Genomic DNA, 54,184 nt, shown 5'->3' with positions numbered 1-54,184 from the left:
GACCGCAAACCACCAGCCCCGTCACCGCCCAAGCCACGATCCGAAACGGAACACGACTCAAGTGGCGACGGGAGAACTCAAAACCGGCTCACTAGGACCTCAGCGACCTGAGCCGCGCCCAAGCCCCGGTCGTGCAGGTGTCTGTCGATGTAGTCCGACATCTCTGTTGCCTGCCAAGTAATCTTTTGCGCGCCACCGGGGCGAGCAGGCCGCGGACGTAGTCGCGCATGCGGCGGACGGCGGCGTGGTTCGGCGCGGCCGAAGCGGTGGCCGATGTCGGTGAACAGGTCGTCGAGGTGTCGGTCCCAGGTCTCGACCGCGAGTGCGGTCACAGTGCTCGTCGGCGATGACTGCCCGGACCGGGGGCATCCCCGGCGGCGGGGGGCACTCGTTCGAGGCGGCGGTGACGGACCGAGGGCGCGTCACGCCTTCGGCGCCTGGACGAGCCGTCCGTCTCCCGCCGACCGGCCCGCACGGCGCGTAGTGCCCGGCTGGGACTTCCCAGCCGGGCACTACGGACGGGCAGAAAGGACCCGATACACCTGTTCACCTACGGTTTTCACCCACAGGGGCGGGAGCCAGGACCTCAGCAATCCTCATTCCCGTCGGCCAGGGGCACATCCGCTTGAGCGATCACGCGTTGACCGGCACGATGTCCCACTTCTGGCAGTTGTTGCCGAGCGAGGTCCACTGGCGGACCAGAGCACCGTCGGTCGTCGCGCAGCCTGCCACGTCGATGGCCTGCCCGCTGTGGACGTTGGTGATGGTGTAGTGGCCGTCGACCAGGGCGAAGTCCCACTTCTGGCAGTTGTTGTCGGCGGGGGGCACCAGGGCCATCAATGCGCCGGTCCACGTTCCGCAGTGATAGTTCTCCAGGGCCTTGTTGCTGTTGACGTTGGTGATGGTGTAGTGGCCGTCCGCCGTAGTATCGAACTGCCATTGCTGGCAGGTGTTGGCGAGCGTGGCCCACTGGTTTATCCCGGTTCCGTCGGCGGTTCCGCAGTTCGCCGCGTTGAGGGCCTTGCCACTGTTGACGTTGATCAGCCGGACGTTGTTGGTCGGGCTGGGTTTGACCGTGATCATGTTGGGATACGTGCTGAGCAGTGGAGCGGTGAGCGAGGACGGGGCGGCGGTGAGCACCACGAGCCGGTCGCTCTCGCCGTCGTGGTAGACGAACGTGTTGAAGGTGTTGCTGTCGTCGGGTGCGAGCCGCGCGTAGATGGCTTCGGTGACCTCCTTCATCTTGGCGGAGGTGAACTGCACACTGCGCGCGGTGGTGGGGGTGGGCCAGCTGCTCGGTGCCACTCCGTCGCCGTCGGTCCAGTTTGTCGGTTTCTGAAGGTTGTCGATGTCGCCGACGTGATCCTTCGGGAAGATGATCACCGGCCCGATGTTGGGGTCGTTGAAATACGAGAGGGCGCAGTTGAGATTGGCCAGCTCATGCAGCTGGGTGTTGGGGTCTGAGAGATACCCCGACGGGAGGGTGCCGTCCGCTGGATGGCACTGGGTGGCCGGCGGCGCGGTGGACGTGTATCTGTCGATGACGAGCTTGCCGGAATACTGACTGGCCAGAGGGTCGGTGACCGAGGACGGGGCGTTGGTGTGCGCCACCACCCGGTCGGTCGGCCCGTCGAAGTTCACGAAGAGTTCGTACGTCAGGTCACCCTCGGGTTGCACCGCCTCGTAGGCCGCGCTGATGGTGGCGCTGATCTCGTTGTTGGTGAAGATGGCGCTCTTCGCGGTGGTGGGCGTGGGCCAACTGGTGGGTGTGCTTCCGGAGGAGTCGGTCCAGTTCGGTGGTGGCTGCAGGTGGTCGATGTCCCCGGTGTGGTCCTTCGGGAAGATGATGACTGGCCCGATGTTGGGATCCTCGAAAGCGGCGATGGCGCCTTCGTGCTCAGCCAGGGCCTCCACCTGCTCCCAGACGGTGTCTTCGTCGGCTCGCGCGGGAGCGGCGAAGGTCAGCGTGCTGGCGACCAGCAGGGTCAAGGTGGCGAGGAGACCACCGCGGATCCGCCGTCCAGACGAGGCGCCGGCCCGCAGCAGCCATCTTGGCTTGTCGTTTTTCACCATGCGAATGCCTTCATCCAGGGGGTTGGTTCTCTCACTTCGCCAACCTGCTGATGAGCCTCAGAGCGCTCTCAGCCGGTTGGCCGGGACGACCCTGGCCCGAGCAACCTCGGCCGGGTGACGGACCGTTGGTTCGGGTGCGGGTTGTGGTTGATGCGACGGACGCCGGGCGATCGGTGATCGGCCTATGAACGTACGCGGCACGGATTCCGGTTATGGGGGATGAACAGGATGCCCTCGGCCCGGGCCGCCATTGGACATCGCGTGCTTGTACTGCGGCCGCGGTATTACCTTCTGCACCGGTTGATTGAGCTGCAGCCTCGGGTATACGGGTTAGCTGCAAGCGTGGGGGTGTTCAGGTCCGTGTTGACGTTGAAGCGGCTACTCCCGTCGTTGTTGGGGTTGTAGACGATCGTCGCGGTCCCATAGTTGGGATTTGGCATGAAACGGTTGAACCTCATGTCGATGGTGTTCATGACTAGCACTCCGTCGAACGCTCGCGCGGTCATCCGGAATACGCGGACTCCCATGATCGCCTCGCGCGGAATCCTGTGGATGTAGGCCCATTCGTCCTGAGACCTATAGTGGTTGTAGAGGTTTGCGTCCCCGCGGATCTGATCGGGCACATACACCGCGTTCCTGCCGACCCTAGGGTCGATCAGGTAGACGAAGGTCTCGGCGGTCACCGCCTGACCATTGCACCTTGTCGGGAAGATCCTCGATACCCACCCCCGCCTCTGGTCGTTCAAAGCCCGCACTGTGTCGCATTGCCTTCGGGCGGCAGCTGCGAGGTTGTTCATTCCCTGGCTCCGCGCGAACGGAATCGTGACGCCTTCCGTTCCGCTCGTCGAAACGTAGTTGCTGTTACCGTGCCGGTCGCCATGTACATGCGAGCGAATGTCGTTGTTCGACCCGCGCGCCCAGAAGCCGTCTCGGAACATCACGTACGGCTGTCGGGAGTCACCGCGGTACAGGGTTCGCGGCATCGGCCTCTGGGTCAGAAGGTCGTAGTTGCGCACGTTGGGGCAGCTCGACGATCCAGATCCCGATTGGGAGCCTCCCGGGCACGTTTGGTTCACCGCCTGCGCCTTCGGGACTGCCACGGGGAATTGGAGGAACGCGGTTGCCAGAAGGGTCAGGAGGAGCGCCACGAGAACAGAAGTCCTGGTTGTCGTCTGTCTTCTCGTGCGTACCGTGTTTCGCTTGATCATGTGTGCTCCGGACTGGGTAGGAGTTTTCGAGAGCCCGAGTGTGGATGGTGCTTTGGCCGGTAGGCCGCCTGTCAATGGGTGGCCGCGTATCCCGCCTTGGGCTGACTGGGCCGGTGGCGAACGATCGGTTGCCGAGCGAGATCGCAAGTGACGTGGGAGCTTGGGCCCCGGCCGGCGGACGGTGTCGCGTCGGACTGCTTGCGCGTTGAGCAGGCCCATGGCACGCGTCCGTCATGGTCGCCGTGGCGGGCGTCCATGCCGTAAGGATCGGGGCGAGGCACACCCCCGGACCATGGGTATTTTTACGGGGTTTTTTACCTGGTCCTTACGGCGTGGGTGCGTGGTTCGCCGTCCACCGGCCGGCGACCGGGCACGGGAGCCGAAGCCGGGCCCCTGGCCACCGGCGCTGCCGCTTCCCGCTCCCGGCAAGTCAGCAGCCTCGGAGCGGCGGCCGGGGCGGTTGGTTCGGTGCCGGTGACAGCGTTGCCGCCCAAGGCGTAGGGGATGGCCCGGCCGGGGCTGGTGTGGCCGCCACCCGTCGGCGAATGCCTTCTCCTGCGCCGCCGGGCGCAGGTCCTGAGGACCCCCTTCCTCGCAGCGCGCGTGGCGCACGCCCGCGTACAGGCCACAGGTGGAGATGGATGGTGCCGATGTGCCGCCGCAGGCCGGCCACGCGCGGCGTCCAGCAGTCGTGCGGCCCATTTGTTGCCGCCACGGGAGGCGGTGACCCGCATCGTTCTGCCGACCCGGGAACGCGGCCGGCCGGGACCTGGCGCGGTAGCGGGCCTGCCTGGAGGCGCGCGCCGAGCCGCGGTGGCAGGGCGGGAAGGAGACCAGCACCCGGCACCGCCCGTGCGCAGTCCAGGTGGTACGCCATGTGCGACGTTGTAGTCTTTTTAATGCCAGTTTGGGCAAGGTATGGGCACGGTGACGCTGCTGGGCTGGTCAAGAGTTCGTGTGCGCCCGGTTTCGGGCAGGTGGGAGGTGACGGGGATCGTGACCAGCGTGATCGCGGAAGCGGGGAATCTGCCGGCGGCCTTCACCACCTTCGTGGGCAGGCAGCGCGACATCGCCGAGATCCGCCGTCTCCTCGGCACGGCGCGGCTGCTGACGCTTACCGGAATGGGCGGGGTGGGCAAGACGCGGCTGGCGCTGGAGGTGGCCGGCACGTTCGGCAAGGCCTTCGCGGACGGGGTGTGGCTGGTGGATCTGGCCCCGGTACGGGAGCCGTCGTCGGTGGCGAGCGCGGCCGCGACCGCGCTGGGGGTGCCGGACCTGGGCGTCAGGCCCGTCCTCGACCGGCTAGCGGGGCGCCTGGCCGGGCGCCGGGCGCTGATCGTACTGGACAACTGCGAGCATCTGGTCGACGCGTGCGCCGAACTGGCCCGCAGGCTGCTGTCGTCCTCCGCCGGGCTGCGCATCCTGGTGACGAGCCGCCAGACGCTGGGCATCGCGGGCGAGCAGGTCGTCACCGTTCCGCCCCTGTCGGTGCCGGACGAGGCGGTCGAGCTGCTGCGGGACCGGGTCACGGCCGTCCGGCCGGACTTCCGGATCACCGACCGGAACTGGGCCGGGGTCCGTCGGCTGTGTGCCGACCTGGACGGGCTGCCGCTGGCGATCGAGCTGGCCGCGTCCCGGCTGCGGACGCTCACCGTCGACCAGGCGGTGGACCGGCTGCAGGACCGTTTCACGCTGCTCACAGGCGGTAGCCCGACCGTCCGTCCGCAGCAGCGCACGCTGCGTGCGCTGATCGACTGGAGCTATGACCTGTGCCGGCCCGCCGAGCGGCTGCTGTGGAACCGGCTGTCGGTCTTCGCCGCCGGCTTCGGCCTGGACGACGCAGAGGGTGTCTGCGCGGGAGAGGGCATCGACCGGGCAGAGGTGCTGGACCTCCTGGACCGGCTGGTCGCCCAGTCCGTCGTCCTGGCCACCGAGCACGAGGGCCTCACTCACTACCGGTTGCTGGAGACCATCCGCCAGTACGGCAGGCAGCGGCTCGTCGAGTCCGGCGAGGAGCAACGGCTGCTGCTGCGGCACCGCGACTTCTTCCTAGGCTTGGCCGAGCGCCTCGCCGAGGGCTGGTTCGGCCCCGGCCAGGAGGCGGCCCTGGCCCGGCTCCGCGCCGTACACAGCGATCTGCAGGCCGCCTTGGACTCCGGCGGCGACCGGCAGGCCACCCTGGCGCTGGCCGCCGCACTGCGCTTCCACTGGTGCGCCGGCGGATTCCTGGGCGAGGGGCGCCGCCGGCTCGACCAGGCGCTCGCGGCCGCGCCCGAGCCCACGCCGGCCCGGGCCAGGGCGCTGTGGGTCGGCGCCTGGGTGGCGCTGCTGCAGGGCGATCACCCGGCGGCCGAGCGGTGGCTGGACGAGGCGGGGCACCTTGGCGAGCAGTTGAACGACCCGGTGGTGTGTGCGTCCGTCCAGTGCAACCGCGGCACGTTGGCCCTGTTCCAGGGGCGCCGGAAGGAGGCCGTGTCCCTCTTCGACGGCGCGCTCTCCGCTCGGGCGGCGCTGCGCGAGGGACCTGAAGCGGTCTTCTGGCTGTTCCAACTGGCCGCCGCCCAGATGAACCCACGGGAGCAGCGCGCGACCGAGACCGCGAGGCACGCGCTCGCCATCGCCCAGGCGCACGGTGAGCGGTGGGCCAGTTCGTACACGCTGTGGACGCTGGGCCTGCACGCCTGGCTGCGCGGCGACCCGAAGGCGGCCGCGGCACTGGTCCGGGACGGCCTGGAGGTCCAGGGTGGCTTCAGCGACTACGTCGGGACAGCATTGATGCTCGACCTGCTGGCCTGGACCGCCGCCTCCCAGAACGACCACGAGCGGGCGGCGCGACTGCTGGGGACCGTGCGTACCCTGTGGCGGGACACCGGCACCACCATCCTGGCCTTCGGCCCTCATCTGGGCAGGCACCATACACACTGCGAGGAAGCGGTCGTAGGGGCCCTGGGCCCGGCAGCCTACGAGAAGGCGGTTACGGAGGGCGGCCGTCACGCCACCCCCGGCCGGGCCATCGCCTACGCCCTAGGCGGCGCCGCCGACGCGGACGCCGAACCGGCTGCCCCGGCCACCCCCACGAGCCCGCTGACCCGCCGCGAGCGGGAAGTGGCCGCGCTGGTGGCCAAGGGCATGAGCAACCGGCTGATCGCCGGCACGCTCGTCCTGTCGCCGCGCACCGTCGACGGGCACATCGAGAACATCCGGGCCAAGCTCGGCTTCGGCTCCCGCGCCCAGATCGCCGCCTGGTGGGTGGCGAACCAGACGCCCACCCCGTAAAGCCACCCACAACACCCCGGGCGCGGCCGGCAGCGGGACCCACGGCCTACCGCGATCAGAGTCCTCGGCTCCGGAGTCGGTCGGTGATGACCCGCTTGACTGCCCATCAGGGCAGCCGACCGCAGCCTCAACGTCGCCACCGGCCTGCCCCAACTCGCTGCGCTGGCCATGGGCATTCGCTCGATCCGATAGCCGAACGGAGCTTTTCATGACCATGGTCATCACGCCCGGAGGGGTGTCGCTCAGCTACGACACCTTCGGCGATCCCGGGCGCCCCCCCCGCTGCTGCTGATCCAGAGCCTCGGGGCCCACATGATCGGATGGCGCGCCGGTCTGTGCCGCCAACTCGCCGACGCGGGCTTCCACGTCCTCCGCTTCGACAACCGGGACGTCGGCCTGTCGCAGAAGTTCCCGGAGGGCGGCTACACCCTGGCCGACATGGCGAACGACTCCGCGGGCCTTCTCACCGCGCTCGACATTCCCGCGGCGCACGTGGTGGGACAGTCGGTGGGCGGCATGATTGCCCAGCAGCTCGCCCTCGACCACCCCACGCGGAAGCGTGGCCGTCGCGGCACCCGTCGCCGATCGCGTCGAATTCGGACGCCCCTGCGGGCCACGCACCTCTGCCGTCGCAGTCACGGAGCCTAGGCCGGGAGCGCCACCTGTTCAGTGAGTGCGACGCCCCGCTCGGCAGCTTCGACGACGTTCGCGAGCAGCATCGCCCGCGTCATAGGGCCCACTCCGCCCGGATTGGGCGACAGGTACGCCGCGACCTCCGCCGCCGCCGGGGCGACGTCCCCGGTGACCCGGGCCTTCCTGTCGCGCTGTACCCGGCTCACCCCGACGTCGAGCACGATCGCACCGGGTCTGAGCTTGACTGGTCGGGGAGTGTGTCCTGAACACGATGAGGAGCTATCCGGTGGCTCTGGCCCGTAGTCGGTGGTGATGCCGGGTGTCTGTCAGGGCAGGAGGATGCGGTGGCGGAGGAGGCCGAATCCGGCGCGTCCGTGCATCTGTCTCATGATCCTCTTGGTGCGGGTGTTGACGCCTTCGGTGCGGCCGTTGTGGTAGGGCAAGGTGAGTCCGGCGTTCACGGCGGGCCGGTCGATTTCGAGGCCGTTGGTGAAGCTGCGCAAGGTGGGGTAGGTCGACGGCGCGGGCGGCCGTGATCCACTCGGTGAGTTTCACGTTGTTGCCCTCGGCCGGTTTCAGCAGGGTGGCGAAGCCGCGTACGAGATCGGCGAGTGCGGTCATCTCCGGGCAGGCCGCGACGATCTTCTCCAGCAGGGTCGTTTTCCTTCGGGCGCAGGGTTTCGGGGTCGGTGAGCAGGAGGCGGCTGGCGTGACGTGGGGTGGTGACGGGGCGGTCGCCTTCGGCGTGGCCCTGGTTGAGGTAGCGGACCAGGAGGTTCGCGCTGCCGGTGTAGCCCAGCTCCCTTATCTCTCCCAGCAGTTGGGTGACAGGAACTGCCGGTTCGGCCGCGCGACGGGCGCGCAGATGGTCGCGGTAGGGGTCGACGAGGGTGGGCCGGTAGGCGGGGGCGATGCGCAGGGCCTGGGGCTTGGGCATGCGGGCGTAGCGTTTGACGGTATTCAGGGCCACTCCGAGGCGGCGGGAGCAGTCGAGGAGGCCGACGCCCTGGCCGAGGAGGTCGTGGATCTTGTTCCAGCGTTCGCGGGTGGTCTGCTCGCGTACTCCACCAGGGCGGGTCGGATTGATGGTGGTCCAGCATCCGGTGTGCGCGCGGACCTCGAGCTAAACTTTGTCGTAGAGGTTGCGCCAGAGGTGCCATCGGTCGCTGACCTGCACCGCGTCGGGCAGGCCTCGGCGGATGGCCTCGGCGTAGGTGGCCGAGCCGTCGCGGCACACGATCTCGGCACCAGGATGTCCGCGCAGCCAGGACTCCAGAGTGGCTCTTTCGCGGTCGGGCAGGACCGCGACGCGTCGGCCGGTTTCGGCATCTGTGATGATCGTGGCGTAACGGTGGCGGCGGCGCAGGGCGAAATCATCCACGCCGATCACCCGTGGGACCGCCTGCTGTGGCAGCGGCAGGCGTCGCAGATGGCGCAGTGCGGTGCTGCGGGAGACGGGTACGGCCAGTAGGCCGGCGAGGTGTGCGGCCGCCCGACCGCATAACTCCCGCGCCACCTGGGATACCTGCCAGGCGAGGCGCACCGTGCGGCGCTGATGGCGTTCCAGCAGTCCGGGAATCTGCTCGCGGAAGGTCTGCCTCCGGCAGCCCACGACCGGACAGACCAGCCGCCGTGCCCGCAGGTGGACGACAACCGGGCGGCCGTCGACCGGCACGTCCGTCACCGTCCGGCGGTGATACCCGTGCACCTTCGCCGTCGGCGTCCGGCACACCGGACACGGCACCGCCACACCCCGCGTGCGGGCCGTGACCACCACTGCGTCACCACAGCCCCCCACGTCCTCGACGACGAGCACCGACAGCCCGGAAAACACCGTGCTGATAAGGGAGTTGACATCCATCACAAGATCATGACCGCGAATGGCTACCCGGCGTCACCACCGACTACGGGCCAGAGCCGAACGTTTGACAGGCCCCCGCCAGGTCCTGTCATTCAGAAGCTTCATCAGGACCGAGAGCGCGCCAACGAGGACGAACGGACGAGCGGCAGTGTCGGCAAAGTAGAGTACGACCGCGGCTTCTGCCTGGGTGTCATGACCTGTGCTTGAGAAAGGGCTCTCGGGCAGGCTGCGATGGCGGCGAGACCCGACGTCGGGTGTCCGTGCCCACCAGCACAGCGGCCAGGACCGCGAGCGCGAGGGGCACACCCATGACGAAGAAGATCTGCGAGATGCTCCACCCGGCGCCGATCATGATCCCGCCGAGCAGTCCGCTGGCCAGCGTCCCGAGCCGACCGACACCGCTCATCCAGCCGAGGCCGGTGGCGCGCGCGGACGTCGGGTAGGCGAGCGCACCGACCGCCGTCAGCGTGGCCGCGGAATTGCCCAGGCACAGCCCGAAAGCGAAGACCTCGACGAGGAGCGCCGCATAACCTGGTACGGCGGCTCCCATGACGTAGACGGCCAGCACGCTGAGCGCCAGGGCCAGCGTCAGCGCCTGGAAGCGGTCGAGCCGCTTCAGGACGAACGATGCCAGAACCTGTCCGCACAGGCTTCCCCAGCCGAAGAGCCCGACGACGACACCTGTGCGGGCGGCTGTCAGGCCGCTGCGTTCCACCATGAGCGGCAGGTAGTTGAGGATGAGGAAGACGACTCCGAGCAGGATGAAGTAGCAGAGCCACATCAACAGGGTCGTCGCCAGGTAGGGGCGGGACAGGACGATCGCGGGCACCTTCTGCTCCGGGGCGTCGGCCGGGCCCGCGGTCAGGTCCACGTGTGAGTTGTCCCGGTCCGGGGCGAGTGCCGCCAGGACGTTGCGGATCCGTTCGGGATCCCGCCCCCGTGCGACCAGCACGCTCGCGGACTCGGGGACGTAAGCGGCGACGAAGGGAACCAGCAAGAGGGGAGCGAGTCCGCAGAGGGCGAGCAGTGTGGGCCAGCCGAAGGCCGGGATGACCGTTGCCGCGAGGAGCCCGCCGACGACCGTCCCCGCCGCCACGCCGGAGAACGCCAGGGTCACCATCTGTGCCCGCCGGGCCGCGGGTGTGGAGTCGGCGATGAGCGTCACGACCGCGGGTGCGACGGCGCCGATGCCCAGGCAGGCCACGATGCGCAGCGCCGCCAGCGCCTCGATGGTCGTCGCCAGGCCCATCGCGGCGGTGGCCAGCCCGAAGACGACGACACCGACAATGATGACGCCCTTGCGACCGTACCGGTCGGCGAGCGGCCCCGCGACGGCCCCGCCCACCGCCATGCTCAGGACACCGAGGGTCACCGTGGCGGTGACCGCCCCGATGGAGGTGCCCCAGTCGCGTATGACGTGGGGGTAGACGAAGCCGGCGATGGTGATGTCGAGGCCCTCCGCGACCATCGTCAGCAGGCCGAGCAGCACTACGAGTCGTTGACGCGTCCCCATCGCGGTCGAATCGATGAAGTCTTGCACGCTCGGCCGTGACGCCGAGCCTGCTGACGGGTCGGGAGTCATGGCTATCCCTTCACGGTGCGTGACTTGACGGGATTGGTGAGCGGAGCCAGCCCTTCGATCTCGACGCGGACGACATCGCCGTCGCGCAGTTGCTCACCGCGTGCCAGGCCGACGCCGGCGGGAGTGCCCGTGGCGATCACGTCGCCCGGCTGCAACGTCCAACTGCGGCTGGCCGCCGCGATGATGTCGGCGATGCCGACGATCAGGTTGCTCGTGGTGCCGTCCTGTTTGACCGTGTCGTTGACTACACAACGGATGGCGAGCGCACCGGGGTCCTCGATCTGCCAGGCCGGCGTCACCGCGCCCATCGGACAGAACGTGTCCAGTCCCTTGGACCCGGACCAGTCCCACGTGAACGGCGCGGCGATCGCCACATCTCGCCGCAACAGGCCTCGGGCGGTGACGTCGTTGAAGCAGGCGTAGCCCGCCACGTGGTCGAGGGCCCGGGAGGCGGGGATGCCTGCACCCCCCTTCCCGATCACGACGGCCAGTTCGGCCTCCCAGTCAGGGCGCAGAGTCGGGTCGTCGGGGATCAGGACGGGCTCCCCGTCGCCGACCATGGTGGTGGTCGGCGGGACCAGGAAGAAGTACGGCCGTGTCCCCTCCGGTACATCGTCGACACCCATCTCGGCGAGATGGTCACGGTAGTTGGCTCCGACGCACAGCAACTTGCGCGGGTACTGGACCGAGAGCGTCTCGATCGCATCGAGCGGGTCGAGGGCGTCCGGGTCCAGGTCTCGCAGGAGCGGGGTCAGCCGCTCCCAGTCGTCGAGCGCCTGTGTCAGTCCCGCGTACGCCCGGAGGAAATCGGGGACCACGAGGCGGCCGTCCCGTCGGCGGACAGCCGCCGACGACTGCCCGTCGGCCCGGCATGTGGTGAGGCTCCAGTTCCTGCTGTTCATGCGATGTGTGTCCATCCCTCGATGAAGTCGCCTTGGACCGCCGGGAGTTCAGCGCTTGATGGCGCCGTGCGGGATCGGTCCCCACGCGTTCATGGCCAGGGCGTCCGCCTCCCACGTGGTCGGACGCATCGGGAAGTGCTCGTGCCAGGGGCGAGGCTCGTAGTAGCCCTTCTCCTCGTCGAGCATCACGTCGAGCTGGGTGAACAGTTCGATGTGGTTGCCGTCGGGATCCAGGTGGTACGTGAAGATGTTGTGGCCCACGGCGTGCCGGCCCGGTCCCCAGTACAGCCGGTAGTCGTTCCGGGCGAGGTTGTCGATCATCGTCTGGAGATGGGACAGGTCCCGGGCTTCGTAGGCGATGTGGTGCATGCCGCGCATGGTGTCGCTCTGCATGAAGTTCGCGGCGTGGTGGTCGGCGTTGCAGCGCAGAAAGACGAAGAAGTCGCCGATCGAGTCCGACCAGCGGAAGCCCATGGCGTCCTCGTAGAAGGAGCGCATGCCGCTCGTCGACGTCGTGTAGGCGGCCACGTGCCCGAGCTTGCTGGGCCGCTGGTCGAACGTGGGCTCCACGCCGCTGAGGTCCTGCTCCTGGTACAGGTGCAGGGTCGCGCCGGTGGCGGGCTCGGTGAGCACCAGGACGTCGGGCGTTCCGGGGCCGATGTCCGTACGGCGTTCGCCGGTGATCCCGACCTCCTTGAGGCGGCGCTGGGCGTCGTCGAGGTTCTCGCGGATCTCGTAGCCGACCATCGACCGCCCGGCGACGGCCTCGGCCTTTTCGATGACGACACAGTGGTGGTCGGCGCCGGTCGTCAGGAACACTTGCTGCGGTGACTCGTCGACCAGGGCGAAGCCCATGACCTTGGTGTAGTACTCGGTGAGCCGGGCCACGTCGGGCGTCTCGAAGTTGACGTAGCCGAGGCGGGAGACGTGCACGGGCGCGTCGTCCGGCTTGGTCGGCGAGGTGTCGGCGTCCGGGACCGCCTGGGTGGGGTTGGTGTTACTCATGGGAAGGCGTCCTCACTCTGTCGATGTGCTGGTCGGGGTTCAGCCGGTGGTCGGGCTGTCGGCATAGGCCTGGTGCAGGCGGGCCCAGCGGCGGCCGCACTCCCGGCCGCCTTCCAGGTAGGCCTCGGGACACGTGGTGTACGGCGGGCGGGTCGGGCCGGGTGTGAAGTAGCCGGCGGCCTCGAACTCGGCGCGGTCGATCTGGATGTTGTACTTCGAGAACTCCTCGAAGCTGCCGTCGGGGAACAGTGGCTTGGTCGCCTCGGCGATCTCGCCCTGGATATGGGTGGCCCGTGCCCAGTCCTTGGCGAACACGGCGTCGCGGAGGTGCAGCAGCGGGGCGGGCCCGCAGGCCCCGTCGCCGCTCCAGCACGCCACGGTCTCCACGGGGAAGCGGCGGGCAGTGGTGGCCCAGTCCTCGGCCAGCGGCAGCAGCCGGATACGTCCGTCGACCGCCTCCAGGTCCTTGACGTAGCGTTCCCCCATGGCGCCGTAGCCCATGTGCTTGGCCGCCACGAGCTGCGGGATGCGGGCGAGTCCGGCGTACGTGGTGTGCGCGATCTTGCCCTTGAACGCGCTGGGGTTGTCGTAGGCGACCTGCGAGAGGCCGGGCAGTGCCTCGGCGATCGACCGGTGGAACTCGACGATCTGGTCCTCGTCCAGGGCGACCCACATGGGCCGGCCGAGGAAGAGTCCGTCGGCGCCCAGGTCGGCGAGTTTCCGGCCGCGTTCGATGGTGTCGCGGGTGTTGAGGGTGGTGGCTCCGGTGAAGACGGGGACGCGTCCTCGTACGGTGCGGATGACCGTGTCGTTGAAGGCGAGGACCTCGTCGAGAGTGAGGGAGGCGCCCTCGCCGAAGGTGCCGTTGGTCAGCAGGATGTCGACCCCGGCCTCGACCAGGGCGTCGGTCAGCCGCTCGGTCTCGGCGAGGTCGACGGTGTCGCGTGCGTCCCAGCGGTCCGCGCCGGGCAGCGCGGGGGTGGGCAGGATCGCCACCAGGCCGCGGATGTCGTCGGCGGTGTAGCGCGTCATCGCTCCTCCTCGGGGGCGAGCATCGCGTCGGTACGGAAGTGGGGCTTGAGGGGCCTGGCCGGGACGGCCGGGGCGGGATGTGCGGCGACGACAGGCACGGGTTCCTCGTAGAAGAGGCCGAGTGCCGTGAGTGCGGGGATGTCGTGCACCGAGAAGATGCGCAGCGGTTCGTCGCCGTCGTTGAGCAGGCGGTGCCAGGCGAAGTTGGGGACGGCGAATGTGTCGCCGGGCCCGATGTCGAGCGTGTCGTCGCCGACTTCGACGCGACCGTGTCCGCTGACCACGAAGCCGACGCTGCTGGAGGTGCGGCGGTGGCTGAGTCCCTGGAATCCCGGGGGGAGCTGCTGGATCCAGCAGTCCAGGGTGGTCATCGTCGGACCGCCGGTGACGGGGTTGGCGTAGCGCAGGGCGAGGCCGTCATAGGGGTCCTGGGTGGTGTCGCCGTACGCGTCGAGGATCTCGACGACGTCGGCCCACGGGTAGCGGATGGGTAGGCGCTCCAGGCGGGGCCGTTCCCGCACCGGGCGCAGGGACTTGGCGCGCAGGCCCTGCGACTCGCCCATGTGGGGGCGCTGCGGCTGGCTGGCTTCGCCATAGGGCTCGTAGAACGCCTGGTTGAGGCCGAGGGTGAGGCCGAGGTCGAGGACGTCGAGCCAGACCACCTCGTCGTCGGTCGGGTTGTGGTGGTCGTGCCAGGAGAAGCGGGGTGTGATCAGCAGGTCGAAGGTGTCCATGGTGAGCGGTTCGCCGTCGACCGCGGTGAATGCCTCGGGGTTGCCCTCGATGACGAAGCGCAGTGCGGACATGGTGTGCCGGTGCGACCAGCACACCTCCTGCGCCCGCATGATCTGCACTCCGGCGGCCATGGTGTGGGTGGAGCCCGGAGGGCCCTGGGTGATGCCGGGGTTGAGGAAGGTCAGGTTGCAGCGTCCGAGGCCGGCCGGGCCGAGCGTCTCGGACGCCTCGGCGAGCCGGGTGCGGGTGGTCTTCCACGGCCAGACGTGTCCCTTGCCGCGTGGGGTCGGACCGCTGGTGGCGGCCTCCAGGAGCGGTTCGAAGGACCACTGCCCGATCAGGTGGTCCTCGCGGATCGCCTCGTCGAAGCGGCGCAGTTCCTGGTCCGGCGGGTTCTCGGGTGTCTTGGCGCCGGTTGTCTCGGTCATGTGGGTGGCCCTCCCGGGGTCTCAGGCGTAGCTGATGTGGATGTTCTTCGTCTGCGTGTACGACAGGAGTTCGCCGAGGTCCTCCTCGCTGCCGATGCCGCTGTCCTTGACGCCGCCGTACGGGGCGCCGGGGATGTGGCGGGCGACCTGGTTGACCCACACGTAGCCCGCGTCGACGGCCTCGGCGAAGCGGTGGGCGGTGGCGAGGTCGGTGGTGAACACGCTTGCGGTCAGGCCGAAGCGGGTGGCGTTCGCGAGGGCGATCGCCTCTGCCTCTTCGCGGAACCGCAGCACGGACAGGACCGGGCCGAAGATCTCTTCCTGGGCGAGGCGGGATGCGGGGTCCACGTCGGCGAAGACGGCCGGTCGGACGAACAGGCCGGCGGCGAGTTCCCCTTCGGCGACCCGGTCGCCGCCGGTGCAGAGCCGGGCGCCTTCGTCCTTTCCGATCTGCACGTAGTGCAGGACCTTGCGCAACTGCTGGTCATTGACGAGTGCGCCCGTCTGGGAGGCGGGGTCCTCCGGCAGGCCGGGGCGGAGCGCGGCGACGCGCGCGGTGAGCCGTTCCACGAAGGCGTCGTGGATCGAGTCGTGGATCAGGACGCGGGAGAGCGAGCCGCAGGACTGGCCCTGCCAGGTGAAGTTCATCCCGCGTACGGCGGCGTCGACGACCGTGTCGAGGTCGGCGTCCGGGAACACCACGAGGGGGTTCTTTCCGCCGAGTTCCAGGGTCACCGTCTTGACCGACTGTTCGGCGGCCCGGCGCTGGATCGCCAGTCCGGTGTCGATCGAGCCGATGAAGGCGAGGCGGCGTACGGAGGGGTGGGCGACCAGCGCGTCACCGGCCTCGCGCCCGTCTCCGGTCACCACGTTGAGGATGCCGTCGGGCAGGATGTCGGCGGCCAGTTCCCCGAGCCGCAGTGCCGAAAGGCTCGTGTGCTCGCTGGGTTTGAGCACTACGGAGTTGCCGGCGACGAGCGGTGCGGCGATCTTCGAGGCGGCGAACAGCAGGGGGTGGTTGAAGGCGACGAGGCGCCCTACGACGCCGTAGGGGACCCGTCTGGTGTAGGTCAGTTCGCCCGCCGGTGACGGCAGGGTCGTGCCGCTCGTCTGCAGGGCGAGCCCCGCGAAGTAGCGCAGGGCCGCCACGGCACCGTCCGCGTCGCGGCGCATCTCGCTCAGCAGGCTGCCGTTGTCGGCGGTGTCGATGCGGGCGAGTTCGTCGGCGTGCGCGGCCACGGCGTCCGCGAGCCGTCCGACCAGGGCGGCGCGCTCGGTGGGCGCCCGGCGTCGCCAGGCGGGCGCGGCCCCCTCGGCGGCCCGCACGGCCAGGTCGACGTCCTGGGCGGTGGCCGCCGGGAAGGAGCTGATGACCTGTCCGGTGGCGGGGTTGACCGCGTCGATGGTCGCCTTGTCGGCGGCCTGGCGCAGTTCGCCGCCGATCAGCATCGCGTACTCGGCCCGGACCGGTCCTGAGGTGGGGTCCGTCATCGTCGTATCTCCAGTGCCTCGGGTTCGTCGGACTTCTCGCCGGTTCAGATCGCGCCGGTCTCGCGCAGTTCGGCGATGGTGGCCTCGTCGTAGCCGAGGAGATCGCGGTAGACCGCGTCGTTGTGTTCACCGACCGCGGGGCCCGCGTGGTCGATGGCGGCCGGGGTCTCGCTGAAGCGGATCCAGGGGGCGAGCAGCTTGAGCTTGCCCGCCTCCGCGTGCTCGACGTCGACGAAGGCCTGGCGGGCGACGATGTGCTCGTCCTCCAGGATCTGGTCGATCGACAGCACGGGACCGGCCGGCACCTTCTGCTCGCGCAGGATGTCGAACAGTTCGCGCGCCGTGAACTGCCTCATCCAGTCACCCACCGTGCGTTGGAGGAGCTTGAGGTTCTCGCGGCGTTCGGCGGTGGTGGCGAAGCGCGGGTCCTCGATCGCCTCGGGGTGCCCGAGGGCGGTGGAGTAGCGGCGGAACAGGTCGTCGGTCAGGTCGGGCAGATGGGTGGCCACATGGCCGTCCTTCGCCTCCATGTAGGCACCGGCGGGGCCCATGCCCTCGAAGTGCTCGTGGAAGGCGCTGACCATGAAGCCCATCAGGGCCTCCTGCATCGACACCTCGATCTTCTGGCCCTGGCCGGTCTGCGTCCGGTGGTAGAGAGCGGCGAGGATGCCCAGCGCCATGGAGACGCCGGCGGCCTCGTCGCCGGGGCCGAACACCTGGGTGCCGGGGGCTTTGGACAGACCCCAGGACGCGTTGGCCCAGCCGCTCATCGCCATCGCGATGGTCGCGAAGGACCGCAGGTCGGCGTACGGTCCGCTCTCGCCATAGCCCTTCGAGGAGGCGTAGATCAGCTGAGGGTTGTGTTGGCGCAGCGCCTCGTAACCGAAGCCGAGGCGGTCCATGACGCCGGTGGAGAAGTTCTCCACGACGACATCCGACTGGCGCACCAGGTCCAGGAAGACCTCGCGGCCGCGCTCGTTCTTGAGGTTCAGGGTGACGCACTTCTTGTTCGCGTTCACCACGAGGAACTCGTAGCCGTCGTGGTCGGCGTCCACCGGCATCCACGCGTGGCGGAACCGGTCGGGGCTCTCGCGCTGTTCGACCTTGATGACCTCGGCGCCCATGTGTGCGAGCAGCATGGTGGCGAACGGGCCGTTCAGGACGTGGGAGAGGTCGAGGATCCGGATCCCGTCGAGGGGTCCGGTGGTGTCAGGCGGCATCGAGGTCATGGCGGGGCTCCTTCTGCGCGGGTGCGGGTGCGGGTGCGGGTGTGGATTCGTGGTCGAGGGTGAAGGCGGGCAGGACCAGGCCGGGACGTACGGCGGTGAAGCGCACGGAGACGCGTGCGCCGACGGCCGCGTGCCGCCACTCGCCTTCCTGGAGCTTGGAGGTGAGGACCATCTCCCCTTCGGTGCCGTCAAGTTCGACGTGCACGATGGCGAGGGGCAACTCGTCGGCGAAGGCCGGGCCGAGGGGCCGGTGGACGACCACATGGCCCACGATCCGGCCTGTACCGGGCAACCGCTCCCACACGGGGGCCGGGGTGTGACACTCGGGGCAGTACTCGCGCGGCGGCCAGCGCCAGGTGCCGCAGCCTCCGCACCGCTGGCCGACCAGCTCGCCCTGGACGCAGGCGCTCCAGAACGGCTCGCTGTCGGCGTCCGTGACGGGGGCCGGGTGTGCGAACGCGGCTTCGGTGCCGGTCATGCGGCCCTCCTGAGAATGAGCGCGCTGTCGCCGGACTCGGCGCCCACGAGGGCGAGTTCGGGATCGCGGACCTGGCGGCAGTGGTCACGGTCGTGGTCGTGGGCGCCGTCGCAGTGGTCGTCGCGGACGCCGTCGGCGCGCAGCTGCTGGACGGCCTCGATGATGTGGCCGAGGCCCGCCAGGTTGCCTTCGTTCAGGTGGCCACCGTTGGTGTTGACCGGGAGACGTCCGTCGAGGGCGAGTTCGCCGTCACGGACGCATGCGGGGGCCCGCCCGGCCGGGGTCAGGCCGAACTGCTCGATGTGCAGCAGGGCCATCCCGGTGAAGGGGTCGTACAGCTCGGCCAGATCCAGGTCGGCCGGGGTGACCCCGGCGTTCTCGTACAGGGAAGGGGCCAGGGTCAGGGCGTTGAGTGCCCACCGGTCGCGGCCGGTGCGGGCCTTGACGGGGGTGGCGAGGCTGCCGCCCGCCATGGCTCGGATGGTGACCGGCGTCTGGGCAAGACGGCGGGCGTCGGCGGTGGCGGAGACCACGACCGCCATGCCGCCGTCGTTCCAGATGCTGCAGTCCAGCCGCCGGAAGGGGTGGACGATCCAGGGCGACGACTGGTGGTCGTCGACCGAGATCGGTTCGGTCATCATCGCCTTGCGGTTCAGCGCGGCGTTCGCCCGCTGCTGTACCGCGAGGGGCGCGAAGTCCCGGTTGTCGATGCCGTAGTGGTCCATGTAGGCGGACACGTACGGTCCGTACAGGGTGGCCGCGTGGGTGGCGCCGAACGGCTCGCTCCACTGCCGCTGCCCCGAAGGCCAGAGGTCGGTGCTGGCCGGGGGCGGCGGCCCGGACCGGGAGTTCGCGGCCCGGTAGACCAGGACGTGACGGCACATCCCGGCATGCACGGCCATCGCGGCGGCGGCGATCGCGGCACAGGCCCAGGCGCCGCCGCCGCTGTCGCAGAACGACATGCGACATGAGGTCAGGCCCAGCCCCGCGACCAGTTCGGCGGGGGCGGGAGTGTCACGCTGCCCCCAGTAGAACGTGATCAGGCCGTCGATGTCGGTGGTCTCCAGGCCCGCGTCCGCGACGGCGGCGAGACCCGCCTCGGTTGCCAGCGCCGACGCGCTGCGGCCGCTGTTCTTGCTGAGGGCCGTCCAGCCGACTCCGGTGATGGCGGTCCGGTCCCTGATGTCGTGCATGGTGTGGAGACTGGCTCCGCTCATCTCGCAACTCCCTTGTCACAGCGCGGGATCGGCTCAGCTGGCGAGGTTGTGCGCCATCCACCCGGGGAATCCGGCCAGCTGCTCGGGGGTCGGCGGGACCGCGGTGGCGAATCGGTGGGCCATGCGCTCCTGAACCTCGCGGGAGGAGTCCTCCAGCCGACGCAGCAGAGCGTCGAGGTCGACGCCGACGAGCCGGCCGTCCTTTTTCACGGCCCTGCCGGCGACGAGGACCGTGTCGATCTGACCCGGGCTGACCTGGAAGATCAGCTGCCCGACGGGATCGTTGACGGGACGGACGCCGATGTGCCGACCGCCGACGACGATGAGGTCGGCCTGCTTGCCCGGGGTGAGGGTGCCGGTCCGGTCGGCCAGGCCCAGTGCCTCGGCGCCGTTGACCGTGGCCCACTCCAGGGCCTCGGCAACGGTCGGGGTGGGCACCTGGACATCGCCGCCCCGCAGGTTCAGGGGCTCCGCCTCGGCCCAGCGGGTGTAGGCGAGGGCCTGCCGGGTGGGGGTGAGGACGTCGCCGCTGTTGAGGGAGACGACGTCGACGCCGATGGTGGGCTTGAGTCCGTGGCGGATCACGTTGTTGATGGCCAACTTGCCCGCCCCCATGTTGAGTTCGCTCTCCGGCGTCGACGACACCTTCACGCCGGCGGACGCCGCGAGCTTCCAGTCCTCCTCGCTCAGGGTGTTGGCATGGACGAGGACCGTCCGCTCGTCGAGCACTCCGGCCGCCGACAGCTCCGCGATGCCGGTGGGGTTGGTCCAGACGGCCCCCACGTGCACGGTGGCCAGGGCCCCGTGCTCGTCGGCGAGCTGCTTCTGCGCCTTGTTGAGGGAGACCGGCGCCAGGCCGATCTCCGACAGCGCCGCACCGAGCGTCAGCAGGCCGCTGCCGGAGAAGCGTCCGGCGGCGATCCGCGCGAAGTCGGCCGGCCGGTCGTAGGTCGGCGGTGCGAAGAGCTCGGTCTGTCCGAGTCCGTAGGCGAATACGCCCCTGATGCCGGCCTCCTGGAGACCGTCGACCACGGCGTCGGCATGCTCCGGGGAGTTGGTGACGTGTGCGTAGTCGAGGACGGTGGTGACTCCGCCGGCGAGTGCTTCGAGAGCGCCGACGAGGGTGCCGAGGCGTGCGTCGTCCGCGGTGTACGAGGGCACGGCGGTGGGCCACCAGCCCTGGATGTACTGCTGAAGCGACATGTCGGAGCAGCAGCCGCGCAGCTGGGTCTGCCAGGTGTGCCGGTGGGTGTCGACGGTGCCGGGGGCGATGATGCCGCCCTCGGCGTCGATGACCTCGGTGTCGGTCACTCCGAGATCGCGGCCGACAGCGGCGATGACGCCGTCCTCGATGAGGACTTCGCCGTCGGAGATGACACCGAGTTCCCGGTCTGCGGTGATCACGTGGCCGCCGCGGACGAGTGTGCGCTGAATTGCCATGTTCAGGTCTCCTGAGGTGAGTCGGGGCAAGAAAAAGGAGGGGGAGGGGGAAGGCAGTCCGGAGCAGGGCGCCCCTACTTCCGCCCGAGGATCCAGTCCTGGAGGTGTGGTGCCTGCGTGCCGATCGTCGTGTCGTCGCCGTGCCCGGCGTGGACCGTCGTCCCGGCCGGCAGGGTGAACAGCTGGTCGCGGATCGACCGGAGGATGGTGGGGCGGTGCGAGTGAACGTGGTGGGTGGCTCCCGGCCCGTCGGCGAAGAGGGTGCCGCCTGTAAACACCGCGGCCGCTTCAGGCGCGTACAGGCACACCGAACCCCAGGTGTGGCCGGGGGTACGCAGGACGGTCAGCTCGGTCCCGGCGACGGTGAGTCTGCCGCGGTCGGTCAGGTAGCCGTCGGGCGGGCGGTCGGCGTGGGTCTCGTGCCACAGGCGCTCGTCGCTGACGTGCACGAGGACGGGGGCGCCGGTCAGGTCCGCGAGGGCGGGCGCGGCGTCGATGTGGTCGTTGTGGGCGTGAGTGCACACGATCGCGGTGACCGTGCGGCCCGCGACAGCGGTGGCGACCGGACCGGCGTCGTGCGCCGCGTCGATGACGAGGACCTCCCGGTTGTCACCGACGAGCCATACGTTGTTCTCGACCTCGCAGGTCTCGCCGTCGAGGGAGAACGTGCCCCGCGTGACAACACGTTCGATACGCAGGCCGGTCAGCAGGTGGACCACGCCGCTCACAGGACCACCACCGAACGCAGTACCTCGCCCTTGTGCATCCGGGTGAAGGCGTCCTCGACATCCTCCAGGGTGATGGTCTCGGTCACGAACGCGTCGAGGTCGAGCCGGCCCTGCAGGTAGAGATCGATGAGCATCGGGAAGTCGCGGGACGGCAGACAGTCGCCGTACCAGGACGACTTGAGCGTGCCGCCTCGCCCGAACACGTCCTGGAGCGGGAGATCGAGTCGCGTCTTTGGCGCCGGCACTCCGACCAGGACCACGGTGCCCGCCAGATCCCGTGCGTAGAAGGCCTGCTCGTACGTCTCCGGACGACCGACAGCGTCGATCACGACATCCGCGCCGAACCCGCCGGTCAGCTCGCGTACGGCCTCGACCGGGTCGGTGGAGCGGGAGTTGACGGTGTGCGTGGCGCCGAGTGCGCGTGCAGTCCGTAGCTTGTCGTCGTCGATGTCGACCGCGATGATCTTCGCGGCCCCGGCGAGCCGGGCGCCGACGACGGAGGCGTTGCCCACGCCGCCGCAGCCGATGACGGCCACGGAGTCGCCGCGGCTCACACCACCGGTGTTGACGGCGGCGCCGAGCCCGGCCATCACACCGCACCCGAGCAGTCCCGCCGCGGCCGGCGAGGCGGCCGGGTCGACCTTGGTGCACTGGCCGGCGGCGACGAGCGTCTTCTCGGCGAACGCGCCGATGCCCAGCGCCGGCGACAGCTCGGTGCCGTCGGCGAGAGTCATCCTCTGCTTCGCGTTGTGGGTGTCGAAGCAGTACTGGGGCCGGCCGCGCAGACAGGCACGGCACTGCCCGCACACCGCACGCCAGTTGAGGATCACGAAGTCGCCCGGCGCCACTTCGGTGACGCCCTCGCCGACCGACTCGACGATCCCCGCCGCCTCGTGTCCCAGCAGGAATGGGAAGTCGTCGCCGATCCCTCCCTCTCGGTAGTGCAGATCCGTGTGGCAGACCCCGCACGCCTGCACTCTGACCACGGCTTCGCCGGGTCCGGGATCCGGGACCATGATCTGTTCCACCTGCACGGGCTCGCCCTTGGCCCGGGCCACCACGCCGTACACACGTTGGGACATGCCGTTGATTCCTCTCGTTCGTACGGGCGCCGGGTTCACGCGGTGTGCAGGCGGACGGGCAGGGAGTGCCAGGCGCGCAGGGTGTTGTTGAGGTGGCGCCGCGGCGCGCCGGCCGGTTCGATCCGCTCGACGCGGCGGGCCAGTGCGGTGAGCAGCGCCTCGGCCTCCAGGCGGGCCACGTGCTGGCCCACGCACTGATGGATGCCCATGCCGAAGCCGACGTGGCCGGAGGGGTCTCGGGTGAGATCGAACCGGTCGGGATCGTTCCAGCGCGCGGGGTCGCGGTTGGCGGACCCGAGGAACATCAGGATCTTCGTCCCCTTGGGTATGAGGGTTCCTCCGATCTCCACGTCGGCGGTCGCCGTGCGGAAGAAGGTCTGCACCGGGGACTGCCAGCGGACCGCCTCGTCGAACGCCACACGTGCCAGCTGGGGCCGAGCACGGAGCAGCCGCCACTGGTCGGGGTGGGTGGAGAAGGCATACAGCGCGGCGGCGAGGCCGTGCACCGTCGTGTCCACACCGGCGGTGAGCAGGGAGCGCACCACCAGCGGGGCCTGGTCGTGGGTCAGGTCTCCCCGGTCGGCGGCGGCCCAGATGCGGGCGCCGAATCCGTCGTCGGTCAGGGCCTCGCGGGCGCACTGCGCGTCCACCCACTCCGTCAGACCGGCGACCCGGTGGGCATCCGCCGTCACCAGTTCGTTGACCGGTCCGAAGGCGTTGAACGCCAGGTTGCCGTATGGCAGCAGATTCTCCCTGCCGTCCGGCCCCAGTCCCACGGCGTCCGGGAAGACCTTCAAGGGAAAGGCCTGCGCGAGAACCCGCACCGCGTCGCACTCGGCAGCACCGGACAGCACTTCGTCGACGACGGACTCGGCTGCGGTGGCCCACTGCTCACGCAGTCGCCGCAGAGCGGGCGGGGCGAGCAACTCGCGCAGGACCCGGCGGGGGGCGTCATGGTGCGGAGGGTCGGCTTCCAGCAGCAGACTCGGCCGGCGCCACGGCTTCTCACGGCGGAAGTCGGCGAGGCCCACCCCGGCTCCGGACTCGAAGTGCTGCCAGTCCGTCAGGGCGGCCTGCACCTCGGCGTGGCGGCCGAGACCGTACACGTCGTAGCGCGTGAGGCGGACGACGGGCCCGGCCTCGCGCAGCACCTGGTGCAGCGGTTCGGGGTGCGCGAGGACGTCGGGGGCGAACGGGTCAACATCCAGACCCGGCAGTTTCGCCGCGGTGTTCGTGGCGGTGGACATGGTGGCTCCAGGGAGTTGTGAGCGCGGTGTCACAGGTCCAGGACGAGGCGGTCGTCGAGAGCGCGGGAGACACACGGCAACATGCAGTCGCCCGCGGCGCGTTCGTGGTCGGCGAGGATCGTGTCCCGGTGGTCGGGCCTCCCGGCCAGGACCGGGGTGAGGCAGGTTCCGCAGGTGCCCTGCTCGCACGAAGAGAGCACCTCGGCGCCGGCGGCGCGCACGGCGTCGAGCACGGAGACGTCGGGAGTCACGGTCACCCGGCGTCCGGTGCGCCGCAGTTCGACCTCGAAGGGCCCGTCACGGACAGGAGCGCTGAGTTCGGCGGCGAACCTTTCGGTGCGCAGCGCGTACGCGGGCCAGGGCGCGCAGGCCGCCTCCACCGCCGTGAGCAGCGGCGCCGGGCCGCAGCAGTAGACCTTGGTGTCGGTGCACGGTGTGCCGAGCCACGCGGCCAGGTCGAGCAGCCCTTCCTCGTCCTGCGGAACGATGTGGACACGCTTGCCGTACGTCTCCAGCTCGTCGCGAAAGGCCATGGAGCTGCGAGAGCGGCCGCCGTACAGCAACTGCCATTCTGCTCCCATGAGTTCGACCTGGTGGAGCATCGGCAGCAACGGTGTGATACCGATCCCGCCCGCGATGAACAGGTACTTCTCCGAGGGCACCAGGGGGAAATGGTTCCGTGGCCCGCCCACACCGACCCGGTCTCCGGGACGCAACTCGTCGTGGACGTACGCCGATCCGCCGCGGCTCCGCGGTTCGCGCAGCACCGCGACGCGGTAACCGTGGGCGTCCCAGCGGTCCCCGCACAGCGAGTACTGCCGGACCGTACCCTCGGGCAGGACGAGATCGATGTGGGAGCCCGGCGTCCAGTCGGGCAACCGGCTGCCTTCGGGGTGCGCCAGGGTGAGCGACACGACCCCGTGGGCCACGTCCTGCTTGTCGGCCACTTCGAGCGCTACGGCGGTCATCGCGAAGCGGTTTCGGTCAGCGCGCGCACGACCGGAGCCCAGCGCTCGGCGTAGGCGTCGAGCTGAGGGCCGTCGGCGTACGCGGAGTCCAGCAGGTAGAGACCGGGCAGGGCGCAGGTGCCGCCCAGCTCGGACAGGACCGGCTTGAGCGTCAGCTCCGGAGCGAGTGCGTGAGCGGGACCCGCGCCGAGCATGAGCGGGACGCTGACGACATCCCGCAGTCCCGTACCGCCGGCGAACTGGTCTAGGAAGAGCTTGAGCAGACCGGTGTAGGTGGCTTTGAAGGTGGGGCTGGCGAAGACGACGAGGGACGACTCCTGCACGGTACGTATCGCCTTGCCGACGGCCTCGTCCCCCCAGCCGAGCAGACCGGGGCCGAGCTCCACGAGATCGATGGTGTGGTCGGCGCCGGTGCCGGGCGCACGGCCCGTGAGCTTCTCGGCGAGCAGGGTCGCGGCGACCAGGGTGCGGGAAGCGGGCTTGGGGTTGCCCACGACGACGGTGACGGTCACTGCTGCTCCTTGAAGGGTGGGATCGATGGGGGCGTCTTGTTCACGCCGCCGGGGCGGCGAGCGCGGTGAGGGAGTGGAAGCCGCTGGCGTGGAAGACCAGTGGCGGAACACCGGCCCGCACCCGCATCGCCTCGACCTGCAGCAGGACCAGGTCGTGATCGCCGGCCGGGACGATCTCGTGGATCGAACAGTCCAGCCAGGCAACGGCGTCGGGAATCAGCACGGCGCCGTCGTCCGTCACGGTCACATCGAGGCCGGCGAACCGGTCACCGGTCTTCGAGGCGAGCCTTCGGCAGGTGGCGCCCTGCCCGTCGCCGAGCACGGACAGGCCCAGGCGCGGCCGGTCGACGAGCAGCGGCCAGGTTGTCGAGGAGTGCTGGACGCAGACCGACACCAGGGGAGGATCGAGCGAGACGGGCACAAAGGAACTGGCGGCGAATCCGACGGGGTTGCCGTCGCGCAGGGCGCAGACCGCGGTCACGCCGGTGGGGAATGTTCCGTAGGCCGCCCTCAGCCCGGCGGGGTCCGCAGGGTCGGGCGCCGTCATGGCGGGGATGATGGTCACGATGTCTCCTTCTCCTTCTCCAGCGCGGTGCTGATCTCCCGGGCGGCGCGGCGTCCGCTCTCCAGGGCCCCGTCGATGTAGCCGGCCCAGCCGGAGGCGTAGTCGCCGCCCGCGAGACGGACCCGGCCCTCGGGGCGCTGGAGTTCGGCGAGTGCGTGTTCGAGGTGGCCGGGGCGGGCCATGAACCAGGTCTCGCCGGAGAGCGGGTCGGCGGTCCAGTCGTGCGCGTCGACGGCGGTGATCTCGATCTCCGGCCGCCACTGGCGTACGGCGGCCTGTACGGCGTGTACGTCGGTGACGTCGAGCTTGGCCGAGTGCGGGCCGAAGGCGAGCAGGATGGTGTCGCCGTCCTGCTCGTACTCGGTGCCGGCCATCGTGAGCGGGTAGTCGTCCGAGGCGAAGGCGATGAAGGGGCGGATACGGCCGCGGGCGCGCATCCACACCTTGACTCCGCTGGACACCTGCCCGCGCTCGCCGGCCGCCTGTTTGCCCGGGGAGAGCGGGGGGTGTACGTCGATGGCGTCGAGGATGTTGAGCGGCAGGGTGAGTACGACGTGCCGGGCGGTGATCCGGCTGCCGTCGGCACAGACCACCTCGACGCCGTGTGCGTCGTGATGCACGGCGGTGACGGTGACGCCCAGCCGCACGTCCGCGGTCGATCCCCGGTGCACCGCTTCCAGCAGTCGGCCGGTGCCCCCGGCCACGGTGTAGGCGCGGTTGGCCTCGCTCATCATGCGCCAGTCGCCGCCGCACAGGGCCGCCAGGCGCAGGGCCTGCGCCCAGGAACCCTCGTCGGGTGAGCCGTTGAACGACAACGTCCAGCGGCTGCGGGCGACTTCGGTCTCCTCCGGGGTGAGGCCGAGCTGCTCCAGACGGCGGGTCAGTGGAGTGCGGTCGGCCTCGCGGGCGAGTTCGGTGAGCGGCAGCGGGCGGTGTGGCTGCGGGAAGGCCTCGCGCGCCAGTCCGGTCAGGCCGTCCATGCCGGGAACGACGTGCCGTGTGTACTCCTCCATTCCGGCGCGGTGCACCTCCCCGCCCGCGAGCCAGTAGATTTCTTCCACTCCCGGGCTGGGTTCCAGTTCGAGTCCGGCCGCCGTCATCTCGGCCCAGACGTGCGGCTGAAGCCAGTGGACGAAGGTTCCGCCGAGTTCGAGGGGACGGCCGAGGGGGCTCTCGCGGAACCAGGTGCGGCCGCCGAGCCGGTCCCGGGCCTCCAGGAGTACGACTCGGGCTCCGCTCCGGCTGAGGTCCCGCGCGGCGGCGACCCCTGCGAAGCCTCCGCCGACGATGACGACGTCGGTGTCCGGCGTGGGCTGTTCCTTCAAGGTGTGCTTCCTTTTCTACTGGTGGCCTGGGGCGGGGCCGACGGCCCCTGCCGGGGTACAGCGGTGCCGTGCTCCGGCAGGCGGCTGATGCGGCCTGCTACACCTCGGCGGTCGAGGGCCGCGCGCGCCGCGCGGCCAGGGACGCGAGCCAGAGCACCGCGATCGCGCCGAGCGCGATCCACGGCATGGCCCGCAGCGAGCTGCCGGACTGCTGATCGGCCAGGGAGTAGACCGCGGTGGCGGTGGTGGTGACCGCGCTCAGCAGGGACAGGGCGCCGAACAGGAGGTCGCGGTTGCGCACGGCGTGGACGATCCCCGCGACGGCGATGAGCACGTAGGCGGTGAACCAGGCGTAGGAGAGCATCGCGGCGGCGGACAGGAAGATCGTGAAGATGGGCCGTTGGCCGATGGTGAGGAAGGCGACGAGGATGCCCGTGGCCAGTCCGGTGAGCAGGAGCATGGCCCGCGCGGGTGTGCTGTGCCGGGCGTCGATCGCGGCGAGGGATCTCGGCAGCAAGCCGCTCTCGGCCGCGGTGGCGGCGACCCGGCCGGCCTCGCTGAGGTAGACGAGGACGACGCTGAGCAGTGTGACGAACATGAGCAGGTCGAGGACCGAGCCCAGGGCCGTGACGTGGCCGGCCTCGGAGAGGATGTAGAGCGGAGAACTGCCCTGAAGAAGCTCGTCCGAGTGCTCCATCATGATCGGGAGGGTGAGGAAGACCCCGAGGGTGGACGCGACACCGAGGGTGGCGACAACGGTGACCAGCAGGCGCGGGATGGTGCGCCGCGGGTCTTGCGTCTCCTTCGCCAGGGCGGTGAATCCCTCGAAGCCGGCGTAGATGCCGAAGGCCATCACGGTGGCCTGCGTGAAGGTGCCCGCGTCGAATCCCTGCAGGGCGAACTGCGGGCCGGGGTCGACGCCGTGCCGGGCGATCGCGGCGACCATGATGACCACGACGAACGGCAGGCTGGACCAGCCCAGGATCACTGCGGAGTTGACGGAGAGGGCGATCCCCCGCCTGCTCAGGAAGAACCCGGCGGCCAGCAGGGCCGTGCCGAGCAGCGCTTCCAGAGCACCGCCGGTGACGTCGAGACCGATGCCCCGCAGGAAGCTGAAGAGGAAGACCAGGGAGATCGACGCCGTCAGGACCAGCGCGGCGACGTACCCGACGAGCAGCGCCGCGCCCGTGAGCGCGCCTGCTCGGGGACCTGCTTCGATGCCGACGTACGACATCAGGGAGCCCGTGGCCAGGTGCCGTCGGGCGAAGCGCACGACGACCAGGGCGATCAGCAGGGCCATGGCCGAGCCGAGGAGCATCGCGAGCCAGGAACTCCAGCCGGAGACCAGGGCCATCTTGCCGCCCTCGCCAGACATGACGCTCGGGAGAGCGAGGCCGGACAGGCCGAAGAAGAGCGCCTTGCGCGGGGAGATCACGCCGGCGCGCAGCTCGGAGCGGGCTGGTGCTGCGGCGGTGGGTGGTTGGGTGTCGGAGGTTGTCATCGCGGGCCTTCCACAGAACGTGAGCGAGTGGGGCGACAGGACAACGTGGGGGGTGGATCGAGGAGCGGAGAGACTTTCGGGCAGCACGGAGCACGCCGCGGTATGTGCGGCCGGGACCACGGGCTGGGGGTGGCAGGGCGTGCGGGCTGTTCGGTCGGAACGACCGTCGACATCAGGAGGCGGGCTTCGGCGTTGCCGTCGTGGCGGCTGGGCGGCGACGGCCGCCGGTTCAGAAGGCGAAGAGGTTCTCGCGCAGGGTTGTGCCGGAGTAGGAGGTGCGGACGGCCCCCAGCTTCTGCAGGGCGGGGACGACGCCGTCGAGGATGGCGTCGGTGTGTGCCGCGTTGGCGTTTTGGGTGGCCATGATGATGTAGCCGTCGCCGCCGACCTGTTCCATGACGTCGGCGAGATTGTCGGCCACACGGTCGGCGGTGCCGGTGACGCCCAGTTCGTCGTCGCCGAGGCAGACGTCGATGATCGCGTCACGCAGGCTGATGCCCTGGCGGCCCTTGGCCTTGATGGAGTCCAGCATGCTGGTCGTGCCGTTGGCGTGGACGTCGTCGGGCAGCGGTCGGTCCAGGTCGTACCGGAAGAGGTCCACACCGATGTGTGCGGCGTGTTTTCCGAGCATGGAGGCCAGTTCGGTCTCGGTCACGGCGTCGCGTGGGTCGCGTCCGTCCTCGGTGACATGGAGGTGTGTGGCGTACATGATGCGGCATTCGGACGGATCGCGACCGAAGCTCTTCATCCGGGCGTGGATGTCCTCGCGGAAGGCCTTCATCGCTTGGATGCCGCCGATGGTCGTCGCCATGATCAGCTCGGCGTTGCGCGCGGCGAAGTCCCGGCCGGTGGGTGAGCCTCCGGCCTGCGCGAGTACGGGGGTGCGCTGCGGCGAGGGCATCGAGTTGAGCGGCCCGCGGACCTTGAAGTGCTTGCCGATGTGGTTGATCTCGTGGACCTTCGCGGGGTCGACGTGCACACGGTGGTCGTAGTCGCGCAGTACTGCCCCGTCCTCCCAGGAGTCCCACAATGCGCGGGCGACGTCCACGAACTCCTGGGCCCGCTCATAGCGTTCGGCGGGCGGTGGCAGGGCGTCGAGTCCGTAGTTGTGAGCGGACTCCTCCTCGCTGGAGGTCACGACGTTCCAGCCGGCGCGGCCCCGGCTCAGGCCGTCGATCGTGCTGTAGAGCCGGGCCAGGAGATAGGGCGGATAGAGAGTGGTCGACCCGGTCGCGATGAGCCCCAGCCGACTGGTGACGGCCGAGAGGTAACTGAGCAGCGCCACCGGATCATTCTTCGGCGTACTCAGGCTGTTGGTCAGGTCGGTGGCCATGGAGCCGCCGAGCGTGCGCGAGACACCACTGGTGTCCTCGAAGAAGAGGAAGTCGAAACAGGCCTCCTCGACGCGCCGGGCCAGGCGGGCATGGTATTCGCCGCTCCACCAGTCCTCGCCGTGTGCCCGGTCGGTGGCGGCATGCCAGGCCGGTGGCGAGAATGAGCTGAAGAAGCCGAGGTGAAACTTCTTGGTCATGAGTGATGCCCTCCTGGAAGAGGAACGGGGGCACAGTTGTCGCCATGGTGCGGGGGACGCTCCGCCGCCGTCGGCATGTGCGTCATCGTGCGCCCCACTCGACAAACATTGCAAGTGCCTTGTTTGGTTTTTCTCGAAAGCGGGCGCCGGCACCCCGCCGACTCCACCACCTGCCGCGAACAGAACTCGCCACACCGCGCGATCGCCTGTCGTCGCCACGCATAAGGTGATCCAGGGGAAGGTGCGACCGTGCCTTTCCGGGCCGACCGGACGAAGGAGCCGCACACCCATGGCCACGGGCAGCAAGAGGAGCGAGCAGGCGAAGCCGTCGTACGGCGAGGGCCGCCAAGCCCTGGTCAGGGCCGCCATCAGGCTGGTCGCCCGGGACGGTCTGGCGAAGTTGACTTACCGCTCACTGACCGCGGAGGCGGGCGTCAGTCAGGGCAGCCTGCGCCATCACTTCCCCAACCTGAATGCAGTGCTGGAAGCCTCCCTGGAGCTGTGCCTGGAGACGACCCAGTCGTACCTGCGAAAGCCCAGCGGATCCTTCGAGGACCTCTTCGCGCATTTGGCCACCTCGCTCCGGGAGCACCCGGAGATCCCCGCCTTCCAGACAGAGGTGTTCGTCGGAGCTCGCCACGAGCCGGACCTGAAGGAGTTGGCCTTGCGTCACCAGGAGGCCTACCGGGAGCGCACCCGCACGGCGCTGGCCGACGCGGGACTCCCGTACGACGAGGATCTCGTCGAGATCCTCGTCGCGATCGCCGAGGGCATCGTCTATCAGCGCGTGGTGTTCGGCGCCGACCGAGCCCATGCGACGGACCGTCAGATCGCCGGATCCCGCAGACTGCTCTCGGCCCTGACCGCCGCCCTGACCGAACCCGCGGGACATCAGGGAGGCTGACCGGCCGACCGCCGCCGGTCCCGCGCAACCCCGACGGGCAGGTTACGCTGACCCCTTGCCGCCAAACATTGCAAACGCTATGTTCCGACCTGAGGCGGCAGCAGCCTCAACCGGAGGCACTGCCCGTATACGCCGGGAGTAGGAACATGACCATCACCGTGCGCGACACCCTCCTGATCGGCGGCGAGTGGCGCAAGCCGTCGGCCGGCGACCGGATCCAGGTCGTCTCCCCCTCCACCGAAAACGTCCTGGGCCAGGTGCCCGACGCAGGCGCTGACGACGTGGACATGGCGGTCGGCGCCGCGCGCGAGGCCTTCGATCACGGTCCGTGGCGCCGGATGCCGCTCCAAGAGCGAGTCACCCTCCTGGAGCGCGCCCTCGACGCCCTCGAACCACAGCTGCCGTCGATCGCCGAGCTGGTGACAGCGGAGATGGGACTGCCCAGCGCGATCGCCGCGAAGAAGATCCCCGGCGCACCCGCCGCCGGTCGCCTCTTCCTGCGGACGGCACTCGAAATCCCGGAGAGCGAGGTGCTGCAGACCCCCTACGGGCCGACGGCGGTGCTGCGCGAACCTGTGGGTGTCGTAGCCGCCATCGCCCCCTGGAACAGCCCCTTCAACATGGCCGTCACGAAGATCGTCCCGGCCCTCGTCACCGGCTGCAGCGTCGTGTACAAGCCCGCGCCGGAGACCCCGTTGGACGTCTTCCCACTGGCCGAGGCCCTCACCGCGGCCGGCCTTCCCCCTGGAGTCCTCAACCTCGTCACCGGAGGAACGAGCACGGGACAGGCCCTGGTGGCTCACCCCGGAGTGGACAAGGTGAGCTTCACCGGCTCCACCGCGGCGGGCCGGCACATCGCCCGCACCTGCGCCGACCGTTTCACCCGGCTGCAGCTCGAACTCGGCGGCAAGTCCGCCGCGATCGTCCTGGCCGATGCGGACCCCGCGACCGTGGTACGGGGCATCGCCATGGGCTCGTTCGGCAACACCGGGCAGACCTGTTCCGCCTACAGCCGGATCCTTGTCCCGGCCCACCAGTACGACCAGTGGCTCGAGGCCGTGACGGCCGCGGCACAGTCCTTCACCGTCGGAGACCCCCGCGACCCGGCCACCACCATGGGTCCGCTGGTCTCGGCGGCACAGCGTGACCGCGTCCTCGGCTACATCTCCGTGGGGAAGGCGGAGGGCGCGCGGCTGGTCTGCGGCGGCGGAGCCCCGGAAGGTCTCGAACGCGGCTACTACGTACAACCCACGGTCTTCGCCTGCGACGACAACTCCCTGCGGATCTGCCAGGAAGAGATCTTCGGCCCCGTCGCCGTGGTCCTGCCCTACACCGACCTGGAACAAGCCCTGCGCATCGCCGAGGACTCCCCCTACGGCCTGCATGGAGCGGTCTTCACGCAGGACCCCCAGGCCGCGGCGCAGGTGACCCGCTCGGTGCGCACCGGCACCTTCAGTGTCAATTCCTTCGTCCACAACACCCACGCGCCGTTCGGCGGCATGAAGGCCTCCGGCATCGGCCGTGAACTGGGACGCGCCGGGATCGAGGCCTTCCACGAACTCAGGACCGTCAACCTGACGCCGGAGACCGCGCCTCTCTTCGGCTGACTCTTCCTCCCGGCTCCGAGAATCGGCGGGCTCTGCCCCGCGCTCCGAGGTTCGGCCGCGCCTGCCCGCACTCCGAGAAAGGCCCCTCCATGCCCGAAACACTTCCGATCGCCGTGGTCGGCGGCGGCCTCGGCGGACTCACCACCGCCGCGGCCCTGAGCCGGTACGGATTCGAGGTCCATGTCTTCGAACAGGCGACCAGACTGGGGGAGGTCGGCGCGGGCATCAACATCAGCCCGCAGGCCACCAAGGCGCTGACGGCGATGGGCCTCGGCCCGGCGCTCGCCGCCGCGGGGACGGCGGCGACCGGCCAGATCCAACGGTCCATGTACACGGGCGAGCAGCTGGCCGAGACGGCGTTCACCGACGACGACCATCCCACCGGACGCTTCGGGGCCCCGTACTACGTCTTTCACCGTGCCGACCTGCTCGACACCCTGGTCCGGGCGCTCGATCCCGCCCGGCTCCACCTCGGCCACCGGTGCAGCGACCTGGTCGAGCACGCGGACGGCGTGACCCTCCGCTTCGAGAACGGCACCGCCTTCCGGGCGGGCCTGGTCATCGGCGCGGACGGCATCCACTCCCGGGTCCGCCAGTACCTGTACGGAACCGACGAGGCGCGGTTCACCGGTCAGATGGTGTGGCGGGCTCTGCTCGACGGGCGCTCTCTGCCCGAAGGCATCCTGGGCCGACACGGCTTCATCGGCTGGATCGGCAAGGGCTGCCACATCATGACCTACTACCTGCGGGGCAGGGAGGTCATCAACATCACCACCCAGTCCGACGCTGACTCATGGGTGGAGGAGGGCTGGTCCGTGCCTGGTGACCCGGACCGGATGCGAGCCTGTTTCCCCGGCGCCGCACCGGAGTTGCAGCTTCTGCTCGATTCGGTCACCCAGTGCTCCAAGTGGGGACTGTTCGGCCGCGAGCCCTCCACCGACTGGGGGCACGACCGCATCCAGCTGATCGGGGACGCAGCCCATCCGATGCTCCCCAACGCCGGCCAGGGTGCCGCCCAGGCCTTCGAGGATGCCTACGCCCTCGCGCGCTGGCTGAACGCCGGCCGCGATGATCCCCTGGCAGCCCTGGCAGGCTTCCGCGACGTACGTATCCCGCGCGCCCATGCCGTCCAGCGACAGTCCCTCGCCAACAGCCGTTTGGTGCACGCCGGAGACTGGGAGCGGCGGCAGGAACTGTTCCGGGCGCGTGAGCGCGGCGGAGACACCCCGCTCGGCATGAACTGGATCTACGGCTACGAACCCGAGGCGGAGTGGAACGTCCGGCGTGAGTACCCGCTGTCGGCCGCGCCTGTGTCGGGCTGACCGATGGCGGAACGTCAACTTGCCGTAGAGGTCGCCCTGGCGTCCCGAGCCCTCGCCGCCGCAGGCCTGTCCGATCTGGTGTGGGGTCATGTGTCACTGCGCGACCCGGAGGGCCGCGGCCTATGGATGAAGGCGTCCGGCTGGGGGTTCGAGGAAGTGAGTCCCAGCCGTGTCCTGCTGGTCTCTCCCGAGGGCGCCGTCCAGAACGGAACGGGCAGGCCACACCTGGAAACCCCCATCCACACCGAGATCATGGCCGCCCGCCCGGACGTCGGCGCCGTGGTGCACACTCACGGCCGAGCGGCAACGGCCTTCGCATCCCTCGGCGTTCCGCTCCTGCCGCTCTCCCACGATGCGGTGCCCTTCGTCACCCCCGACGTTCCGCGCTACCCCTCGGGTCGGCTGGTGAGCGACCACGCCCAGGGCGCCCGTCTCGCCGCCGCCCTCGGCGCCGGAGCGGGTTGCCTCATGGCCGGACATGGCCTGGTCACCGTCGGCACGGACCTCGCCGAGGCGGTGATGTACGCGGTGCTGCTGGACCGCGCCTGCCGAACCCACCTCGACGCCCTCGCCGCCGGGGGACCTGCCATGTGGTCGGACCCGGCCGAGGTCGCGCAGAAGCGCGAGGAGACCTGGTCCCCCCACCAGCTGCGGGCCGGCTACGCGTATCTGTGCCGTCTGGCCGAGACGAAAGGAGGATTGCGATGAGCCAGTCCCTCACCGCGCAACCGGGCGCCGTGCCACGCCGGTCCGTCCGCGCCCGCACCCTGCTCGGACCCGCGTGCGTCGCCGCGATCGCGTACGTCGACCCGGGGAACTTCGCCACGGGTGTGGAGAGCGGCACCCGCTACGGATACCTGCTGCTGTGGGTCGTCGTGACGGCGAGCGCGATGGCGGTCCTGCTCCAGTACCTCTCCGCCAAACTCGGTGCCTCCACCGGCCGCAGTCTGCCCGAGGTGTGCCGGGAGCGGTACCCCCGCCCCGTCGTCTGGGGTCTGTGGCTTCAGGCCGAAGTGGTCATCGTGATGACGGACCTCGCCGAACTCATCGGCGGCGCCATCGCCTTGCACCTGCTCTTCGGTCTTCCCCTGCTGCCCGGCGCCCTCCTGGTGACCATCGCCTCGTTCGTCCTGCTCGCCATTCGCTCGATCCGCACCCGGCGTTTCGAAGCTGTGCTGATGATGATGCTGGCAATCGTGGCGGGAGTCTTCGTTCTCCTGACCCTGCGAGCGGGCCCCGCGCCCGGCGCCGTTGCCTCCGGGCTCGTCCCCCGATTCGACGGCGACCAGAGCCTGCTCCTGGCTACTGGCATCGTGGGAGCCACCGTGATGCCGCACGCGGTCTATCTGCACTCCGCCCTGGCAGGCGAAGGCCGGTACCGCACCCGGGGAATGCACCGCTCCGTGGTGCTGCGCGCCCTGCGGATCGATCTGGGCCTCGCGATGGGAGTCGCCGCGGTGGCGAACACGGCGATGCTGGTGGCCGCTGCCGCGACACTGCACGGCTCGGGCGCGAAGCCCACCCTGCACGGCGCGTACGAGCAGTTCACCGTGTCATGGGCGCCGGCCGCCGCCCTCTTCGCCATCGCCCTGCTCATCTCGGGCCTCGCCTCGACCAGCGTCGGGGTCTACGCCGGGGAGGTGGTGATGCAAGGCTTTCTACGCCGCCGTGTCCCGGCCATCCTGCGCAGATCGCTCGCCCTCACGATCGCCCTCGCCCTGTTCACCGTGGGCATGGACCCGACCCAAGCCCTGGTCCTCAGCCAGGTGACGCTGTCATTCGGCATCCCCTTCGCCCTCGTACCGCTGGTGCTCCTCACACGACGGCGCGACGTCATGGGCCCCTGGGTGAACCGCCCTCTGACCACCGCGCTTTCAGGAATGGCGAGCCTTGTCGTCATCACCCTGAACGCGCTGTTGCTCAGCCTTGCTCTGAGCACTGGTTGAGCCCTCGCAGTCAACCGGCGGGGCAACAAGGTCACCATTGAGGGCCAGTAGGAAGTTCGCGCCGTGTGTATCAAGAGTCCGACCGCCGTTGCGTCCGGCAGTCTGTCATGAAGGGTGCACGACGGCTCGCCCCGGCAGTGTTGGGTGGCCGGCATCCTTCACGCACGACGAGGTGGGCGCCGCCACCTGGCGGCGCCCTCCACAGGACCGCTGGTCAGGAACTGACCAACGACCGACTCACCGATCCACTGCGCGCGAACGACCGACGGCTTGCCCGGGGGCGTGGCCACTGCTTCCCCCGAGGCGTCACTCCCGCGCTGTCCGAGGAAGCCAGCCGTTGACGCGGCGGTCGGCCCACTGGACGAGTCCGACAGCGCCGAGGGCCACGAGGACGACGGCGAGCAGTACGGCCAGGACGCTCTCGCTGTCGAAGCGGCCTCCCGCCTGGGTGAGGACCCGGCCGAGGCCCACGACGGCGATGAACATCTCACCGTTGATCATTCCGGTGACCGCGCGGCCGACGCCGAGGCGGATACCGGCCATGGCCAGCGGCAGGGCGGCCGGGACGACGACCTTCACCAGGAGTTGCCGCTCGCCCGCCCCGTAGAGGCGGCCCATCTCGGTCAGCTACTCGGGGACCGCCCGTACCGCGGACGCGGTGCTGATCACGATGATGAACAGCGAGTACATGACCACGACGGCCACGATCGAGGCCCGACCCGGGCCGAACAGCGAGAAGAAGACCGGGGCGAACACCAGGGACGGAGCCGTGAGCAGGGCGTACATGTAGACGCCGAGCGCGGCGTCCACTCGGCGGTAGCGGCCCATCAGCACACCGAGCGTCAGCCCCAGGACCAGGGAGATCGCGAACCCGAGGACGAGGTTGGTGAGGCTGGAGGCCAGACTGCTCAGGATCAGCCCGTCCAGGGTCATCTCCCACAGCCTGGCGACGACGGCACTCGCCGGCGGGAGGAAGGCCGCGTCGGCGGAGCGCGCGACCGCTTCCCAGAGGACCGCCCCTGCCAGCAGTCCGACCAGCGGGGGAGGCACCGCGACGCGCGGCATCCTTCGTACGGTGGTGCGGGCCGCCGGGGCCGTGGTGGTCATCCGGCCACCTCCTGGGCGGACGCGGCCGCTGCCGCGGCGCGGGCGGACGTGCGGTGGTCGGGGTGCATGGTGCGCAGGCTCTCCCAGAGCCGCGAGGTGATCGCGGTGAACTCCGGCGACTGTTCGAGGCCCCCGACGTCGGCCGAGCGGGGCCGTGGGATGTCGACGGGGATGATCTCGGCGATGCGGCCGGGGCGCGGACTCATGAGGACGACCCGGTCCCCGAGCAGTACGGCCTCCTCCATGCTGTGGGTGATGAAGACGACCGTCAGCCGCCGGCGCTCCCAGATCGACAGCAGCTCCTCCTGGAGGATGCGCCGGGTCTGCTCGTCGAGCGCGCCGAACGGCTCGTCCATCAGCAGGACGTTCGGCTCGACGGCCAGTGCCCTGGCCAGACCGACCCGCTGCTGCATGCCGCCGGACGCTCGCCGGGAAGCCTCGACTCGAATCCGCCGAGACCGACCAGTTCGATCAGTTCGCGGGCCTTCGCGTGCCGGACCGTCCGGCTCTCCCCACGGAGCTCGAGGCCGAAGGCGACGTTGTCCAGCACCGTGGCCCAGGGCAGCAGCGCGAAGTTCTGGAAGACCATGGCCCGGTCGGGGCCCGGACGGCGTACGGGCTCCCCGTCGACGACGATGTCGCCCTCGTCCCAGTCGATGAGGCCGGCGATCGCGCGCAGCAGGGTCGTCTTGCCGCATCCGCTGGGACCCAGGACGGTGAGGAACTCGTTGTCCCCGACCGTAAGGTTGACGTCGCTGAGGGCGTGAACCTCGCTGCCTTCACGGCCGGTGAACTTCTTGGTGACGCCTCGAATCTCAATCACGTGTGCTCCTTGCGGCTTTCCTGGGGGCGGCCCACGGCGTGGCTCTGCGTTCGGCCCAGCGGGCGGCGGCGATCAGCGCGAGCGCTTCGACGAGAATGACGACGATGGTCGCGTACAGCTTGGGCGCCTCGAAAAGGCTGCGGTACTCGAGGATGAATTCCGTTACCCGGACCGCTGGATCGACCGGCTTCGCACCTGATCTCTGAACCCGGAACGGGCGGTACCTCGCTTCCTGGATGCAGTTGCTGCTCCATACCTGGCCGACTCCCACTCCGGTTCAGACCGCAAGCCCGGTTCCCGCCCCCGGTGTACCGACTCCACCGCTCAGCATCCCGGCACCCACGGCTGACGGCGTGCGTGCCCGGTGCCGAGCTGCCGGCACGCAGTTGACCACAACGCCCTGTCCTCGTGCGCCGCACGAGGACAGGGCGCCCCGATCGCAAAGCACTACTCAACTCAGGAGACTGCTGTGCACATCCCACCTCTCGCCCCCGGCGAATTCACCTCGTCCGTAGCTGTGATCACCGGGGGCTGGTCGTTAGAACGCGATCGCTCACTGCTGTCCGGCCGTACGGTGAACGACGCCCTCACATCCATGGGCGTCAAGACGATTCTTGTCGACCTCGACGGCCGACCCGAGGCGCTCCTCGCCGCACTCGACGGTGCTCAGGCGGCCTTCCTCGCCATCGCCGGCCGGGGCGCGGAGGACGGCCGGGTCCAGGGGATGCTGGAGACGTTGGGCGTTTCGTACACCGGATCCGGGGTGCTGGCCTCGGCCGTCGGGATGAACAAGCACGCTGCGAAGACCGTCGTGTCGGCGGCAGGGGTGCGCGTGCCCAGGGGAGTCCGGGGCGAGGCGACGGCCGATGCAGAGCGCGAAGCGGCTCGTATCGCCGGGCTGTTGGGTATGCCCGTGATGGTCAAGCCGGTGGGGGAGGGCGGATCGATCGGGCTTCAGCTGGCCCGGACCACGGCAGAGCTGGCCTCTTTGCTTGCCAGCCCCGATGTGGAGCTGATGGCCGAGGCCTTCCACACGGGGCGATCCGTCAGCGTCGGTGTTTTGGAGACGGGTCCCGACACCTTCCATGTGCTGCCTCCGTTGGAGGCCGAGACTCCCAACGGGCTCTACTCGTACGCTGCGAAGCGGGGCACGGCCGAGTGCGCCTATCACTGTCCGGCCCGGGTTCGCCCCGAGACGATGCGGGAGTTGAAGGAGCAGGCGGTCGTCGCCCACCGGGCCCTGCGCTGCCACTCGTACTCGCGGCACGACGTGATCGTCACGGACGCCGCTGAGGTGATCTGGCTGGAGGTCAACACCCTGCCGGGCCTGTCACGGAGCGGAAACCTGGCCCTGATGGCGTACGAGGACGGCATCAGTTACGAGCAGCTGCTGACGCACATCCTGCGCGGCTCGCTCACCAACCGCCGGGCCCAGTCATGAACGGGGGCACCACGACCGTGCCGGTGGCTTCGACCGCAGTGCTGAATGCGGTGCAGCGCCTGCGGGGCGTCGCGATCCGCACGCCGATGCTCACCTCCCCGGCGGCTGACGCCCTGCTCGGCCGCCGGGTGTGGGTGAAGGCCGAGAACCTCCAGCGCACCGGGTCGTTCAAGCTGCGCGGGGCCTACAACGCAGTGGCCTGCCTGGACGAGAACCGGCGTGCGGCGGGTGTGATCGCCGCGTCCTCCGGCAACCACGCCCATGCCCTCGCGCTCGCCGCCCATCTGCATCAGGTGTCCGCCACGGTGGTCATCCCCGCCGACGCCCCGGCCGCGAAGCGGGAAGCGATCGAAGCCCTGGGCGCGCGCATCGTCTCCTACGACCGGCGCCGGCACCGGCGGGATGAGATCGTCCACCGGATCGCTCTGCGCGACGGGTCGGTGATCGTGCCGTCGGCGAACGACCCGATGGTGGTCGCCGGGGCCGGGACGGTCGGCTGGGAGATGCTGCAGGAGGTCCACGACCTGGCGGCGATTGTCGTCCCCGTAGGTGGGGGAGGGCTCGCGGCCGGTGTCGCGCTCGCCGCGGCTGGCCAGGGCGTCAAGGTCATCGGGGTGGAACCGGAGGCGGCCGACGACACCTTCCAGTCCCTGCGCGCCGGGCACCTGGTCCCGATACCGCCCCCGACCACCGTCGCCGACGGGCTTGGCCATACGCAGCCGGCCGGTCTGCCTTTCGAGATCAACCGGCGTCTGCTGTCCGGCGTCATCACGGTGCCCGAGCAGGCGATCGGCGAGGCGATGGCGTATCTGTGGCGCCACTACCGCAGCGCCGCCGAGCCGTCCGGCGCGGTCGCCTTCGCCGGACTGCTGCACGCGGCCCACCGCCTTCCGGAGGGACCCGTCGGCGTGGTGTTCTCCGGAGGCAACGTGGACTGGCCTGCGTACCGCAGTCTGCTGGACATCGCACTGGAACGAACCGAAGGGAACAGCGATGCGACTGCCGCGTCCGTGCTGCGCTGAGGACGACAAACATGATCGGCCCTCGGTCCACACCCCAGTGCCGGTCGTGACCCAGTACGCCTCCGCCCACCTGATCACCCGCATCGCCTACCTGGGCTACGACCCGGCCGACGACCCCAACTGGCCCCTGTCCGGGGCCCCTTCCCACGCGGCCTACAGCAAGTGGTGCCGCCACATCTGCGGCATCGCCTGCCTGCGCATGGCCCTGCTGCACCGCTCCGATGACGCGCCCAGCCTGTTCACGCTGCTGGCCGGCGCCCGCCGCTACGGCGCCTACGTCCAGCAGGACGACGAGATCAAGGGCCTGATCTACGCCCCGTTCGCCCGGTACGTCGAGGACACCCACCAGATGGCCGCCACCGTGCACGGCCACCTCGACCCGGCCGACCTCCTTGCGCTCCTGGACGAGGGGCGCATGGTGATGACGTCGGTGTCCAGGGAGATCCGCAGACCCGGGCTTGACCCGGAACGGCGCGGCGGGCACCTGGTGCTGGCGATCGGCCACGACAACGGCGGATCATCTACCGCAATCCCAGCGGCCATACCCCCCAGGCCCGTCAAGCGAGCCTTCCCGTCGACCGGTTCGCCGACTTCTTCGGCTATCGCGGCGTCAGCCTCGACCTGCGCCGCACCGGACCGACTCAGCCTTCCCCGACTGCCGCCGTCCAGCCGGTAGCTTCCCCTTCATCCACCTGACCAGGGAGAAACCACAGATGCACCCCATGTCCCTGTCGGCGATCGCCGAAGTCGTCGGCGGCAAGCTCACCGACGTCCTCGACCCCCACGCCCTCGTCACCGCGCCCGCGGTCTTCGACTCCCGCGACGCCGCCCCCGGCTCCCTGTTCATCGCCCTGGCCGGACAGCACACCGACGGCCACGCCTACGCCGAGGCAGCCGTCAACAAGGGCGCCGTCGCGGCCCTGGTCACCCGCCCGGTCGGCGCCCCCGCGATCCTCGTCGAGGACGACGTCCTCGCCGCGTTCGGACGGCTGGGCCGCCACCTCGTCCACGGGGCCCTCGACCAGGCGACGGTCGTGGCCATTACCGGCTCCGCGGGGAAGACCAGCACCAAGGACTTCATCGCCCAGGTCCTGCCCGCCGCCGGCAGCGTGGTCGCCACACCGCAGTCCTTCAACAACGAGATCGGCCTGCCGCTGACGATCACGCTCGCCGATGCCTCCACCCGGTTCCTCGTGCTGGAGATGGGCGCTCGGGGCATCGGCCACATCCGCAGCCTCACCGACATCGCCCCGCCCGACATCAGCGTCGTCACCAACGTCGGCACCGCGCACGTCGGCGAGTTCGGCGGCCGCGACAACATCGCCCTGGCCAAGGGCGAACTCGTCGAGGCACTGCCGGACGAGGGACTCGCCGTTCTCAACGCCGACGACCCACTCGTACGCGCCATGGCCGAGCGCACCAGCGCCCGCGTCGTAACCTACGGCCTGAACGAGCAGGCCGACATTCGCGCCACGGACGTGACAGTCAACGCCCTTGGCCAGCCCGCCTACACCCTGCGCACGCCCGAAGGCACCGCCCGCGTGCAGCTTGGGCTGGTCGGCGAGGTGCAGATCCACAACAGCCTGGCCGCAGCCGTCGTCGGCCGCGACGCGGGCCTCGGCGTCGACGACATCGCCGAGCTGCTGTCATCCGCGACCGGGCAGTCACGGTGGCGGATGGAGACCCACACCCGGCCCGACGGCGTCACCATCGTCAACGACGCCTACAACGCCAACCCCCACTCGATGCGCTCCTCCCTCACCGCGCTCGCCACGATGGCCCGCGGCCACGACCAGCGCGCCATCGCCGTCCTCGGCCAGATGAACGAACTCGGCGACGACGCCCGTACCGCGCACGAGGAGATCGGACGGCACGCCGCCGCCCTCGACCTGGACCAGGTCATCGCCGTGGGAGGGGAGGAGGCGGGATGGATCCAGACGGCTGCCAGCGCCGCCGGCGCCTCCGCCAACCACCTGCCGGACCAGGAGACGGCCCTGCAGTTGTTGCATTCCATCCTCCGGCCCGGCGACGTGGTCCTGGTCAAGGCCTCCCGCGGGGTCCGGCTGGAACAGCTCGCCGACGCGCTGCTCCAGCCGGACCCCCACCTCAGCGGGGACTAGGATTCCCTGAGGGTTGGCTCCGCCAGCATCGCCCGCAGCAGCGGGCCCTGGCCGACCAGATCACCGGTCCCCATGAGCACCACCACATCACCCGGACGCGCCCGGACCGCGACCTCCAGCACGGCCTCACCACCGGCGAGGGACACCGAAGCCGACCCGCCGGCGTGAACGACGCTCTCGGCCAGCTCCCGCAGCGCTCCCTCTCGGCGACTGCGGGAGCCGCCACCCGTCACCACCACATGCGCACAACCCGCCAAGGCCTTGGCGAACTCCGCCCCGAACGCATCCAGCCGCACCTGCCCCGGAGCCTGGAACACCGTGAAGACCCGGGCCTCGGCGTCGAAGAGACTGTGCGCCGCCGCCAGGTCCGCACACACTTCCTCCGGGTGGTGCGCGAAGGAGTCGTACACATGCACCCCACCCGCCACGCCCGCCGAACTCATCCGCCGGTACACACCCCGGAACCCGCACAACTGCTCCACCACGGCGTCGCAGTCCTGGTTCAGCACGTGCAACGCGGCGGCCACCGCCCCGGCCGCATTGACCAACTGATGCACCCCCGCAACCCCGACCGCGAGGTCGAACTCCAGCCCGCCCGGACCACACAGCACACCCGTACTCCGCCCACCCACGCTCACGGCACGCGTCAGCCGCCAGTCCGCCGACGACGACTGCCCGAACGTCACCAGACGCGGACCGTCCCCCGCCATCACCAGCCGCGACGCCAGCTCACGACACCCGCCCGAATCCACGTTGAGGACCACCGTGCCGCCGGGCCGCACCCCCCGCACACACGCCTCATAGGCGTCGACGTGATCCAACTCCCCGGCATAGTTCTCCACGTGGTCGTACGAGATGTTCGTGATCACCGCCACGTCCACACCCACCCCCACATGCGTACGGTCGGACTCATCGACCTCGGCCACGAAGAACCCGCCCGCACCGCCGTAGCGGCCTCCGCTGGCGGGCCCGTCGAGATCACCACCCACCACATACGACGGGTTCAGCCCCATCCCGGTCAGAGCGAAGGCGAGCATGCCCGCCGTCGACGACTTCCCGTGCGTACCCAGCACCCCGACCGCCGTACGCCCCACCAACAGAGAGTTCAACGCCACCGAACGATGCACCAGCGGAATACCCATCCGCCGCGCCTCGACGATCTCCGGGTTGGTCTCCGCGACCGCATGCGTGAACACCACCGCCGTCGCGTCCGCCGGCACCTGCCCCGCAGCCTGCCCGCGATGCACACCCACCCCGACGCCGGACAACACCGCCAGAGCCTCCGACGTCGCCGTGTCACTGCAGGACACGACGAACCCCCGCTCGGCGCAGACCCGCGCCACCGGCAGCATCCCCACACCGCCGACACCCACGAAGTGCACCCGGCTCAAGTCGACCGACTCACCGGCCGACACGGTGGAAACGATCCTGGGAACTGCGGTCTCTGCCATCAGAGAGCCTCCTCTTCAGCGGCACCCGCCGCCTCAACTGGCCTTCACCGCACCGCTGTTGAGCGGCACACAGACACCGTCGCGCTCCAACCCCAACCCCCTCTACGGCTGAAGGGGGTGCGGACCCATCCGCACCCCCACCACACGCCCCCACCGCGCCTCACCAGCCATCGAGATCCACGATGAACACTCCGAACGCGGCCCTCGCGTACGCCCTCTCTGCCACCGGTTGGAGCAACCGGGAACTCGCCCGCCGCCTCAACGCTCTTGCCGCGCAGCGAGGCCACCGAGGCATCGCGATCGACCACACCCGCGTCGGGCGCTGGATCCGCCTTGAACTCCGCTGCCGCCGCGCCGACTTGGACGCGTGGTGGGAGGCATGCGAAAGGGATACGCCTGAATGGCGATGAGTTACAAAGTCCGGTTCTGGGAGATACGGGAACGGGCTAATCGCCGCACGGCATTTGAGGTTCGCTGGACGGTGAACGGCCTGGAGAACTCCGAGTCGTTCATCAGCAAGGGGCTTGCCGAGAGCCGACGTTCCAAGCTGATCACCGCTGCCCGCGAGGGCGAACCGTTCGATACACGAACCGGCCTGCCGGCCTCCGAGCTCCGGGCCTTGAAACAGCGGACTACTTGGTACGACCTGGCCCAGGAGTACATCGAGCACCGGTGGGACCGTACCCCGGGGAATACCCGCCGGACGCTCGCTGACGCGCTGGCGACCATCACCCCGGCCCTGGTCGAACCGGGGTCCGTGTACCGGGAGCCGCGTGTCCTGCGGCGCGCTCTGTACTCGTGGGCCTTCAACAAGAACGCCTGGAAGTCCCAGCCGCGCGAAGAGTGGCAGGCCGCGCTGGACTGGCTGAAGCGGCGCTCGCTGCCTGTCAGCGAACTGGAGGACCCTGTCGTACTGCGCCGCGGTCTGGACGCCCTGTGCCGGAAGGTGGACGGTACAGCCGCTGCCGCGAAGACCGCGAAACGGAAGAAGGCCGCAGTCAACGAGGTCTTCGGGACGGCCGTTGAACGCGGATACTTCTCGCACCATCCGCTGAACGGTCTTCGCTGGTCGGCGCCGGAGGTCGCTGACGAGGTCGACCCCGACTGCGTGCCGAATCCGGCCCAGGTCGCACGGCTGCTCGCAGCCGTCAGGGCCTTGCCAGGCCGTGGCCCCCATCTCTATGCCTTCTTCGGCTGCATGTATTACGCGTCGATGCGCCCGGGGGAGGTCATCCACCTGAAGAAGGCCCAGTGCCGTCTGCCGGCGAGCGGCTGGGGTCTGCTGAATCTCAAGGGCGGTGTGGTGACCGCAGGCAAGGAGTGGACCGACGACGGTGGCGCCTACGAAATCCATGCGCTGAAACGGCGGGCGGCCAAGGCCACGCGCCCCGTGCCCATACCTCCGGTGCTCGTCCGCATGCTGCGCGAGCACATACAGCAATTCGACGTCGCGGCCGATGGACGGGTGTTCCAGAACGCAGCCGGGAACTATCTCGATCCCTCGGCATATGGCATCACCTGGGGGCGAGCACGCGAAGCCGCCCTCACGCTTGAGGAGCACACCCTGGAACTGGCCAAGCGCCCCTACGACCTGCGCCACGCGGGCATCTCGTTCTGGCTGGCCTCCGGCGTCGACTCCGCAGAGTGCGCACGCCGAGCCGGACAGAGCATCCATGTCCTCTTCCGCTACTACGCCAAGTTCCTGGCCGAAACACGAGACCACGCCAACCGGCTGATCGAGCGGTCGATGAAGGGGTGGGAAGAGCCGGCCAGCCACCCCTGAAGGCGTGTCAGCTGGGATCTGGCCCGGACATATCCCGGAACAGCTGGTCAGACGTGGGACAGCGGTGGGAGATATCGGGAGCAGAGCCATATTTCGACTCGCGGCCCCAGGCATACGCCATCAAGGGCGCCTGACGGGCATTTGCCCAGGTCAGGCGCCCTTTATCTGGGCCTAGAAGAAGCCCAGCTTCTTCGGCGAGTACGACACCAGCAGGTTCTTCGTCTGCTGATAGTGGTCCAGCATCATCTTGTGGTTCTCGCGGCCGATGCCTGAGCCCTTGTAGCCGCCGAACGCGGCGTGAGCCGGGTAGGCGTGGTAGCAGTTGGTCCAGACGCGGCCCGCCTGGATGGAACGGCCCGCGCGGTAGGCGGTGTTGGCATCCCGCGTCCAGACACCCGCCCCCAGGCCGTACAGCGTGTCGTTGGCGATCTTGATGGCGTCGTCGAAGTCGTTGAACGAGGTCACGGAGACGACCGGACCGAAGATCTCCTCCTGGAAGATCCGCATGCGGTTGTCGCCCTCGAAGATCGTCGGCTGGACGTAATAACCGCCCTTCAACTCGCCGTCGTGCTCGATGCGTTCACCGCCGGTGAGGACTTTGGCGCCCTCCTGCCGGCCGATGTCCAGGTAGGAGAGGATCTTCTCCAACTGGTCGTTGGAGGCCTGGGCGCCGATCATGGTGTCGGTGTCCAGCGGGTGTCCGGTCTTGATCTGCTCGGTGCGGGCGACGGCCGCCTCCATGAACTCGGCGTAGTAGCCGCGCTGCACCAGCGCCCGCGACGGGCAGGTGCACACCTCACCCTGGTTGAGCGCGAACATCGTGAAGCCTTCGAGCGCCTTGTCACGGAAGTCGTCGTTCGCCGACCACACGTCGTCGAAAAAGATGTTCGGTGACTTCCCGCCGAGTTCGAGGGTCACCGGCGTGATGTTCTCCGAGGCGTACTGCATGATCAGGCGCCCGGTCGTCGTCTCGCCCGTGAACGCCACCTTCGCCACCCGTGGACTCGACGCCAACGGCTTGCCCGCCTCCACCCCGAACCCGTTGACGATGTTCAGCACACCAGGCGGCAGCAGATCCGCCACCAGGCTCAGCCACACATGGATGGAAGCCGGGGTCTGCTCGGCCGGCTTGAGCACGACCGCGTTGCCCGCCGCCAGCGCGGGTGCCAGCTTCCAAGTCGCCATGAGGATAGGGAAGTTCCACGGGATGATCTGGGCGACCACACCCAGCGGCTCGTGGAAGTGGTACGCCACCGTGTCGTCGTCGAGCTCCGCCAGCGAACCTTCCTGCGCGCGGATCGCGCCCGCGAAGTACCGGAAGTGGTCGATCGCGAGCGGGATGTCCGCGGCCAGCGTCTCCCGCACCGGCTTGCCGTTCTCCCAGCTCTCCGCGACCGCGAGCCTCTCCAGATTCGCCTCCATCCGGTCGGCGATCTTCCGCAGCACGTCCGAACGCTCGGCCACGGACGTACGCCCCCAGCCGGGCGCGGCCGCGTGCGCCGCGTCCAACGCGCGCTCCACGTCCTCGCTCGTACCGCGCGCGATCTCCGTGAACGGCAGCCCGTTCACCGGACTCGGGTTCTCGAAGTACTGCCCGCGCGCCGGCGGCACGTACTCACCCCCGATGAAATGGTCGTAACGCGCCTCGTAGGAGACGACCGCGCCGTCCGTGCCGGGCGCTGCGAAACGGGTCATGAATACCTGCCTCCCGAGAAGCGCCACCCGCCATTGGGCAGCTCTCGCGAGGAGGCTAGAAATCCGAATGTTGCAACGACGTTGCGCCCGCCCCGCCCATCCGTCGGCTGCCTGTGCATCGCCCGGGCCGGGAATCTCGACCGGCCCCTGAGAGCAGCCCTCAGGTATACCGAAGGCGCCCCCACCCCGGTGGTGCCGAGAGCTCCGACTCCAGCTCGCGCAGCCGGGACCGTACGGCCGGTGTCGGTCGCACGGCCGCGAGCGCCCGCCACACGTCGAGGTCGTCCTCGCCCCAGGGGGCGTGCGCCCAGTCCGCGAGGAGGTCGGGATCGCGGCGGGCTATCAGGGCCGCGCGCAGTCCGTCGGCGAGCCTGTGCCGCAGTCGTACGACCGCCGGCGCCTGTGAACCCGGCAGCAGCGGACCCCCGTACGCCGACGTGGCCGCCGTCACCGCGCCGCTCTCCAGCCTCCGTTCCACGACCGTCACATCGGACTCGACCGGAACCATGAGCCGATACGGCCGCGACCCCAGCAACCCCGGCCCGAGCAACCGACGCAGCCGGGCCAGTTCGGCCCGCAGTGTCACCGGCGTCACCGACTCGTCCTCGTACAGCGCGCAGAGCAACTCGTCGCCGGACAGTCCCTCCGGGTGCCGGGCGAGCAGCAACAGGATCTCGCTGTGCCGGCGGCTGAGCCTGACCTTCCGTCCGCCGACGAGGAGTTGGGCCTCGTCGCGGCCCAGAGCGGCCAGTTCGAGCGCGTCGGCCGAAGCCCCGGGCGGGGTGAGCAGGGCGAGTTGGGACTCGGCTGCCCTGGCTACCGCCTGGACGAAGCCGAGGCTGTGCGGATGCGCCAGGCCGTCGCCGCCGGTGATGTCGACCGCGCCGAGCACCCGCCCGGTGCGCGGATCGTGCACCGGCGCCGCCGCGCACGTCCACGGCTGCACCCGCCGTATGAAGTGCTCGGCCGCGAACACCTGCACGGGCCGGTCCACGGCGACCGCGGTGCCCGGCGCGTTCGTCCCGACCGCTGACTCCGCCCAGCGCGCCCCCGGCACGAAGTTCATCCGGTCGGCCCGCCGTCTGGTCGCGGCATCCCCCTCCACCCACAGCAGCCTGCCCTGCGCGTCGCACACGGCCAGCAGATGCTCGCCGTCAGAAGCGAACGTGCCCAGCAACTCGCGGAACAAGGGCATCACCTGGGCCAGCGGATGCTCCGCGCGATAGGAACCCAGGTCCCCGTCCGTCAGTTCCACACGCGCGGTGCCCTCCGGCCCGACACCTGCCCTCGCCGAACGCCGCCACGAGTCCGCCACCACGGAACGCACCGGTCGTGCCACCGTGCCTCGCTGCGTGAACGCCTCATGGGCGCGGCGCAGCACCCGCACCCGCTCGACGGGGTCGGCTCCCGCTTCCAGAGCCACCCATGGATCGGTCAACTCGGCCTCCCCGGAAAGCATGCACAGCTGGGACCATCGTCACCGCCGAACGCACGCCCGACAAGCCACGTGACCCCGCTCCACGGCTCGGACAGCCTCGGACCGGACCGCCTCGGGCGGCATCGGCCCGCACGGCCTCGGGCGGCCTCCGGCGGTCTCCGGCGGTCTCGGACCCGGACAACGTCAGACGGCGTTGACCAGACGTATGTAGCGATCCCAGTCCCAGTGCGGCCCCGGATCGGTGTGATCGGTGCCTGGCACCTCGTGGTGGCCGATGATGTGGGCGCGGTCCTTCGGTATGCCGTACGTGTCGCAGATCGTCGAGGTGAGCGCCGCCGACTGCTGGTACATGGCACCGGTGAAGTAATCGGGCCGGTCCACCCAGCCCTCGTGCTCGATCCCTATGCTCCGCGCGTTGTAGTCCCAGTTGCCCGCGTGCCAGGCGATGTCGCGCTCACGGACGCACTGGGTGACCCGCCCGTCGGCCGACTGGAGCACGTAGTGCGCGGAGACCTGCTTCGCAGGGTTCCAGAAGACGGGCAGGGTGTTCTTGTACGTCGTCTGCGTCACGTGGATGATCACGAGGTCCACGGGTTGGCCGGTCGGGCGGTCGGCCGCGGTGTAGTTGGCCGCGCTCGCCGACTCCCACCGGGCGTGCGCGTAGTCGACGGCCGGCGACCGGGCGCCGGCCCGCGGGCTCGGGAGCAGCGCGTAGGGGATCGCGGCGAGGGCGGTGCCCTGCAACAGCCGTCGCCTGCTCGGCAACGGCCTGGCTCGCTCCATTTGGGTCCGCCTTTCCGGTGGGTTGGATTCTGCGCTGGGCAGCTCGACTTCGTACTCGAAGACGCATCCGCAGGTCGAATGGCTGCGCCTCACGTGAATCACGGTACGGCGATTGCCGACCGGACCGTCCGGGCGTGTGGAAAACGGTGGAAAAGCAGTGAGTTGTGGATAACTTCGTCACCCGGACGGGGGAAGTGGCTGCGCCGGCCCATGAATGCGGGCCTGAATGGTGAGGCGCGCCGGCTGCGCTACGGCCGTACCCCGACCGTCGCCGGATCGTCCAGCACACCCCGCACCACCGAGTGGGCCGCACCCAGAAGAGGTCCCTCGGAGCCCAGCCGGGACACGGTCACGGCACATGCCGGACCGGCCGTCCGCCGCGCCAACTCCCGTTCCAGCGAAGGCAGCAGCCAGGGCGCGAGGGCGGCCAGGGCACCGCCCAGTACCACGGTCTGCGGGTCCAGCAGATTGACCGCGCCGGTCAGCGCGATGCCGAGCGCCGTGCCGGCGCCGCGCAGGGCCCGGTGCACATCCTCGTCACCGGCGGCGGCCCGCTCGGCGAGGAACTCGACACGATGCTCTCCCGGTTCCAGCCCGGCCGCTCGCAAAACGGCCTCCTCACCGGCGTACTGCTCCAGGCAGCCGCGTCCACCGCACGCGCAGTCGGGGCCTTCCGGCCGAACGGGCACATGCCCCAACTCGCCCGCGAAACCGCGCGTTCCGCGGAGCAGCCGGCCCTCCACGACGACCGCGCCACCGATGCCGATCTCCGCGGAGACGTGCAGGAAGTCGGGCGGTGTGCCGTCGCCGAGCCAGAGTTCCGCGAGGCCACCGAAGTTGGCCTCGTTGTCCACGGTCACCGGCAGGCCACCGGGGAACAGGGCGCCCAGGTCCGTGTCGTGCCAGTCGAGGTTGGGGGCACGGACCACGGTTCGGGCATCGCTCGCCACCAGCCCGGGCACGGCGACCGCGAGACCCGCGGGCCACAAGCCCTCGCCCTCCGCCTCGGCGACGACCCGCCGGACGAGCTCGGTCAGCTCGCCGATGACCGGTTCGGGCGACCGGCCGCGGTTGGTGCCGTGCCGTACTGCGCGAGCCCGTACCTCACCGCGTAGATCCACGGCGCAGACCGCGAGGTGGTCGACACCGATCTCCGCGCCGATCCCGGCGGGGCCGCGTCTGCTGAGTGCGAGCGCCGAGCCGGGTCGCCCGACGCGGCCGGGCCGCTCGGGGCCCAGCTCCTCCAGGAGCCCCGAGCGGATCAGCTCGTCCACCAGCGTCGACACGGCGGCCCGGGTCAGGCCGATGCGCGAGGCGACGGCGGCCCGGGACAGGGATCCCTCGGTATTGACGGTGTGCATGACCCGGGAGAGGTTACGGCGGCGCATGCCCTGCTGGTTGTCGGGCAGGCGACGGCCGGAGCCGCTCGGGTGGGTTTCGTGCAGTGGTGCGGTCATGCCTCCCCCGGCTCCCGTCGGTGTGTCCTGGTGGGTGTCCTGTAGATCATGCCGGAATCGGATTTTCCTACTTCGGACACCCCCTGGCCTGGTCAGCTGCCGCCCGGTTCGCGCTCCAGCAGCGGCGCGGCGTCGGACAGTACCCCGGAGATCCTGGCGAGCGTCTCCTCGTCCCGCTCCACGGCCTCCAGCACCGGCCCCCGGGTGGTGTCCCAGCGGCGGGCGACCGCGGCCGGGTCCTCGCCGGTGAGCAGTCCGGCGGCCTGTGCGGCGGCGCCCAGAGCGACCAGTTCCTTGGCCTCGGGGACCTGCACGGCACGCCCCGACAGACGGCGCACGGTCTGCTGCCAGGCCGCGCCCCGCGCACCCCCGCCGATGAGCAGCAGCGGCGCGGAGGTATCCGCGTCCGCGTCGAGCACCAGGTCGAGGGCGCCGAGCAGCGAGTGGACGGCACCGTCGTACGCGGCCTGGAGCAGCTGTCCGCCGGTCGTGTCGTGACGCAGCCCGTGCAGCAGGCCCGAGGCGTGCGGCAGGGCCGGGGTGCGCTCGCCGTCCAAGTAGGGGAGGAGGGTGACACTCGTGCCGGGCTCCACGGCCTCGCGGTCCAGGCCCAGCAGGGCGGCGACCCGGTCGACGGCCTGTGTGCAGTTCAGGGTGCAGGCCAGCGGCAGCCAGTCCCCGTGCGCGTCGGCGAAGCCCGCCACCGTGCCGGTCGGATCCGCGGGACGGTGTCTGGAGACGGCATACACCGTGCCGGAGGTGCCGAGGCTCAGCACCGGGGTGCCGGGGCGCAGCCCGAGCCCCAGCGCGGCGGCCGCGTTGTCACCCGTACCGGCGGCGACCAGGGTGCCCTTGGCGAACGGCAGGTCGTGGGCGTCCCGTACGGTCCCGGCGACCTCGCCAGGCCGGACCACACGGGGCAGCAGCGCCGGGTCCAGCCCCACATGGGCGAGTACATCCGCGTCGTACGCCTCGATCGCCGACGCCCACCAGCCCGTGCCGGAGGCGTCGCCGCGGTCGGTCGTGCCCTGACCGGTGAGGCGCTCGGTGAGATAGTCGTGCGGCAGGCGTACGGCGGCGGTCGCGCGGACCGCCCCGGGCTCGTTCTCGGCCAGCCAGGCCCACTTCGTGACGGTGAAGGACGGGCCCGGCACACTGCCGGCGCGCTCCGCCCAGGCCTTCGCGCCGCCCAGTTCCTCCACCAGTTGGGTCGCCTGCGGCGCCGAGCGCACGTCGTTCCACAGCAGTGCCGGGCGGACCGGCTCGCCCTGGGCGTCGAGGGTGACGAGGCCGTGCTGCTGGCCGCCGATCGACACCGCCGAGGCCTCGCGTGCCGCCTTCCCGCACTGGTGCAGCGCCTCGCGCAGCGCGTCCCACCACTGGCGGGGATCGCTCTCCCGGCCCGCACCGGAGGACACGGTGTGCGGCGCCTGCCCGCTCGCCACCACCCGTCCGGTCGACGCGTCGACGACCAGGGCCTTGGTGGACTGTGTGGACGAGTCCACACCGACGACGAGCGGACCCTCGGCTGCTGACATCGGGCTCTCCCTCTCACACGGCTCGTGATGGCCGCTTACGCGGCTGACGCCTCCGTCCGGCGACATCTTGTCTTCCCAGAGACGCGTCCGCATACTAATTTGTAAATCGCCATGACGAAATAGTCGGAGCGCAAGGAGCCGCGGCATGAACTACCAGCCCACCCCCGACGACAGGTTCACCTTCGGCCTGTGGACCGTCGGCTGGCAGGGAAGGGACCCGTTCGGTGACGCCACCCGGCGCGCCCTCGACCCGGTCGAGTCGGTGCAGCGTCTGGCGGAGCTCGGCGCCTACGGGGTGACCTTCCACGACGACGACCTGATCCCCTTCGGGTCCTCGGACAGTGAGCGCGAGGAGCACATCAAGCGGTTCCGCGCGGCCCTGGACACGACCGGCATGACCGTGCCGATGGCCACCACAAACCTCTTCACGCACCCCGTCTTCAAGGACGGCGCTTTCACCGCCAACGACCGCGACGTCCGCCGGTACGCGCTGCGCAAGACGATCCGCAACATCGACCTGGCGGTCGAGCTGGGTGCCAAGATCTACGTCGCGTGGGGCGGCCGCGAGGGCGCCGAGTCCGGTGCCGCCAAGGACGTCAGGGACGCGCTCGACCGTATGAAGGAGGCCTTCGACCTCCTCGGCGAGTACGTGACCTCTCAGGGCTACGACCTGAAGTTCGCGATCGAACCCAAGCCGAACGAGCCGCGCGGCGACATCCTGCTGCCCACGGTCGGCCACGCCCTGGCCTTCATCGAGCGCCTGGAGCGCCCGGAGCTGTACGGCGTCAACCCCGAAGTCGGCCACGAGCAGATGGCCGGGCTGAACTTCCCGCACGGCATCGCCCAGGCCCTCTGGGCGGGCAAGCTCTTCCACATCGACCTCAACGGCCAGTCCGGCATCAAGTACGACCAGGACCTCCGCTTCGGCGCGGGCGACCTGCGCTCCGCCTTCTGGCTGGTCGATCTCCTGGAGAGCGCCGGTTACGCGGGCCCGAAGCATTTCGACTTCAAGCCGCCGCGCACCGAGGACTTCGACGGGGTGTGGGCGTCGGCCGCGGGCTGCATGCGCAACTACCTCATCCTCAAGGAGCGTGCGGCCGCCTTCCGCGCGGACCCGGCGGTGCAGGAGGCCCTGCGCGTCGCACGGCTGGACCAGCTGGCCCAGCCCACGGCCGCCGACGGCTTGCAGGCGCTGCTCGCGGACCGTGCGGCCTTCGAGGAGTTCGACGCCGAGGCCGCCGCCGCTCGCGGAATGGCCTTCGAGCAGCTCGACCAGCTGGCGATGGACCACCTGCTGGGCGCGCACGGCTGAATCACGCGCGCGTGGGAGGCCCTTGCCGCTGACGCGGAGGGGGCCTCCTCCCTCGCCCCGCCGGCTTCTGTCTCGGCCGACTCCTGCGCCTCCCCTGACCGATCCCTACGCGGGTTTCTCCGGAATCATGCGATCCGTGGCATGAGTCCGTATCAACTCCCGCGCAGGGCTCGCGTCTTGGCTGTTTCGCGGCGACTCTGGTCGGTATGGGCATGCCGCCGCCACCGTCCCAGCCGCCCCGGCCGCCGGACGGCACACAGCCGTCGAACGGCGGAGGGTTCGGGCCTCCATCAGGGGGCTACGGCCCGCCGCCGGGCGATCCGACCGGGGAACACACTCCACCGCCCGGGGGCTTCGGTCCGCCTTCACAGGGTGGTGGCCTGCCT

41 protein-coding genes and 4 pseudogenes are annotated in these 54,184 nt (G+C 69.9%); 13 read left to right on the top strand and 32 right to left on the bottom strand.

Annotation, left to right across the window (positions count from 1 at the left end; all coding sequences use genetic code 11):
- Positions 1-633 precede the first annotated feature (633 nt).
- Together ACFU53_RS15240 and ACFU53_RS15235 are read right to left on the bottom strand one after the other, a co-directional pair.
- Entirely contained in the window at positions 634-2,073 is a 1,440-nt protein-coding gene (locus tag ACFU53_RS15240; protein WP_383991255.1) for an RICIN domain-containing protein, read from the bottom strand.
- A gap of 284 nt (positions 2,074-2,357) precedes the next feature.
- The gene (locus ACFU53_RS15235; RefSeq protein ID WP_383991252.1) at positions 2,358-3,089 is read right to left on the bottom strand and encodes a hypothetical protein; all 732 of its coding nucleotides are present in this window, start codon (positions 3,087-3,089) and stop codon (positions 2,358-2,360) included.
- A gap of 1,188 nt (positions 3,090-4,277) precedes the next feature.
- Here ACFU53_RS15235 and ACFU53_RS15230 point away from each other — a divergent pair.
- Complete coding sequence (locus tag ACFU53_RS15230; protein WP_383991250.1) at positions 4,278-6,557, top strand: LuxR C-terminal-related transcriptional regulator; 2,280 nt, start codon at positions 4,278-4,280, stop codon at positions 6,555-6,557.
- Between the two features lie 312 nt (positions 6,558-6,869).
- Complete coding sequence (locus ACFU53_RS15225; protein WP_383991247.1) at positions 6,870-7,205, top strand: alpha/beta fold hydrolase; 336 nt, start codon at positions 6,870-6,872, stop codon at positions 7,203-7,205.
- Here the strand turns inward: ACFU53_RS15225 and ACFU53_RS15220 are convergent.
- From ACFU53_RS15220 to ACFU53_RS15120, 21 genes and pseudogenes are all read right to left on the bottom strand, one after another.
- Positions 7,202-7,456 (bottom strand): annotated as a pseudogene (locus ACFU53_RS15220) (hypothetical protein); the annotation flags it as partial. The gene ACFU53_RS15225 and the pseudogene ACFU53_RS15220 sit on opposite strands and share 4 nt — an antisense overlap.
- Positions 7,457-7,516: 60 nt before the next feature.
- Positions 7,517-9,024: pseudogene (locus ACFU53_RS15215) on the bottom strand (ISL3 family transposase).
- A 217-nt stretch (positions 9,025-9,241) separates the two neighbouring features.
- On the bottom strand, positions 9,242-10,564 hold the full coding sequence (locus ACFU53_RS15210) for an MFS transporter (protein WP_383991244.1): 1,323 nt from the start codon (positions 10,562-10,564) through the stop codon (positions 9,242-9,244).
- A 71-nt stretch (positions 10,565-10,635) separates the two neighbouring features.
- A complete protein-coding gene (locus ACFU53_RS15205) occupies positions 10,636-11,535 on the bottom strand; it encodes a fumarylacetoacetate hydrolase family protein (protein WP_383991241.1) in 900 nt (299 codons plus the stop codon).
- Positions 11,536-11,583: 48 nt separating this feature from the next.
- Positions 11,584-12,540 (bottom strand): VOC family protein, encoded by a 957-nt coding sequence (locus ACFU53_RS15200; RefSeq protein WP_383991238.1) that lies wholly within the window; start codon positions 12,538-12,540, stop codon positions 11,584-11,586.
- 39 nt (positions 12,541-12,579) lie between these two features.
- Positions 12,580-13,572: a dihydrodipicolinate synthase family protein gene (locus ACFU53_RS15195; protein ID WP_383991236.1), complete on the bottom strand. Its 993-nt coding sequence runs from the start codon at positions 13,570-13,572 to the stop codon at positions 12,580-12,582.
- The gene (locus ACFU53_RS15190; protein ID WP_383991233.1) at positions 13,569-14,735 is read right to left on the bottom strand and encodes a cupin domain-containing protein; all 1,167 of its coding nucleotides are present in this window, start codon (positions 14,733-14,735) and stop codon (positions 13,569-13,571) included. Before ACFU53_RS15190 ends, ACFU53_RS15195 begins: the two co-directional genes overlap by 4 nt.
- A 21-nt stretch (positions 14,736-14,756) precedes the next feature.
- Entirely contained in the window at positions 14,757-16,226 is a 1,470-nt protein-coding gene (locus ACFU53_RS15185) for an aldehyde dehydrogenase family protein (protein ID WP_383991230.1), read from the bottom strand.
- 44 nt (positions 16,227-16,270) lie between these two features.
- Complete coding sequence (locus ACFU53_RS15180; RefSeq protein ID WP_383991229.1) at positions 16,271-17,455, bottom strand: CaiB/BaiF CoA transferase family protein; 1,185 nt, start codon at positions 17,453-17,455, stop codon at positions 16,271-16,273.
- A complete protein-coding gene (locus tag ACFU53_RS15175) occupies positions 17,436-17,933 on the bottom strand; it encodes a Zn-ribbon domain-containing OB-fold protein (protein ID WP_383991226.1) in 498 nt (165 codons plus the stop codon). The genes ACFU53_RS15180 and ACFU53_RS15175 overlap by 20 nt, the downstream gene beginning before the upstream one ends.
- The gene (locus ACFU53_RS15170; protein WP_383991225.1) at positions 17,930-19,150 is read right to left on the bottom strand and encodes a hypothetical protein; all 1,221 of its coding nucleotides are present in this window, start codon (positions 19,148-19,150) and stop codon (positions 17,930-17,932) included. The genes ACFU53_RS15175 and ACFU53_RS15170 overlap by 4 nt, the downstream gene beginning before the upstream one ends.
- A gap of 33 nt (positions 19,151-19,183) precedes the next feature.
- Positions 19,184-20,590 (bottom strand): amidohydrolase family protein, encoded by a 1,407-nt coding sequence (locus tag ACFU53_RS15165; protein ID WP_383991222.1) that lies wholly within the window; start codon positions 20,588-20,590, stop codon positions 19,184-19,186.
- A gap of 74 nt (positions 20,591-20,664) precedes the next feature.
- Positions 20,665-21,318, bottom strand: coding sequence for an MBL fold metallo-hydrolase (locus tag ACFU53_RS15160; protein WP_383991220.1), 654 nt, complete (start codon positions 21,316-21,318; stop codon positions 20,665-20,667).
- The gene (locus tag ACFU53_RS15155; protein ID WP_383991217.1) at positions 21,315-22,400 is read right to left on the bottom strand and encodes an S-(hydroxymethyl)mycothiol dehydrogenase; all 1,086 of its coding nucleotides are present in this window, start codon (positions 22,398-22,400) and stop codon (positions 21,315-21,317) included. Before ACFU53_RS15155 ends, ACFU53_RS15160 begins: the two co-directional genes overlap by 4 nt.
- Positions 22,401-22,435: 35 nt before the next feature.
- Positions 22,436-23,647 (bottom strand): cytochrome P450, encoded by a 1,212-nt coding sequence (locus ACFU53_RS15150; RefSeq protein ID WP_383991214.1) that lies wholly within the window; start codon positions 23,645-23,647, stop codon positions 22,436-22,438.
- A 29-nt stretch (positions 23,648-23,676) separates the two neighbouring features.
- Positions 23,677-24,615, bottom strand: a complete 939-nt coding sequence (locus tag ACFU53_RS15145) for a PDR/VanB family oxidoreductase (RefSeq protein ID WP_383991211.1) — start codon at positions 24,613-24,615, stop codon at positions 23,677-23,679.
- Positions 24,612-25,127 carry an NADPH-dependent FMN reductase gene (locus ACFU53_RS15140; RefSeq protein WP_383991208.1) on the bottom strand — a complete coding sequence of 172 codons (516 nt, stop codon included), beginning with the start codon at positions 25,125-25,127 and terminating at the stop codon, positions 24,612-24,614. Before ACFU53_RS15140 ends, ACFU53_RS15145 begins: the two co-directional genes overlap by 4 nt.
- A 40-nt stretch (positions 25,128-25,167) precedes the next feature.
- On the bottom strand, positions 25,168-25,692 hold the full coding sequence (locus ACFU53_RS15135; protein WP_383991206.1) for a flavin reductase family protein: 525 nt from the start codon (positions 25,690-25,692) through the stop codon (positions 25,168-25,170).
- The gene (locus ACFU53_RS15130; protein WP_383991204.1) at positions 25,689-27,017 is read right to left on the bottom strand and encodes a flavin monoamine oxidase family protein; all 1,329 of its coding nucleotides are present in this window, start codon (positions 27,015-27,017) and stop codon (positions 25,689-25,691) included. Before ACFU53_RS15130 ends, ACFU53_RS15135 begins: the two co-directional genes overlap by 4 nt.
- A gap of 97 nt (positions 27,018-27,114) precedes the next feature.
- Positions 27,115-28,518, bottom strand: a complete 1,404-nt coding sequence (locus ACFU53_RS15125) for an APC family permease (RefSeq protein ID WP_383991201.1) — start codon at positions 28,516-28,518, stop codon at positions 27,115-27,117.
- A gap of 229 nt (positions 28,519-28,747) precedes the next feature.
- On the bottom strand, positions 28,748-30,049 hold the full coding sequence (locus tag ACFU53_RS15120; RefSeq protein WP_383991198.1) for an NtaA/DmoA family FMN-dependent monooxygenase: 1,302 nt from the start codon (positions 30,047-30,049) through the stop codon (positions 28,748-28,750).
- A gap of 289 nt (positions 30,050-30,338) precedes the next feature.
- On the opposite strand from ACFU53_RS15120, the gene ACFU53_RS15115 reads away from it, so the two are divergent.
- The 5 genes from ACFU53_RS15115 (at position 30,339) to ACFU53_RS15095 (ending at position 35,828) form a co-directional block, all read left to right on the top strand.
- Positions 30,339-30,953, top strand: a complete 615-nt coding sequence (locus ACFU53_RS15115) for a TetR/AcrR family transcriptional regulator (protein WP_383991195.1) — start codon at positions 30,339-30,341, stop codon at positions 30,951-30,953.
- Positions 30,954-31,099: 146 nt separating this feature from the next.
- A complete protein-coding gene (locus ACFU53_RS15110; RefSeq protein WP_383991192.1) occupies positions 31,100-32,560 on the top strand; it encodes an aldehyde dehydrogenase in 1,461 nt (486 codons plus the stop codon).
- Between the two features lie 89 nt (positions 32,561-32,649).
- Positions 32,650-33,882 carry an FAD-dependent monooxygenase gene (locus tag ACFU53_RS15105; protein WP_383991189.1) on the top strand — a complete coding sequence of 411 codons (1,233 nt, stop codon included), beginning with the start codon at positions 32,650-32,652 and terminating at the stop codon, positions 33,880-33,882.
- A gap of 3 nt (positions 33,883-33,885) precedes the next feature.
- The gene (locus ACFU53_RS15100; RefSeq protein WP_383991186.1) at positions 33,886-34,590 is read left to right on the top strand and encodes a class II aldolase/adducin family protein; all 705 of its coding nucleotides are present in this window, start codon (positions 33,886-33,888) and stop codon (positions 34,588-34,590) included.
- Entirely contained in the window at positions 34,587-35,828 is a 1,242-nt protein-coding gene (locus ACFU53_RS15095; protein WP_383991183.1) for an Nramp family divalent metal transporter, read from the top strand. The genes ACFU53_RS15100 and ACFU53_RS15095 overlap by 4 nt, the downstream gene beginning before the upstream one ends.
- 306 nt (positions 35,829-36,134) lie before the next feature.
- On the opposite strand, the pseudogene ACFU53_RS15090 reads toward ACFU53_RS15095, so the two are convergent.
- The 3 genes and pseudogenes from ACFU53_RS15090 to ACFU53_RS15080 form a co-directional block, all read right to left on the bottom strand.
- A pseudogene (locus tag ACFU53_RS15090) lies at positions 36,135-36,761 on the bottom strand (ABC transporter permease).
- 170 nt (positions 36,762-36,931) lie between these two features.
- Positions 36,932-37,758 (bottom strand): annotated as a pseudogene (locus tag ACFU53_RS15085) (ABC transporter ATP-binding protein).
- Positions 37,751-38,029, bottom strand: coding sequence for a hypothetical protein (locus ACFU53_RS15080; protein ID WP_383991180.1), 279 nt, complete (start codon positions 38,027-38,029; stop codon positions 37,751-37,753). Before ACFU53_RS15080 ends, ACFU53_RS15085 begins: the two are co-directional and overlap by 8 nt.
- A gap of 198 nt (positions 38,030-38,227) precedes the next feature.
- Between ACFU53_RS15080 and ACFU53_RS15075 the strand changes: the two genes are divergently transcribed.
- From ACFU53_RS15075 to murF, 4 genes are read left to right on the top strand one after another with little or no spacing between them, the layout of a single operon-like run.
- Entirely contained in the window at positions 38,228-39,199 is a 972-nt protein-coding gene (locus tag ACFU53_RS15075; RefSeq protein ID WP_383991177.1) for a hypothetical protein, read from the top strand.
- Positions 39,200-39,222: 23 nt separating this feature from the next.
- Positions 39,223-40,221 carry a threonine/serine dehydratase gene (locus tag ACFU53_RS15070; protein ID WP_383991175.1) on the top strand — a complete coding sequence of 333 codons (999 nt, stop codon included), beginning with the start codon at positions 39,223-39,225 and terminating at the stop codon, positions 40,219-40,221.
- Between the two features lie 46 nt (positions 40,222-40,267).
- A complete protein-coding gene (locus tag ACFU53_RS15065; RefSeq protein ID WP_383991172.1) occupies positions 40,268-40,897 on the top strand; it encodes a peptidase in 630 nt (209 codons plus the stop codon).
- 37 nt (positions 40,898-40,934) lie between these two features.
- The gene (gene murF / locus ACFU53_RS15060) at positions 40,935-42,341 is read left to right on the top strand and encodes a UDP-N-acetylmuramoyl-tripeptide--D-alanyl-D-alanine ligase (RefSeq protein WP_383991168.1); all 1,407 of its coding nucleotides are present in this window, start codon (positions 40,935-40,937) and stop codon (positions 42,339-42,341) included.
- On the opposite strand, the gene ACFU53_RS15055 is transcribed toward murF, so the two are convergent.
- Positions 42,338-43,792, bottom strand: coding sequence for a Mur ligase family protein (locus ACFU53_RS15055; RefSeq protein ID WP_383991165.1), 1,455 nt, complete (start codon positions 43,790-43,792; stop codon positions 42,338-42,340). The two genes, murF and ACFU53_RS15055, sit on opposite strands and share 4 nt — an antisense overlap.
- Before the next feature lie 406 nt (positions 43,793-44,198).
- Here ACFU53_RS15055 and ACFU53_RS15050 point away from each other — a divergent pair, with 406 nt between their 5' ends.
- The gene (locus ACFU53_RS15050; protein WP_383991162.1) at positions 44,199-45,575 is read left to right on the top strand and encodes a tyrosine-type recombinase/integrase; all 1,377 of its coding nucleotides are present in this window, start codon (positions 44,199-44,201) and stop codon (positions 45,573-45,575) included.
- A gap of 171 nt (positions 45,576-45,746) precedes the next feature.
- Here the strand turns inward: ACFU53_RS15050 and adh are convergent, their stop codons facing one another.
- The 5 genes from adh to xylB all read right to left on the bottom strand — a co-directional run bounded on the left by adh (position 45,747) and on the right by xylB (position 52,486).
- Positions 45,747-47,270 carry an aldehyde dehydrogenase gene (gene adh, locus ACFU53_RS15045; RefSeq protein ID WP_383991159.1) on the bottom strand — a complete coding sequence of 508 codons (1,524 nt, stop codon included), beginning with the start codon at positions 47,268-47,270 and terminating at the stop codon, positions 45,747-45,749.
- Between the two features lie 160 nt (positions 47,271-47,430).
- Entirely contained in the window at positions 47,431-48,729 is a 1,299-nt protein-coding gene (locus ACFU53_RS15040; protein ID WP_383991156.1) for a GAF domain-containing protein, read from the bottom strand.
- Between the two features lie 162 nt (positions 48,730-48,891).
- Positions 48,892-49,491, bottom strand: a complete 600-nt coding sequence (locus ACFU53_RS15035) for an N-acetylmuramoyl-L-alanine amidase (protein WP_383991153.1) — start codon at positions 49,489-49,491, stop codon at positions 48,892-48,894.
- Positions 49,492-49,739: 248 nt separating this feature from the next.
- On the bottom strand, positions 49,740-50,948 hold the full coding sequence (locus tag ACFU53_RS15030; protein WP_383991150.1) for an ROK family protein: 1,209 nt from the start codon (positions 50,946-50,948) through the stop codon (positions 49,740-49,742).
- Between the two features lie 92 nt (positions 50,949-51,040).
- Entirely contained in the window at positions 51,041-52,486 is a 1,446-nt protein-coding gene (gene xylB, locus ACFU53_RS15025) for a xylulokinase (protein ID WP_383991147.1), read from the bottom strand.
- Positions 52,487-52,631: 145 nt separating this feature from the next.
- Between xylB and xylA the strand changes: the two genes are divergently transcribed.
- Entirely contained in the window at positions 52,632-53,798 is a 1,167-nt protein-coding gene (xylA, locus tag ACFU53_RS15020; protein WP_383991144.1) for a xylose isomerase, read from the top strand.
- The last annotated feature ends 386 nt before the right edge of the window (positions 53,799-54,184 follow it).

Source organism: Streptomyces sp. NPDC057474, from assembly GCF_042802555.1.
Classification (GTDB): Bacteria; Actinomycetota; Actinomycetes; order Streptomycetales; family Streptomycetaceae; genus Streptomyces.
Note: the sequence above shows the minus strand (reverse complement) of the source record. Positions and strands in the feature narration are given on the sequence as shown.

What these genes read in the sequence shown, in the direction of transcription:
- ACFU53_RS15240 (WP_383991255.1), bottom strand. Translation starts at nt 2,073, where the DNA reads ATGGTGAAAAACGACAAGCCAAGATGGCTGCTGCGGGCCGGCGCCTCG.
- ACFU53_RS15225 (WP_383991247.1), top strand. Translation starts at nt 6,870, where the DNA reads ATGATCGGATGGCGCGCCGGTCTGTGCCGCCAACTCGCCGACGCGGGC.
- ACFU53_RS15210 (WP_383991244.1), bottom strand. Translation starts at nt 10,564, where the DNA reads ATGGGGACGCGTCAACGACTCGTAGTGCTGCTCGGCCTGCTGACGATG.
- ACFU53_RS15205 (WP_383991241.1), bottom strand. Translation starts at nt 11,535, where the DNA reads ATGAACAGCAGGAACTGGAGCCTCACCACATGCCGGGCCGACGGGCAG.
- ACFU53_RS15200 (WP_383991238.1), bottom strand. Translation starts at nt 12,540, where the DNA reads ATGAGTAACACCAACCCCACCCAGGCGGTCCCGGACGCCGACACCTCG.
- ACFU53_RS15195 (WP_383991236.1), bottom strand. Translation starts at nt 13,572, where the DNA reads ATGACGCGCTACACCGCCGACGACATCCGCGGCCTGGTGGCGATCCTG.
- ACFU53_RS15190 (WP_383991233.1), bottom strand. Translation starts at nt 14,735, where the DNA reads ATGACCGAGACAACCGGCGCCAAGACACCCGAGAACCCGCCGGACCAG.
- ACFU53_RS15185 (WP_383991230.1), bottom strand. Translation starts at nt 16,226, where the DNA reads ATGACGGACCCCACCTCAGGACCGGTCCGGGCCGAGTACGCGATGCTG.
- ACFU53_RS15180 (WP_383991229.1), bottom strand. Translation starts at nt 17,455, where the DNA reads ATGACCTCGATGCCGCCTGACACCACCGGACCCCTCGACGGGATCCGG.
- ACFU53_RS15175 (WP_383991226.1), bottom strand. Translation starts at nt 17,933, where the DNA reads ATGACCGGCACCGAAGCCGCGTTCGCACACCCGGCCCCCGTCACGGAC.
- ACFU53_RS15170 (WP_383991225.1), bottom strand. Translation starts at nt 19,150, where the DNA reads ATGAGCGGAGCCAGTCTCCACACCATGCACGACATCAGGGACCGGACC.
- ACFU53_RS15165 (WP_383991222.1), bottom strand. Translation starts at nt 20,590, where the DNA reads ATGGCAATTCAGCGCACACTCGTCCGCGGCGGCCACGTGATCACCGCA.
- ACFU53_RS15155 (WP_383991217.1), bottom strand. Translation starts at nt 22,400, where the DNA reads ATGTCCCAACGTGTGTACGGCGTGGTGGCCCGGGCCAAGGGCGAGCCC.
- ACFU53_RS15150 (WP_383991214.1), bottom strand. Translation starts at nt 23,647, where the DNA reads ATGTCCACCGCCACGAACACCGCGGCGAAACTGCCGGGTCTGGATGTT.
- ACFU53_RS15145 (WP_383991211.1), bottom strand. Translation starts at nt 24,615, where the DNA reads ATGACCGCCGTAGCGCTCGAAGTGGCCGACAAGCAGGACGTGGCCCAC.
- ACFU53_RS15125 (WP_383991201.1), bottom strand. Translation starts at nt 28,518, where the DNA reads ATGACAACCTCCGACACCCAACCACCCACCGCCGCAGCACCAGCCCGC.
- ACFU53_RS15120 (WP_383991198.1), bottom strand. Translation starts at nt 30,049, where the DNA reads ATGACCAAGAAGTTTCACCTCGGCTTCTTCAGCTCATTCTCGCCACCG.
- ACFU53_RS15115 (WP_383991195.1), top strand. Translation starts at nt 30,339, where the DNA reads ATGGCCACGGGCAGCAAGAGGAGCGAGCAGGCGAAGCCGTCGTACGGC.
- ACFU53_RS15110 (WP_383991192.1), top strand. Translation starts at nt 31,100, where the DNA reads ATGACCATCACCGTGCGCGACACCCTCCTGATCGGCGGCGAGTGGCGC.
- ACFU53_RS15105 (WP_383991189.1), top strand. Translation starts at nt 32,650, where the DNA reads ATGCCCGAAACACTTCCGATCGCCGTGGTCGGCGGCGGCCTCGGCGGA.
- ACFU53_RS15100 (WP_383991186.1), top strand. Translation starts at nt 33,886, where the DNA reads ATGGCGGAACGTCAACTTGCCGTAGAGGTCGCCCTGGCGTCCCGAGCC.
- ACFU53_RS15095 (WP_383991183.1), top strand. Translation starts at nt 34,587, where the DNA reads ATGAGCCAGTCCCTCACCGCGCAACCGGGCGCCGTGCCACGCCGGTCC.
- murF (WP_383991168.1), top strand. Translation starts at nt 40,935, where the DNA reads ATGCACCCCATGTCCCTGTCGGCGATCGCCGAAGTCGTCGGCGGCAAG.
- ACFU53_RS15055 (WP_383991165.1), bottom strand. Translation starts at nt 43,792, where the DNA reads ATGGCAGAGACCGCAGTTCCCAGGATCGTTTCCACCGTGTCGGCCGGT.
- ACFU53_RS15050 (WP_383991162.1), top strand. Translation starts at nt 44,199, where the DNA reads ATGAGTTACAAAGTCCGGTTCTGGGAGATACGGGAACGGGCTAATCGC.
- adh (WP_383991159.1), bottom strand. Translation starts at nt 47,270, where the DNA reads ATGACCCGTTTCGCAGCGCCCGGCACGGACGGCGCGGTCGTCTCCTAC.
- ACFU53_RS15040 (WP_383991156.1), bottom strand. Translation starts at nt 48,729, where the DNA reads ATGCTTTCCGGGGAGGCCGAGTTGACCGATCCATGGGTGGCTCTGGAA.
- ACFU53_RS15035 (WP_383991153.1), bottom strand. Translation starts at nt 49,491, where the DNA reads ATGGAGCGAGCCAGGCCGTTGCCGAGCAGGCGACGGCTGTTGCAGGGC.
- ACFU53_RS15030 (WP_383991150.1), bottom strand. Translation starts at nt 50,948, where the DNA reads ATGACCGCACCACTGCACGAAACCCACCCGAGCGGCTCCGGCCGTCGC.
- xylB (WP_383991147.1), bottom strand. Translation starts at nt 52,486, where the DNA reads ATGTCAGCAGCCGAGGGTCCGCTCGTCGTCGGTGTGGACTCGTCCACA.
- xylA (WP_383991144.1), top strand. Translation starts at nt 52,632, where the DNA reads ATGAACTACCAGCCCACCCCCGACGACAGGTTCACCTTCGGCCTGTGG.